This is a genomic window from Vannielia litorea (assembly GCF_900142295.1).
Taxonomy (GTDB): Bacteria; Pseudomonadota; Alphaproteobacteria; order Rhodobacterales; family Rhodobacteraceae; genus Vannielia; species Vannielia litorea.
On sequence record NZ_FSRL01000001.1, the window covers coordinates 3,543,203 to 3,598,503 of the forward strand.

Below are 55,301 nucleotides of genomic sequence, written 5' to 3' on the forward strand. Positions count from 1 at the left end.
AAAACGGCAGGCGGCCTGTTCTGGATGTACCGCTACCTCGAGCGGGCCGAGAACATCACCCGCATCGTGGAGACCGGCCAGCGCATTGCCCTGACCCGCAACCAGGACAATGACGACGAGTGGGCGAGCGTGCTTCAGACCGCCTCGGTCGATCTTGGCTACTTCGAGAAGCACGACGAGCTGGCCAAGGACCTGGTGATCGACTGGATGCTGCGCGACCGCGACAACCCGTCGTCGGTGATGAGCTCGGTCGAGGGGGCTCGCAACAACGCCCGCCAGGTGCGCACCGCGCTGACCCACGAGGTGTGGGAGGCGATGAACCTGTGCTGGATGCGCCTGAAGGAGGTGCTGAAACGCAAGGTCAACGAGCGCGACCTGCCGCATGTGCTGGGCCTGATCCGGCAGCGCACCGCCCTGGTGCGCGGCGCCACGCACGGCACGCTCCTGCGCAACGACATCTACGATTTTGCCCGGATCGGCACCTTCCTGGAGCGCGCCGACAACACCGGGCGCATCCTGGACGTCAAGTATTACGTGCTGCTGCCCTCGGCCTCTGCGGTGGGCTCCAGCCTCGACAACGTGCAGTGGGAGACCATCCTGCGCTCGGTCAGCGGCGAGAGCGGGATCCGGATGGTCTATGGCCACAGCCCCACCCCGCGCCAGATTGCCGCCTTCCTGATGCTCGACGGGCGGATGCCGCGAAGCCTCTACTTTTGCGCCAAGAAGCTGCAGGACAACCTGGGCTATCTCGCCCATGACTACGGCAGCACCGCCATCAGCCACGACCTCGCAGTGCAGCTCGGCAAGCGGCTGAAGGAGACCGACATCGACGAGATCTTCGACGGCGGGTTGCACGAATTCATCCAGGACATCCTCGTGGCGCTGGGCGAGATCAGCCGCCAGATCGAGGTGGACTACAGGTTTTATGAATAGGCCCGGACAATGCGCCTGACGATTGCCCACGAAACCCGCTACAGCTTTTCGGAGCCGGTGCGCTACGGTTTGCAGCAGATGCGCAAGCTGCCGAAGTCCTATCGCAACCAGAGGGTGGTGAACTGGACGACCTCGGTGACCGGCGGCCAGAAGGAAGTGCAATACGAGGACCAGCATCGCAACACGGTGGAGCTGATCAGCATCGCGCCGGGCGAGACCGAGCTGATGCTGCGCAGCGAGGGCGAGGTGGAGGTCGAGGAGAACAACGGCGTGATCGGCCCGCATTGCGGCCTGACCCCGCTCTGGCTGTTCGACCGGCAGACCGCGCAGACCAAGCCCGGCCCGCATGTGCGCGAGCTGGCCCGGAGCCTTCAGGGCCGCGATACGCTGGACCAGATGCATGCGCTGATGAGCGCCGTGGGCAAGGCGGTGGCCTACACCCAGGGCACTTCGAAGCCGGACTGGAGCGCCGAGAAGGTGCTGGATGCCGGCAAGGGCGTGTGCTCGGACCAGGCCCATGTGTTCATCTCCGTCGCCCGCGTGCTGGGCCATCCGGCGCGCTACGTGTCGGGCTACCTGATGCTCGACGACCGCGAGAGCCAGGACGCCATGCATGGCTGGGCCGAGGTGCATGTGGACGCGCTGGGCTGGGTCGGATTCGATGTTTCCAACGACCAGTCGCCCGATACCCGCTACGTTCGCGTTGCGACAGGGCTGGACTATGCCGATGCCGCGCCGGTAACTGGCACCCGAACCGGCGGCGAGGAGGAATCTCTGTCGGTCGCCATCGAGGTGGCGCAACAGATGGGCGGCCAGGAACAGTAAGATGACCTATTGCGTGGGAATGAGGCTCGATCGCGGGCTCGTCTTCATGTCGGACACCCGCACCAATGCGGGCGTCGACAACATCAGCATTTTCAAGAAGATGCACAGCTGGGAGGTGCCGGGCGACCGGGTCATCACCCTGATGAGCGCGGGCAACCTCGCCACCACGCAGGCGGTGGTGTCGATCCTGGAGGAGCGCACCAAGGCGCCGGGCGAGCGCAGCCCCTCGCTGCTGGAAGCGCCCAGCATGTTTCAGGTCGCGCGGATGGTGGCCAAGGTGCTGAAGGACGTGATCGCCGAGCATGACAGCGCCGGCATGCAGGCCTCCAGCGCGTTCAACGCCACGCTGATCCTCGGCGGACAGATCGACGGCACCGCGCCCCGGCTGTTTCTGATCTACCCGGAGGGCAATTTCATCGAGGCGGGCGACGATACGCCGTTCTTCCAGATCGGCGAAACCAAGTATGGCCGCCCGATCCTGGTGCGCGCCTATCGCCCCGACATGAGCTTTGCCGATGCCGTGAAGCTGCTGATGGTGAGCTTCGACTCGACGATCAAGGCCAACCTCACGGTGGGCCTGCCGCTCGACCTGCAGTTCTACGAGGAAGGCAGCCTGGTGCTGGGCTACAAGAGCCGGATCGAGGCGAATGACGCCGATTTCCAGCGCATCTCCAACGGCTGGGGCGAGGCCCTGAACGCCGCGCTCGACAGCCTGCCGGACATCGAGCTGTAGCACCTGCGGCCAGCGCCCCCCTCACGCAAGGGTGCAACCGCTTGGACAGGCGGGGAATAGGCGGTAAGCAGGGGGGAAGACCCCTAGAAAGGCCCGTTCCGTTGAACCAGGACGCCCCGAAGCCCATTCCGCCGCGCCGCCCGCTGACACTGAGAGACGTGTCGGAGGCCTCTGGCGTCAGCGAGATGACGGTGAGCCGCGTGCTGCGCAACCGGGGCGACGTGAGCCAAGCCACGCGGGAGCGGGTGCTGGCCGCCGCCAAGCGGCTGGGTTACGTACCCAACAAGATCGCGGGGGCGCTGGCCTCCAGCCGGGTGAACTTGGTGGCGGTGGTGATCCCCTCGTTCAGCAACATGGTCTTTCCCGAGGTGTTGATGGGGATCGGCTCGGTGCTCGACAGCACCGACTTGCAGCCGGTCGTGGGTGTGACCCATTACAAGCCCGAGCGCGCCGAGAAGGTGCTTTACGAGATGCTCTCCTGGCGGCCCTCGGGCGTGATCGTAGCCGGGCTGGAGCATACCGAGGCGGCGCGGGCGATGCTCTCCAACGCGGGCTGCCCGGTGGTGGAGATCATGGATGTGGACGGCGAGCCGATCGACTCCATGGTGGGCATTTCCCATCGTCGCGCCGGGCGGATGATGGCCGAGGCGATCGCCGGGGCGGGGTATCGCAACATCGGGTTCGCCGGCACAAAGATGCCGCTCGATCACCGGGCGCGGAAGCGGTTCGAGGGGTTCACCGCGGCGCTGGCCAAGGCCGGACTCGAGGTGCGGGACCGGGAGTTCTACGCGGGCGGCAGCGGCCTGGCCAAGGGCCGCGAGATGACGGCGACCATGCTGGAGCGCACGCCTGATCTGGATTTCATCTACTATTCCAATGACATGATCGGCGCGGGCGGGATGCTGCACTGTCTCACCGAGGGCATTGACGTGCCCGGGCGTATCGGGCTTGCCGGGTTCAACGCGCTGGAGATGCTGGCGGCATTTCCCAAGAAGCTGGCGACCATGGATGCCTGCCGGCGCGAGATCGGCGAGGCGGCGGCGCGGATCATCGCCGAGCGCACGGCGAGCGGCGATCTGGCCGGCGAAGGTGGCGGCACGCGGATCGAACTGGAGCCCGTGCTGGCCCTGGGCGACACGCTGAAGCGGAGCTGAGATGTCGGACCCGCAGGTATCGGTGGTCATCCCGATGATGAACGAGGCGGAGAACGCTGCACCGCTGATCGGGCGGATCGTGGCGGCCTGCGCGGATGTGACCTTCGAGATCGTTGCGGTGAACGATGGCTCGAGTGACGCGACAGGCGCGGAGCTGGTGAAGCTGGCGCAGGGCGACAGGCGAATCCGCGTGCTGCAGCATCCCCGGCCCGCGGGGCAGAGCGCCGCGGTGCATTCGGGCGTGGGGGCGGCGCGGGCGGCGGTTTGCGTGACGCTGGATGGCGACGGCCAGAACCCGCCGGAGGAGCTGCCCAAGCTCTACGGCCCGTTGCTGGCCGACACCACCGGGCGGCTCGGGCTGGTGGCCGGGCAGCGCGTGGACCGGCAGGACACGGCCTCGAAACGCTGGGCGAGCAAGTTTGCCAACGGGCTGCGCGCCCGCATCCTGAAGGACGGCACGCGAGACACCGGCTGCGGCCTCAAGGGCTTTCGCCGCGATGCCTTCCTGGCCCTGCCCTTCTTCAACCACATGCACCGCTACCTGCCCGCGCTGATGCGGCGCGACGGCTGGGAGGTGGCGCATGTGGATGTGACCCATGCCGAGCGGGCTGCGGGCCGCAGCAAGTACAACAACCTCGGCCGCGCGCTGGTGGGCATATACGACCTGATCGGCGTGGCCTGGCTCATCAAGCGGCGCAAGACCCAGAGCCCGACCGAGGTGACTCCGGAGGTAACGCCGGATGGCTGAGTGGCTCTTTGGCGTGCTGCATGTCGACACCTGGGTGGAGTTCTGGTGGGTCATCATCGGGCTGGGCGGGCAGCTGATGTTCACCGCCCGCTTCCTGGTGCAGTGGATCGCCAGCGAGCGCGCGCGGCGCTCGGTGGTGCCGCTGGCCTTCTGGTATTTCTCGATCTTCGGCGGGTTGATCCTGCTGGCCTATGCGCTGTACCGGAAGGATCCGGTGTTCGTGCTGGGGCAGGCGATGGGGCTCTTCATCTACCTGCGCAACCTCTACCTGATCCATGTCAGCAAGCGCGAAGCCTGAGGGCGCCGGCTGGTTCGGCCCATCCTTTGCGGTGGTGGCGGCTCTGGTGGTGTTTCGCCTCGCGCTGCTGCCCTTCGCGCGCGCCGAGGTCTTCGTCGACGAGGCGCAATACTGGCTCTGGGGGCAGGAGCTGGCCTTCGGCTACTACTCCAAGCCTCCGATGATCGGCTGGCTGCTGCGGGCGGTCACCGACATCGCCGGCAGTGACAGTGCCTTCTGGCTCCGGGCGCCTGCCGCGGTGCTGCACGGGATCACGGCGCTGCTGCTCGCGGGGCTCGCGGCGGAGCTGGCGGGACGCAGGATTGCCGTGCTGGTGGCGGCCAGCTACATCACCCTGCCGCTCGTCGCCGTGGGCAGCTTTCTCATCAGCACCGACACGGTGATGTTTCCGTTCCTTGCCGGGGCGCTCTGGGCCTGGGTGCGGGTGATCCGGGAGCGGAGCCGGGGCGCGGCGCTGCTGGCGGGGGCGCTGGTGGGGCTGGCGGTGATGAGCAAATACGCAGGGGCCTACTACCTGCTCTGCGCGGCGCTGGCGGCGCTCTTCGTGCCGCGCGCACGGGTGCGGTGGAGCGATGCGGGGCTGGCGCTGCTGGCGCTGTTGGTGGTGATCTCGCCCAACGTGATCTGGAACATCCAGAACGGGCTCTCGACCCTCGAGCACACGATGGACAACGCAGATTGGGTGCGTGACCCCGGCGGGCGGGCAGGGCTCAACTGGGCCTCCCTGGGCGCCTTCGCGGGCAGCCAGGTCGTGGTCTTCGGGCCAGTGCTCCTGGCGGGGCTGCTCTGGGGCGCGGCAACCCGGCGCAGGCCGATGCTGCTGTGGTTCTCCCTGCCGATCCTCGCGCTGGTCTGCGGGCAGGCCCTGCTGGCGGAGGCCTATGCCAACTGGGCGGCGGCGACCTATCTGGCGGGCACCATCGTGGCGGTCATCGTGGTGCGCCGCTGGGGGCGGTTGGCGATGGCGGCGAGCCTGGCGCTGGGCACCGGCTTTGCCATGGTGCTGGTGGGAGCGACGGTGTTTGCGCCGGTGCTGCGCATCGGCGAGGGGCCGCTGCTGATGGAGCGCTACCTGGGCCGGGTGGAGATGAGCGCGGCCATCGCGGCGCGGGCGCAGGAGGCCGGGGTGACGACGGTGGTGGCCGACGACCGCGACGTGCTGGCCGATCTCTTCTACCGCATTCGCGGCGAGGGCGTGGCCGGCAAGCTGATCGGAATCGAGGCCCATGCCCGCCCCGAGGCCGGGCGGCCGCCCAACCATTACGTGCAGTCCCACGCCTTTGCGGGCGGTGCGGAGCCGGTGCTTTATGTCACCCGCCGCATGGCCGCCCCCGGCTGCGACGGGGCCGAGGCCCTGGCGCCGATCGCACCGGCGGAGGGCGCCTTTCGCCGCAGGCCGCAGCAGGTGTGGCGGGTGCCGGGCGATTGCTGGAACAAGGGAGACAGTTCATGACGCGCACCGCCTTGGTCACCGGCTCCGCCGGGTTCATCGGGTCGCATGTGGCGCGGCGGTTGCTGGACGATGGCTTCAGGGTCATCGGGCTGGACGCCATGACCGATTACTACGACGTGACGCTGAAGCAGCGGCGGCACCAGCGGTTGATGCAATCCGAAGGGTTCAGCGCCGTGGAGGCGCGGCTGGAGGAGCCGGGGCGGCTGGAGGCACTCATGGCGGAGCACGCGCCCGAGGTGGTGATCCACCTCGCCGCCCAGGCGGGGGTGCGCTACTCCATCGAGGCGCCGGAGAGCTACGTGGAGGCCAACCTGATCGGCACCTTCCGCCTGCTGGAGGCGGCCCGCGCCCATCCGCCCACGCATCTGCTGATGGCCTCGACCTCGAGCGTGTATGGCGCGAACGAGAAGATGCCCTATGCCGAGACCGACCGGGTGGCGCATCAGATGAGTTTTTACGCCGCGACCAAGGCCGCCAACGAGGCGATGGCGCACAGCTATGCCCATCTCTACGGGCTGCCGGCGACGATGTTCCGGTTCTTCACGGTCTACGGCCCCTGGGGGCGGCCGGACATGGCGCTCTTCAAGTTCGTGAAGGCGATCCGGGCGGGGGAGCCGATCGACGTGTACAACCACGGCAAGATGCGCCGAGACTTCACCTATATCGACGACCTGGTGGAGGGCATCCGGCGGCTGGTGGACGTGCCGCCCGAGCGCGGCGCGCCGGTGGGCGGGGCCGACAGCCTCTCTCCGGTAGCGCCCTGGCGGGTGGTGAACATCGGCAACGCGGCGCCGGTGGAGCTGGGCGACTTCATCGCGGCGATCGAGGCGGCGCTGGGCGAGCCCGCGCAGAAGAACATGATGGAGATGCAGCCGGGCGACGTGCCGGCCACATGGGCCGACACCGGGCTGCTCACCGCGCTGGTGGGCGAGATGCCGCAGACCAGCCTCGACGCGGGCGTGCGGGCCTTCGTGGCCTGGTACGACAGGCATTACGCCTGACGGGTCAGCCCGCGAAGTTCTGGGCGATGAAGAGCGAGCCGCAGGCCCGACCGGTGGGATCGACGGCCATAGCGGTGGCGGCCATCCGGTACTTGCCGGCGAGGATGTTCACCCGGTGGTCGGGCGAGGCCATCCAGAGGCCCACGGTGTAGCCGGCAACGGAGCCGTAGCTGTGCCGCCCGATGGGCTGGCCGGCGGGGGTGGTGAAGGCGCAGGCGGCGGCATCGGCGATGCGGTAGCCGGTGCGCCCCTCGACCTTGTAGAGCGCCACGCGGGCGATGTTCTCGGAGCCGCGGCGCACGCGCAGGCCGGAGGCGAGGATGCGCGCCTTCACGGTTGCGCGCCCGGGGCGCGAGGAGGTGTGGCTGAGCGTGCCGGTCGAGGCCATCCACTCGGCGTGTCCGAGGGCGGTGTCGCGCAGGGCGGGCGCGCCGGAGAGGGCGGTGAGCCCGTGGCGGCAGCGCTGGTAGTTCACCTCGGCGGCGATGGCGGCATCGAGCAGGGGCTGGTTCAGCCGGGCCGGGTCGATCGTGGCCTCGGCACCGGGCACCGTGTCCCGGGTGCAGGCGCCGGCGTGGGTGGACAGGCTCGCCACTGCGATCATGGCGCCAAGGGCCAGGCGGAGTGCCTTCTGCATCGGTTACCTCAAGCATCAGGCCCCCACCTTCTGCTCAGGATCCGACACAACCGCCCTGATCTGGCCAGAATAAGGCGCCAATGCGGAAACACCGTTGCACAAGTTGACTTTTGCCCGCCGCTCCCGCCATTCAGGGGGCGCCCGAAGCGGCGGAGCAGAAGGAAGAGCGGCGATGAAGATTGCGATGATCGGCACGGGCTACGTGGGCCTGGTCTCGGGGGTGTGTTTCTCGGATTTCGGGCATGAGGTTGTCTGCGTCGACAAGAACCCCGAAAAGGTGGCCCAGCTGAAGCGGGGCGAGGTGCCGATCTACGAGCCGGGCCTCGACGTGCTGATGGCACGCAACGTGGCCGCCGGCCGGCTGAGCTTTACCGAGAAGCTGGCCCCGGCCGTGGCGGGTGCCGATGCGGTGTTCATCGCCGTGGGCACGCCGACCCGGCGCGGCGACGGCCATGCCGACCTGAGCTATGTCTTTGCCGCCGCCGAGGAGATCGCCGAGGCGCTCGACGGGTTCACCGTGGTGGTGACCAAGTCCACCGTGCCGGTGGGCACCAACCGCAAGGTTTACGAGATCATCGCCCGGACCTGCGCGGAGGGCAGCTTCGACGTGGCCTCCAACCCCGAGTTCCTGCGCGAGGGCGCGGCGATCGACGATTTCATGCGGCCCGACCGTGTGGTGGTGGGCGTGGAGACCGACCGCGCCCGCGAGGTGATGGGCGACATCTATCGCCCGCTCTTTCTGCGCGACTTCCCCATCGTCTACACCGACCTGGAGAGCGCGGAGACGATCAAATACGCGGCCAATGCCTTTCTGGCCACCAAGATCACCTTCATCAACGAGATCGCCATGCTCTGCGAGCGGGTGGGGGCCGATATCAAGGCGGTGTCCAAGGGGATGGGGCTGGATGGCCGGATCGGCAACAAGTTTCTTCACGCCGGGCCGGGCTATGGCGGCTCGTGCTTTCCGAAGGATACCAAGGCGCTGGCCCGGATCGGGCAGGACTTTGCCGTGCCGCTGCAGATCACCGAGACGGTCATTGCCGTGAACGAGGAGATGAAGCGGCGGATGATCGAGAAGCTGAAGGACCTTTGCGGCGGCTCGTTCAACGGCAAGGTGGTGGCGGTGCTGGGCGTGACCTTCAAGCCCAACACCGACGACATGCGCGAGGCGCCGTCTCTCACCATCGTTCCGGCGCTGGTGGGCGGTGGGGCCGAGGTGCGCCTGGTCGATCCGCAGGGACGCCGCGAGGGCGAGGCGCTGCTGCCGGGCGTGGCCTGGGAGGACGACCCCTATGCCGCAGCGAAGGGGGCCGACGTGCTGGTGCTGCTGACAGAGTGGAACGAGTTCCGCGCGCTCGATCTCTCCCGCGTGGCCGGCGAGATGCGCACCGCCCAGATGGCCGACCTGCGCAACATCTACTCCGCCGAGGATGCCCGCGCCGCCGGGTTCGAGGCCTACATCTGCGTCGGTCGCCCCGATGCAACCGGTCTCCAGAGCGAGGCCGGGGTCGCCGCGGCGGGATGACCGGCCGTGCGGCCGGGGGCGGGCGGTGACGGCCAAGCGCGCGTTCGACATTGCCCTGGCGCTGGCGCTGCTGGTGCCGGGCTTGCCGATCATGGCGGTGCTCTGGGGCCTCGTCGCCCTGCGCGACGGGCGGCCCGCGATCTATGTCTCGCAGCGGATGAAGGCACCGGGCGCGGGTTTCGACCTGTACAAGTTCCGCACCATGCGGCTGGCGGGCCCGGAGCGCGGCGTGTCGGGCGGCGACAAGGCCGGGCGGATCACCGCGCTGGGGCGCAGGCTGCGCCGGATGCGGCTCGACGAGCTGCCGCAGCTCGTCAACGTGCTGCGCGGCGACATGAGCTTTGTCGGCCCGCGCCCGCCGGCCCGGCAATACGTGGAGCAGTTTCCGGCGCTCTATGCCGAGGTGCTTCGGAGCCGCCCCGGGATCACCGGGCTGGCGACAATTCTCTACCACAGCCACGAGGAGATGCTCCTCAAGCCGTGCCGGACGGCGGAAGAGACCCATGCCGTCTACGTGCGCCGCTGCATCCCCCGGAAGGCGGCGCTGGACAGGCTCTATACACGCCGCCAGAGCCTGGGGCTGGACCTCTACATTCTCTATCTCACGCTGGGCAAGCTGATGCCTCTGCCCGGTGCCCGGCTGCGCCGGTTGCGCGCCAAGGCCGCGCGGGTCTGAGCGGCCAGAAACATGGGCGTGGTTAATCCTCTGTAGAGAGTCGCCCGGTATATCCCGGTTCAGACGAGCCGCCAGGGTGCGGCGATGGAGAACCTATGCCGGATTGCAGGACATGAGAGTGGTGATGACCGGGGCGCGGGGCTTCATCGGGCTGAACCTTGCGCATCACCTGCGGGCTGCCGGGCGGGGCGCTGCGCTGACGGGGGTCGACCGACACAGGGGCGCCCCGGAGGCCGAGCGCGGGCTCTTTGCCGCCTTCCATTCCGGCTGTTTCACCGATGCGGCGGCGCTGGAGCTGGCGGCGGACGCCGATGCGGTGGTGCACCTGGCCGCCGATGTTTCGGTGCAGGAGAGCCTGGCGGATCCTTTGGCCACCTTCGAGAACAACGCGATGCGCAGCCTGCGGCTGCTCGATCACCTGCGCCGGCATGCGCCGCAGACGCATGTGATCTTCGCCTCCACCGGAGGAGTTGCGGCGGATGGCCCGGACGGCGGCGGCCCGACCTCGCCCTATGCCGCCTCCAAGCTCGCGGCCGAGGCGCTTCTGGCGGCCTATGCCCATGCCTGGGGCCTGCCGGTACTGACGCTGCGGCTGGCTAATGTCTATGGCCCGTTCTCGCATCGGAGCGACGGGGTGATACCGCGGTTCTGCCGGCGGGTGCTGGAGGGCAAGCCTCTGCGGCTCAACGGCGACGGCCGGCAAACGCGGGATTTCATCCATGTCGAGGATATCTGCCAGGCAATCGCCGGGGCGCTCGAGACCCGGGCGGTGGGGCACTACCAGCTCGGCACAGGCGTGGCGACCTCGCTCAACGAGCTGGTGCAGATGCTCCGGCACCTGGCGCCGGGCCGCAGGGTCGAGGTGGTGCATGGCCCCGGTCTTGCCGGAGAGCTGAGGGACCATTGCGCCGATACCGCCCGTGCCCGGCGGGAGCTGGGATTCAGCCCCCGGATCGGTCTGCGCGAGGGGCTGAGATGCACGCTGGACTGGTATCGGCAGGAGCTGGCGGGAGGCGAGCCATGGCGGCTGACGGCATGAGGCTGCTGGTCTTCGGGCAGACCGGGCAGGTGGCACGCGAACTCCTGGCGCTCGAGAGCGAGCGGATCCAAGTGGAGACCGTGCCGCGCAGCCGGGCTGATCTGGCACGACCGGGCGAGGCCGCGGCAGTCGTGGCGCTGAGCGAGGCCGATGCGGTGATCAACGCCGCGGCCTACACGGCGGTCGACCGCGCCGAGGAGGAGCCCGCCCTGGCCCTCGCGGTGAACGGCGCGGCCCCCGGCGAGATTGCCCGGGCCTGCGCAAGGCGGGGCCTGCCGCTGGTACATGTTTCCAGCGACTACGTCTTCGACGGAAGCGGCGACACACCGCGCGGGGTGGGCTCTCCGGTGGCTCCGCTGGGCAGCTATGGCCGCAGCAAGCTGGCGGGCGAGCAGGCGGTGCGGGCGGCAGGCGGTGTGCATGCGATCCTGCGCACCTCCTGGGTGTTCTCGGCCCATGGCGCGAACTTCGTGCGGACGATGCTGCGCCTGGCCGCGGACCGCGACTCCCTCGGCGTGGTCGATGACCAGATCGGCGGCCCGACCGCCGCGGCAGAGATTGCCGCCGCCTGCGTCACGATCGCCGGGGCGCTGAAGGCGGCGCCGGACAAGACCGGCACCTACCACCTCTCCGGCACGCCCGACGTGAGCTGGGCCGGCTTCGCGCAAGAGATCCTGGCCCAGGCCGGGCTTGCCTGCGCGGTGACGCCGATCCCGAGCGCGGCCTACCCCACCCCGGCCCTGCGCCCGCTGAACTCGCGGCTGGACTGCACCGCCACGGAGGCGGTGTTCGGCATTGCCCGGCCCGATTGGCGGGCCGGCCTTGCCGCGGTGCTGAAGCAGATGGGCGAGCGGGCCGATGCCCCGCCGCAACGGATGGCAGGCTGAGAAAGGACAGGCAGACGGTGCAGATCGAGACAACTCCCCTCCCCGGCGTGCTGCGGATCACCCCGCAGCGCTTTGGCGACCATCGCGGCTATTTCGCCGAGACCTACTCTGCCCGAAAGCTCGCGGAGGCCGGGGTCGAGACGGTTTTCGTGCAGGACAACCACTCGCTGTCGCGCCGCACGGCCACGCTGCGGGGCCTGCACTTCCAGGCTCCGCCCTGGGCCCAGGCCAAGCTGGTGCGCTGCGGGCGTGGTGCGCTCTTCGACGTGGCGGTCGACATCCGGCGTGGCAGCCCGACCTGGGGTCGGTGGTATGGCGCCGAACTGACCGAGGCGAACGGGGTGCAACTGCTGATCCCGGCGGGCTTTGCCCACGGCTTCGTCTCCCGCGCGCCCGACACGGAGATCGTCTACAAATGCTCGTCCCCCTATGCGCCCGAAACCGAGGGCGCCCTGCTCTGGAACGACCCCGACATCGGGATCGACTGGGGCCTCGGGGGCGCGGAGCCGGTGCTCTCTGAGAAGGATGCCGCCGCACCGCCGCTCGCCAGGTTCGAAAGCCCCTTTGGCTGGAGGGACGCGGCATGAAGCTGCTGGTAACGGGTGGCGCCGGATTCATCGGCTCGGCAGTGGTACGGCGGGCAATCGCAGAGGGCCACGAGGTGGTGAACCTCGATGCGCTGACCTATGCCGCCTGCCTCGACAACCTCGCCAGCGTGGCCTCGAATCCGCGCTACGCCTTCGTCCGGGCCGATATCCGCGACCGCGCCGCGCTCGACCGGGCACTGGGTCAATACCGGCCCGACGCGGTCATGCATCTTGCCGCCGAGAGCCACGTGGACCGCTCGATCGACGGGCCTGCGGCCTTTGTCGAGACCAATGTGCTGGGCACCTTTCACCTGCTCGAGGCCGTGCGGGCCTACTGGCAGGGGCGCGGCCGGCCGGAGGACTTCCGGTTTCATCACGTCAGCACCGACGAGGTGTTCGGCTCGCTGGGCGCCGAGGGGCTGTTCACCGAAGACACGCCCTACGACCCGCGCAGCCCCTATTCGGCCTCCAAGGCCGGCTCCGACCACCTCGTGCGGGCCTGGCACGAGACCTACGGGCTGCCGGTGGTGATGACCAATTGCTCCAACAACTACGGACCCTTCCACTTTCCCGAGAAGCTGGTGCCGGTGGTGATCCTGAGCGCGCTGGAAGGTCGGCAGATCCCGGTCTACGGCACGGGCGAGAACCTGCGCGACTGGCTCTATGTTGAGGACCACGCCGAGGCGCTGCTGACGGTGATCCGGCGCGGCAAGGTGCGCCGGAGCTACAACATCGGCGGCGAGAACGAACGGCGCAACATCGACCTGGTCCGCATGATCTGCGCGCTCGTCGACGAGGCCCGCCCGGCCGCGCGGCCCCGCGCGGAGCTGATCCGCCTTGTCGCCGACCGGCCCGGCCACGACCGGCGCTATGCCATCGACCCGGGCCGGATCGCAGGCGAGCTGGGCTGGCGGCCGAGCGTGACGCTCGAAGAGGGCCTGCGCCGGACAGTGGCCTGGTATCTCGACAACCCCGCCTGGTGGCAGGCCCTGCGCGACCGCGCGGGCCTCGGCCAGCGGCTCGGACTGACGGCATGAGGAGGCACGCATGACCACACGCAAGGGCATCATCCTGGCCGGGGGCACCGGCTCGCGGCTCTACCCGATCACCCTGGGCATCTCCAAGCAGCTCCTGCCGATCTACGACAAGCCGATGATCTACTATCCGATCTCGGTGCTGATGCTGGCGGGCATCCGGGAGATCGCGGTGATCACCACGCCGCAGGATGCCGAGCAGTTCCGCCGGCTTCTCGGCGACGGCAGCCAGTGGGGGCTCTCGTTCACCTACATCGCGCAGCCGTCGCCGGACGGGCTGGCCCAGGCCTTCATCCTCGCCGAGGCCTTTCTGGCGGGGGCGCCCTCGGCGCTGGTTCTGGGCGACAACATCTTTTTCGGCCACGGGCTGCCCGAGCTGCTGGCGGAGGCCGATGCACGGCGCGCGGGCGGCACGGTGTTCGGCTACCGGGTGGCGGACCCGGAGCGCTACGGCGTGGTGGATTTCGACGCCGCGGGCAAGGCGCGCGCTCTGGTGGAGAAGCCGCGCGTGCCGCCCTCCAGCTACGCGGTGACGGGGCTCTATTTTCTTGACGGATCGGCCCCGGCGCGCGCCCGCGAGGTGCGTCCTTCGGAGCGTGGCGAACTCGAGATCACCTCGCTGCTCGAGAGCTACCTCGAAGACGACCTGCTGGAGGTGAAGACGATGGGCCGCGGCTATGCCTGGCTCGATACCGGCACCCACGGCAGCCTGCTTGACGCCGGCAACTTCGTGCGGACGCTGGAAGAGCGCCAGGGGCTTCAGACCGGCTCGCTGGAAGAGATCGCCTTCAGCCGGGGCTGGATCGACTGGGAGCAGCTGGCCAACCGCGCGAAGCTCTTCGCCAAGAACGACTACGGCGCCTACCTGCTCGCCATGCTGCCCGAACCCGCGACGAAGGCCCGGCCACCGCACAGCGCGGACCACGGCTGGCGGCTGTCGGCGCGTTGAGCCGGTGTCACCGGGTGGGACGGGCGTGCCGCGAGCGATGCGGTGCGTGGCCGGGCCGCACGCCCCCATCGGCCGCATGCTCCGCGCGTTCCGGGCGGTGGCCCGGATGAGGGCGCATGAGGAGCGAGGGCTAGGCCTGACCCTGCGGGAGCGCGCCTGATGCTCGACATGAGCCGAACCCGCCGCAACCGGGCCGCCCGCCCTGGAGCGCCACGCGGGGCCCAGGCGGTGACCATCCTGATGGCGGTGCACCGGGGCGCGCGCCACCTCGAGGCGCAACTCGACAGCCTGGCCGCCCAGACGCACCGCAACTGGCACCTCGTGGTGAGCATGGACGGCCCTGAGGACGGCGCCTCGGAGATCCTCGACCGGCATCCGATCCGGGACAGGATCCTCCGTGTCGACGGGCCCAACAGGGGCTCGGCCGCCAACTTTCTGCACCTTATGCGGCAAGGGCCTGCGGGCACCTTCTGGGCCTTCTGCGACCAGGATGACGTGTGGCTGCCGCACAAGCTCGCCGCTGCGCTGGAGCGGCTGGAGACCGTGCCGTGGAACCGGGTGGCGATGTATCACAGCCGGAGCCTGGTGACCGACGATGCGCTCGGCAGCCCGCGCCTCTCCGCCGCGCGGCCCCGGCAGGCGAGTTTTTCCAATGCGCTGGTGCAGAACATCGCCGGAGGCAACACCATCGTCCTGACCCCCGCCGCGACCCGGCTGGTGCATGCGGCGGTGCAGGAGACCGGCGAGGTGGTGGTGCATGACTGGTGGCTCTACCAGCTCATCACCGGCGCGGGGGGCCTCGTGCTGCACGACGATGCCCCCGGGCTGCTCTATCGGCAGCACGGCGGCAACCTGATCGGCGCCAACACCGGGCTGCGCGCACGGGCGCGGCGATTGCGCCTCGTGCTCGACGGAACTTACCGGCGCTGGATGGAGGTGAACCTTGCGGCGCTTCAGGCCAGCGCGCGGCATTTTACCCCGGAGAACCGCCACCGCCTGCGGCGGCTCGCCCTCGCGCGGCGGCAACCGCTCGCGGCGCGGTTGCGGATGCTGCGCGAGATCGGCATCCACCGGCAGACCCAGCTGGCCAGCTCGGTGATGTGGCTCTCGGTCCTGCTCGGGCGGTTCTGAGCGCCTCTGCGGTGCGGGCCGCGCTCAGGCGACGCGCTCGGCAGTGCCGTGCGACGGGGTCACACGCGGTGCGGGCAGGCGGTTGTCGTAGCCGAACTCCTCCTGCAGCGCGGCATTGTGGTGCTCGAACACCGCCTCGATCCAGGCCACGCGCTCGGGCGTGCGGCCTGCGTCGGGCTGGCTCGGGCGGTGCAGGGCGGTCTTGACCGCCTCGACGATCTGGCCCGCCCCGGCCGCGCCGCTCTCGATCATCGCGGCGATCCGGTCGCAATCCTCGGTGCGGAGCGAGGGGTTGGTGAGGTGGCGGGGCACCTCCCAGTCGAGCGCGGCGGGGGCCAGCAGAGGCTCGACCGTGGCCCGGATCGCGCGGTGGCTGGCGAGGGTGAAGCGGGCCTGCGGCAGCACGTTGCGCCAGCCGCGCAGCCATCCGCGGGGTGTCATCTGCCGGGCGCGGGCCACGACGAACTGCTCGAACCCCTTGCCGCCATAGGCCGCGCCGGCCTCGATATAGGCGCGGTGGTGCTGTTTCATCATCTGCGAATAGTCGCCGAAGATGATCTCGCTGAACGGGCGGATGAAGGCGATGAGGTGGACCTCGGCGCCAATCTCGGCGGCGGCGCGGGCAAAGGGGCGCGCGCGCGGGCCGGAGGTGATGAGATCTTCGAAGGACAGCGCGAGGCGCTCGTGCGGGCCGAAGAGCGCGGCCAGCCGCCGGGCGCTGGCCGACTCGATGCCGGCGGCATTGCCGGGGTGGCCGGAGCCGTCATGCGGGTAGGCGATGCCGGCTGCCGCCAGCGCGGCGCGATTGCGCAGGAGAACCTGCTGCAGGTAGGTCGAGCCGCATTTGTGCATGCCGATGTGGAGGAGGATGGAGCGGGTCATGCGGCGGAGGCCCTTCTGTTGAGGAGCGGGTGGAGATCGGCGGAGAGCCGGTCGATCAGGGTGGGCATGGCAAGTCCGAGCGGCGAGAGGTCGATCTCGCGCATCGCCCTGGTCACCGGAGGGGCCACCCAGGCGCGGCAGAGCGCAGCGGCGAGGGCCTCGGGCGTGGGCTCGGCGGAGATGATCGCGGGAGAGAGCCGGGAGAGGTCCTTGCCGCCGAAACGGTTGGTGACCACCCGGACGCCGGAGGCCGCCATCTCGATCGGCGGGTGGCTCGGATGGGGCGAATACATCAGTGAAAGGCCGAGATCGACGCCCAGGAGAAACTCCGGATAGGCCTCCCACGGGAGCTTGCCGAGGCTGGTGAGCCGCGCACCGGTGGAAAACTCGACCGGCTCGTGGGTGAGGCCCACCGAGAGCAGCTCGACGTCGTCCGGGCCGAGGTGCTCGGCGGTGGTGAAACGCTCGAGGGCCTCGATTGCCATGGGGAACATGTTGCGCTCCACCTCGGGGCGGCCGTAGAGCGCGAGCCTGCGCGGCGCGGCCGAGGGCGCGCGGTGCCCGCTCGCGTAGCGCGAGATCTCGATGGAGGGCCGGAAGGCCAGCGCATCGGGCGCGCAGAGGCCCAGCCCGGCGAAATGGTCGCGCAGAAGGGTGGTGTTGAAGATCGGCCGGTAGTCCATGCCGTAGCTGGCCTCGGCATCGGCGCAGGTGGTGCCCCAGGCGTAGAAATGCGGCTCGTAATCCTGGATCAGGTAGTGGAACTGCGCGTGGTGCAGGGCGTGGGTTCGGATCAGGGACTGGGCGACATGGGCCGTCCACCATGCGGTGGCGAGAAAGACATCGCCCCGGTGCTGCGAAATCTTGGGGCCGTCGCGGCCGCAGCTGTCGCCGGTGACGCCGCAGTGCAGGGTGATGCTGGCCGCCGCGCCGGGGTGCGCCCCGGCCGCACGGCCCTCCACGAAGGCGCGGGAGGCGGCGGGGTTGGCCATGGGCAGGTCGGTGGCGATCATGCGGATGCGGTGGCCCCGGGCGGCGAGGCCGATGCCGATATCGATCGCGGTGGCGATGCCGGCGAAGGCCTCGGTGGGGTTGAGCGTGGGCACAAGCAGAACGATGGCCGATTCGGGCGCGTCGAAGCGCGGCGTCCACGAGGGCTGCTTGCGGGCGTCGATGAAGGTGGCGGCGGGCCGGGCGCGGCGGGCGGGCGGCGGTGGCGGCGCGAGGGCCAGCTCGCGGATGACGGCGTTGCCGGCGCTGTCGATCTCGGGCGGGGCGATGCCGGGCGAGAGGCCGTAGAGCCGGGTGTCGAAGGCCGAGAGCGCGGCGAGCAGGCCAGGGCCGAGGGCCTCGCGCAGCGACCAGGCGAGGCGGCCGGCGGTGATGATGAACTGCGAGGCGGCGATGCGGGCGAGATCGGCGTGGCCGGTGAGCAGCAGGCGGAGCGAATCGGCTAGGTGCGGCAGGCCCAGCCCGCGCCGCCGCAGGTAGGGCCGGAGCGCGGAGGTATCTGCCCTGTCGGGCCCGAGCTGCGCCCCGATGACGGCCTCGGACACCCGCGCCTGGACGCAGCGGGCGAGGTAGCGGGCGAGGGCGTAGCTGGTGGCTTTGCGGCGGGCCCAGTGGTGCAGCGCCTTGCGCGACGGGCGGGGCAGGCGCCAGTCACGGCGGCGGGAGACCGCGCCGACCGCATTGCCCGCGTGCTGGCGGTAGTCGACCAGCGGCTCGTCGATCCGGACGACGCGGCCCGTGGCGGTGGCCAGCAGGGCGAGCCAGAGGTCGTGGTAGAAGTGCACCCCGGCCTGGCCCGGGAAGGGCAGAGACAGTTCGGCAAGCTCGCGCCGGAACAGCATGGTCATCCCGGTGACGGTGTTGCGGTAGAGCAGGTCGCGCAGGCCGGGCGCGGGCAGGCGGCGCTCCAGCGCGAAGAGCGAGGGGTGCAGCACCTTGCCCGCGTTGTCGACCACGCGGGCGTTGGAATGAACGAGGCTGACGGCGGGATCGGCCAGAAGGGCCGCGCCGCGCGAGAGGCGGGCGGGGTGCCAGGTGTCATCCTGATCGGAGAAGGCGATGAGGCTGCCCGGTGCCGTGAGCGGCAGGGCGGCGGCGAGACCGGCGGCGAAGGCGCGGGGCGCATCCATCCCGCGGTCGGGGGTGACGATCTCGCAGCGAAGCCCATGACGGGCGGCAGTCTGGGCCATGAGGGGGCCTGATTCGAGATCGGCGATGACGGCGACGAGGAGGGAGGGCCGCAGGATCTGGCCGGCGAGGCTGGCGACCTGCGCCTCGAGCTGCGCCGGATCGGGGCGGAACACGGCAAGGATGACGGCAATCTCCGGCGCGGGGGAGGGGCTGGGGGCCTTTGCCTCGGCGGCCGGGAGTGCTCTCGTCATGTTGGGGCCCTTCTGCGCTGGGACAGTGCCGCGTTCTGGCACTCGAGTCGGGTGGGTTATGAAGGCGAATGGTTTAAATTCTGTCAGTGTCGGGCGGTTTCAGCCGCGTTCGATGATGTCGCGGTGGTGGCGGCGCAGGAACAGGAGCCCGAGCGCGAGCGGCACGCCGCCGCAGGCGATCACGTAGCCGAGGGAGACATAGCCTGCGTCATAGGTGGCATAGATGCCCGCGCGCAACAGGCCGATGCAGTGGATCAGCGGGTTGAACCAGAGCCAGCCTTGGTAGGGTTGGGGCACATCGTCGAACACGAAGAAGACGCAGGAGACGATGAAGAGCGGGCGGTTGAGAATTGCCCAGGTCCGCTCCCAGGCGGGATAGCTCGAGAGCAGGTAGCAATTGAGCGTGCCGACGCCGAGGGCCAGCCATGTGGCGAGGGCGAAGCCGAGCGCCAGGTGCGGGATGTCGAGAATCACCGCGAGATCGAAGGCGAGGATGATGCCGGAGAGCAGGATCATAGCCACCAGGAGCTGCGTGACCGCATTGAGCAGGAAGCGCGCGCCGAGCGCATCGGTGTAGGTGACGCCGGGATAGTAGAGCAGCTGGCGGGAGAACCGCAGGGAGAGCGCGACCTTCTGGCTGATGTCGAGATAGGCGAGGAAGGGGAGCAGGCCGGAGGCGTAGAACAGCGGAAAGTTGGTGCCGAGCGAGGGTGCGCGGAAGGCGAGCGAGAACACCAGCGAGAGCAGGGCGATGCCCGCGACCGGCTCGAGCACGGCCCAGGCGTAGCCCATCGCGTTGCGGCCATAGGTGGTGGACATCTCGCGGATGAAGAGCGCCGCCAAGGCGCGCCCGGTCCGGAACCGGGCGGGGCGGAGCAGCGGGCGGGGCTGCGCGGGCGTTAACGAAATATCATCTGGCATCCTGTAGCCGGTTCTAAGGCCAAAGGGTTCTCAAACCCTTGATGGCGGCAGCAACCAGAAGGGATTTGCAGATGCAGGCACAGGCGTTGCGCCCGGTGGAGGCCAAGGCGCCGACGGCGGAGGTGCAGGTGCCACGCCAGCGGCCCGCGGCCCGGCCGGCGCGGGCGAGGCGGCGGCACTGGGGGCTGTTGCTCTCGCTCCTGCTCATGGTCGTGGCGCCGGTGGCTGCCGCGGGCTGGTACCTGTTCACCCGCGCGGAGGATCAGTTTGCCAGCAGCCTCGGGTTTTCGGTGCGCAAGGAGGACAGGGGCAGCGCGGTGGAGATCCTTGGCGGGATCGCCGATCTCGGCGGCGGGTCGGCCGGCAATGACACCGATATCCTGTTCGAATACATCCAGAGCCCCAACATGGTGCGCGCGGTGATGCGCGAGGTGGATCTCGTGGCGGCCTACACCCGCCCCGGCGACCCGGTGTTCTCGCTGGGGCCGGACACGCGGATCGAGGCGCTGGCGGCCTACTGGACGCGCATGGTGCAGGTGTATTTCGACCGCTCGAGCCACCTGATCGAGATCCGGGTGAAGGCCTTCACACCCGAGGAGTCGCTGGCTATCGCGCGGGCCGTCCGCAAGGAGGCCGACCGCACGATCAACGCGCTCTCCGCGGTGGCGCGCGACGACGCCACGCGCTACGCCCGCGACGAGCTGGACAGGGCGCTGGCGCGGCTGAAGGCGGCGCGGGCGGCGCTGACCGCCTTCCGGACCAGCCATCAGATCGTGGACCCGGAGGCCGATATCCAGGGCCGGATGGGGCTGCTCAACACCTTGCAGGCGGAGCTGGCCGATGCGCTCATCGAGCTGGACCTGCTGCGCCAGAACAGCCGCCCCGACGACCCGCGCGTGGTGCAGGCCGAGCGGCGGGTGGAGGTGATCCGGCAGCGAATCAGCGAAGAGCGCGCGCGATTCTCGGCGGAGGGCAGCGCCAGCGCCGAGCAGGAGGCCTACTCGGAGCTGATCGGGCAATACGAGGCCCTGGCGGTGGACCAGAAGTTTGCCGAGGAGTCCTACGTGGCCACGCTGGCCGCCTATGATGCGGCGGTGGCCGAGGCACAGCGCCAGTCGCGCTACCTGGCCACCTACATCGAGCCCGCCGCCCCCGAGACGCCGCTCTACCCGCGCCGCTGGGTGATCTTGCTTACGCTCTTCGGCGGCCTTGCCACGGCCTGGACGGTGCTGACGATGATCTACTACTCGCTGCGCGACCGGCGATGATCGAGCTGCGCAACCTCTGCAAGTCCTACAGCGTGCGCGGCCAGCGCAAGGTGGTGGCCGATGACCTGACCCTCACCTTTCCGCCGCGCACGGCGGTGGCGATCCTCGGCCGCAACGGGGCCGGGAAATCGAGCCTGCTGAAGATGATCTCGGGCGCGATGGAGCCGGATTGGGGCGAGGTGCGGATCAGGGGCACGGTCTCCTGGCCGGTGGGGTTTGCCGGATCCTTCCACCCCGAGCTGACCGGGTTGCAGAACGTGCGGTTCATCGGGCGGGTCTACGGCGTGGATACCGATGAGCTTGTGGATTTCGTGGAGGCGTTCGCGGAGCTGGGCGGCCACTTCGGCATGCCGGTGCGGACCTACTCCAGCGGGATGCGCTCGCGCCTCGCCTTTGCCGCCTCGATGGGGATTCACTTTGACACCTACCTGATCGACGAGATCACGGCGGTGGGCGACGCGATCTTCAAGAAGAAGTCGGAGGCGATGATCCGGGCGCGCCTGGAGCACACCGGGGCGATCCTCGTCAGCCATGCGCTCGGCCAGGTGCAGCGGCTGTGCTCGGAGGGCGCGGTTCTGGAAAATGGTAAACTGTATTACTACCGGGATGTGATGGAGGCGATCCGGCACCATCAGGAGCTTATGCGCGCGGGGGGGGAGGCAAGCTGAAGCCAGTCAGACGAAGAGGAAGTCGCTGTGGCTCAGATCGGCCAGCGATACGTCTTCGAGCCGGATGCTGTGGCCGGCATGGCTGAACAGAACGTCGCTGCCGTCCTGCGCCGCACCCAGCGCAGCGAATCGGGCGCTGTTGGAGCCGCCCGCCACCCCGGCGATCTGGATCAGGTCGACCCCGGTGGCGTCGAAATCGGTGATGATGTCGTATTCGCCGGCGTCGTGGGTGGCGAAGACGAAGGTGTCGGCCCCGAGCCCGCCGATCAGAATGTCATTGCCCGCGCCGCCATTGATCCGGTCGTTGCCGTCGCCGCCGTCGATCATGTCGTTGCCCGCGCCGCCGTTCAGCACGTCGTTCCCGTGATCGCCCCAGACGCGGTCGTCGCCGTCGCCGGCGCCGACGGTATCATTGCCGACGCCGCCGTGGATCTCGTCGCGGCCCGCGCCGCCGCCGATGGTATCGTCGTCGGAGCCGCCGGAGATGTAATCGGCCCCCGGCCCGGCGGCGATGTGGTCCTTGCCGCTGTTGCCGAAGAGGAAGTCGTCGCCGTAGGTCGCGGAGATGCTGTCATGTCCGGCGCCGCCCTCGATCCGATCGTTGCCGGAGCCGCCGCCGATCCAGTCGTTGCCGTCATCGCCGAACAGCAAGTCGTTGCCGTCGCCGCCGCCGATCTGATCGTTGCCGTGACCGCCGTGGATTTCGTCGTCGCCCTCGGCGCCGGGAAGGTTGTCGTCGCCCGCTCCGCCGTCGATGTAGTCGTTTCCGGCGCGACCGAGGATCGAATCGTTTCCGTCGCCGCCGATCAGGATGTCGTCCCCCTCCAGCCCGTCGAGCCAGTCGTGGCCCGCGCCGCCCTCCAGCCGGTTGGCCTCGGCGGTGCCGGTGAGATGGTCGGCATGGGCGCAGCCGATGAGCCCTTCGATGCTGTAGAACAGGCTGCCCGCGGCGGCACCGGCGTTGAGGCCCGAATTGGACAGGTTGACCACGAGGCCCGGACCGGTGCCGGCGTAGCTGACGATATCCATGCCCGACCCGCCCCAGAAATTGTCGGTTCCGCCGCCGGAGATCATCATGTCGTCGCCGCCGCCTGCGTGCATGTCATCGTTGCCGGCGGTGCCGGTGAGCAGGTCGTTGTCGAGCGTGCCGAAGACATCGCTGCCGGTTGTCTCGGGCGCCATCTCCAGCGGCGCGCGCTCGACCGCGTAACTGCTGGAGAAGGTGAAGGTGATCCTGGCGAAATCGGCCTCGGTCAGGGGTTGGCCGCCGGCAGAGAAGATATCGAGGCTGTCCTGCCCGTGAGTGACGCGCAGGGCGCCGTTGGACAGCGCCTGCACGGTCAGCCAGGCGGTGCCGTAGCACATGGCCCAGCCCGAGAGGTCGATGGTGTCGATTCCGATCTCGTAGTCGAAGATCCTGTCGCGTTCGAGGTCGCCGCCGATCAGCACGAAAGTGTCGGCCCCGGCCTCGCCATAGAGCCTGTCGCGGCCCGCGCCGTCGACGATGATGTCGTCGCCCGCGCCACCGTAGAGGTTGGCGGGCTCGCTCCCTGCGACGATGAGATCGCCCGCGCCGGTGCCGGTAAAGGTGCCCACCCCGGCCTGGGCGAGGTCGCCGAAGCCGGAAACATCGAGGGTGAACTGGGCCACCCCGGGCGCACCCTCGGTGGTGACGAAGAGATCGAGCCGGCTGCCGGTGAGATTGGTGCCGATGCCGCTGATCCGGTCGAGCCCGGCCTGGGTGCTGCCCTCGATGACCTGGAAGGGCGAGAGGTGGCCATCGGGCAAGAGGGTGTAGGCGGTGAGGCCGCCGTCATTGCCGCCCGCGATCACGAGGCAGCGCCCGCCGCCGAGATCGACGACATCGAGCGCGGAGACGCCGGAGAAGCGGGTATCGAGACTGTCGACAACATGCTCGGCGGGCGCGAGGGTGCCATCGGGCTGCATCCGCAGCACGGTGAGCGAGCTGGAGCCGGCGGAGGCGACCACGACGAAGGCGGTGCCGTCGATCGTCACGCTGTCCATCGAGGCTACCGACTGGAGCGGCAGGCTCTCGCCGCGGCCGAAGCTGTCGACCTCGGTGAGCGTGCCGGTGCCGGAGACACGATAGGCGGTGACGCCGTGCTCGCTGGACGACCCGGCGAGCAGATAGGTGGTGCCGGAGACCTCGACGGTGGTCATGGCGGAGATCTGTGCGGCATAGCTGCCGGGGGTGTCGGTCACGCTGCCCGCGAAGGTCAGGGTGTTGCCGCTGTTGGTGACGGCATAGGCGGCGAGGCCGGCGCCGTTTTGGGACGCGACGAAGAGAAAGTCGGTGCCGTTGACGGTGGCACCGGCGAGGGTGGCGGCGGTGGCCTGGCTCTCCAGGGTGGAAAGGTAGGCACGGTCGGAGCCGTGGTCGCCCGCTGCGGTGCCGGCGAGCACCGCGTCGATCACCCGGCCCGACAGGCTGACGCTCTCGCCGAAATGGCTGAAGCTCACCCGCCCGCCGAGCGACAGGGTGCCCCCGGCGGTGGCGAGGCCGGAGCCGGTGGCATCATAGTGGCGCACCACGTCATTGCCGTGGTCGATCAGGGTGATGCCCGTGGCGGTGTTGGCGATTGTGCCCATCATCGTGGGATGCTCGGCGCTGCCGCCGGCCAGAATACCCTTGAACGAGAAAGACGCCATCGGTCACACCTGCACCCTTGCGATGGCGACGTGATGCCGCCCGGCCGGGGCGGGGGCCGGGGCGGGATTGTGGTGAAACGGCGCAGCTTGCGGAGAAGGCAGTTCAAATGCCGTGCAATCCGACCGCTTTGGCGCAGCGCGGCCGGGCGGCAGCGAGCGGGCCGACCTGGCGCGATGAACGCTGTATCTAGGTTGACGATCCCCCGCGAACCACCCTATTTTGTGGAGCAAGCTGCGGCAGGAAGATTGCAGCGACGCGAGCGAAGGGCAGCCTGTGAAGATTCTCCGGCCATTGATGGTGCTGATGCTGCTGGCGGCCTGTTCGCTGCCGCGCGGGGCCGCGATTTCGAACGAGGTGCTGCGCGAGCAGAAGTCGGAGAACCCGCAGATCGCGGTCTATCCGGTGACACGTGCCCTGCTGCCGCGCTTTGCCTCCTGGCCCTACACCGGCTCGGGCATGCGCTCGGAGGGCTGGCTGCGCGGCTCGGGTCGCACCGGCGAACCCCGGATCAAGCCCTATGACCGGGTCGACCTGATCATCTGGGATTCGGAAGAGAACTCGCTGATCGCCCCGGCCGGCGCCAAGCTGGTGGAGATGAAGAACCTCCGGGTCAGCCAGACCGGCCATATCTTCGTGCCCTATCTCGGCGAGCAGCGGATTGCCGACAAGACGGCGGAGGCCGCCCGGCGCCAGCTGGAGAGCCAGCTGATCGACGTGGTGCCCTCGGCGCAGGTGCAGCTTTCGGTGGTGCCGGGCACGGGGAGCGCGGTGTCGCTGGTGGGCGGCGTGAACGCGCCGGGCACGGTGGCCCTGCCCGATGGCGGTTTCACGGTGCTGGGGCTGATCGCCCAGGGCGGCGGGCCGCAATCGACCCTGCGCAACCCGCGCGTCCGGCTCATCCGGGGAGGCCACACCTATGCGACCTCGCTGGAGCGGCTCTATGACGACCCCTCGCTCGACACCACGCTGGTGGGCGGCGACAAGGTGATGCTGGTGGCCGACGACCGCTATTTCCGCGCGCTGGGCGCAAGCGGCAAGGAGCAGCTTGTCTACTTCGAGAAGGAGCGGATATCGGCGCTGGACGCGATGTCGCTCATCGGCGGGCTGGAGGACAGCCGGGCCAACCCCAAGGGCGTGCTGATCCTGCGGCAGTACTCGCCGCGCGCGGTGCGGGCGGATGGGGTGAAAGGGCCGCAGAACGTGCGGACCGTCTTCACCATCGACCTGACCAGCGCCGACGGCCTGTTCTCGGCGGAAAAGTTCGCAATTCACCCGCAGGATACTGTGCTGGTGACGGAGAGCCCGGTGAACAGCGCGCGCACGATCTTCTCGCTCGTGGGCAGCGCAGTGGGTGTGGGCAATCAGCTCTCGAACTGAGGCGCGGGGCCGGGTCTCGTCAGACGAACCCGAGCCGCTCGATCGCCTGGCGCGCCAGCTTGCGCGACTCGGCGCTCCCCTGCGCGGTGGCGTCGTTCAGCAGGTGCAGCTTGAAACTGAGGCGCTTGTGCGAGACTTCGCTGCGGATGAACTCGGCCACTTCGACGTCGCCCAGCGACAGGATGTGCGTGGCGACGGCGCGAACGGTCTGGTCTGGCATGTGTATCCCCCGATGGCACATGAATCTCCCCGGCGGGAGGTTAGCGCCCGTGTCGGTGGAGCGCAACGCCGGGGCTGTCCTGCCGCGATCCGCGTGCGATAACGGGGCCATGACGGGACCACGGGCAATCGGATGTGACGGGGGCGGCAGCGGGTCGCGGCTGGTGCTGGTGTGGGACGGCCTGCGCCACGAGGTGACCGGCGGGCCCGCCAATGCGACGAGCGACTTGGCCGGGGCCGTGGCCGAGGTTGCGGGCCTGCTGGAGCGGGCGGCGGCGGCGGCGGGCGTGCCGTGCAGCGCGTTGGCGGGCGTGCCGGCGCATTTTGCCCTCGCCGGCGTGGTGACCGGGGAGATCGCGGAGGAGGTGGCCCGGGCGCTGCCGGTGCCTGGCGTGGTGGAGGAGGACCGCCGCGCGGCGGTGCGGGGGGCGCTGGGCGCGCGGGCGGGATTTGTGGCGGGCATCGGCACCGGCTCCTACCTCGCCCGGCAGGGGCCGGAGGGCTTTGCCAGCATCGGCGGGCATGGGCTGGTGCTGGGGGACGAGGCCTCGGGCGCCTGGCTGGGGCGGGCGCTTCTGAAGGCGGTGCTGGCCGAGGCGGACGGGTTGGCCGAGGGGTCGGACCTGACGCGGGCGGTTTCGGGCGAAATGGGCGGGGTCGCGGGCGTGGTGGGCTTTGCGGCCACGGCCGGGCCGCAGGAGTTTGCGCGGCTGGCTCCGAGGATGTTTGCGGCGGAGGGCGACCCGGTGGTGGCGGCGATCCTTGAGGAAGGCGCAGGCTACATTGTGCGGGGGCTGGAGGCGCTGGGCTGGCAGGCGGGGGACGCGCTGTGCCTGACCGGCGGCGTGGGGCCGCGATATGCCGGGCTGCTGCCAGGCGGGATGCAGGCGGCCCTGGTGGAGCCGGAAGGCTCCGGCCTGGAGGGCGCCCTGGCGCTGGCATTGGAGCAGGCATGAGCGTGACGGCATACAGGGCGGCGGCCATCCATGACGGCATGGCGCTGCGGCGGGGCGTGGTGCTGGTGGTCGATGGGCCGGTGGTGCGCGGGCTGGCCGCGCCGGGCGAGTTGCCCGAAGGCTGCGAGGTGGTGGAGACCGGGGCCGAGATCCTCGCGCCGGGCTACGTGGACCTGCAGGTGAACGGCGGCGGCGGTGTGATGCTCAACGACGGGCCGTCGCCGGAGCGGATGGAGGTGATCGCCCGCGCCCATGCGGCCTGCGGCACGACCTCGATCCTGCCGACACTGATTTCCGCCGGGCGGGCGGCGACGGAGGCCGCGATGGATGCCCAGCGGCGGCCGGTGCGCGGGGTGATCGGGCTGCATCTGGAGGGGCCGCATCTGGACCCGGTGAAGGCGGGGGCGCACAGCCCGGCGCTGATCCGACCGATGGAGGACGAAGACCTTGAGCGATTGCGGGCGGTGCGGGGGCGGCTGAAGGTGACGCTGGCGCCGGCAACCGTGAGCCTGGCCCAGGTGGAGCGGCTGGCGGCGGAGGGCGTGCTGGTCTCGCTCGGCCATTCGGCCTGCTCCTTCGAGGTGGCCAGAGACTACGCGGCGGCGGGCGCGCGCTGCGTGACCCATCTGTTCAACGCGATGAGCCAGATGGAGAGCCGTGCGCCGGGCTTGGTTGGCGCCGCGCTGGCTTGCGGCACGTTGAGCGCCGGGCTGATCTGCGACGGGGTGCATGTGCATCCCGAGGCGATGCGGCTTGCGGCGCGGGCCAAGCAGGGGCCCGGGCGGCTGTTTCTGGTCAGCGACGCGATGGCCTGCGCCGGGAGCGAGATTGAACGCTTCACACTCGATGGCCGCGAGATCCTGCGGCGCGACGGTCGTTTGACGCTGGCCGATGGCACGCTGGCGGGGGCCGATCTGGTGATGGCCGAGGCGGTGCGCAATGCGGTGCGGCTGATGGGGCTGAGCGCGGAAGAGGCGATTGCCATGGCCACCGGTGTGCCCGCAGCGCTGGTGGGGGCCGGGGCGGGGCGGCTCCGGGCCAAGGCGCCGGCGGATTTCATCGCTCTGGATGCGGGTTTGCGGGTGCAGCGGGTCTGGCAGGCCGGCTCAGAGCTTTAGCGGGGCGCGGCTGAGCGCATTGCCTGCCTCGGTGGCCTTTTTCAGCAGCGCGAGGAATGTCTGCCGTTCGGCGGTGTCCAGCCCGGCGAGGATCTCGGCCTGGAGGGCAGTAACGGCAGGGCGTGCCTCGGCCAGCAGGGCGGCGCCCTGATCGGTGAGGGAGAGCTCGCGGGCGCGGCGGTCGCGCGGGCTGACGCGGCGGGCGACGAGGCCTTTCTGCTCCATCCGGTCGAGCACGCCGCCGATGGTGACCTTGTCGTAGGCGACCGCCCCGGCGAGCGCCGCCTGCCCGAGCCCCTCGGATTCGGCCAGGGTGGAGAGCACGGCGAACTGCACCGGTGTGAGGTCGAGCCCGAGCTCGGCGAGGCGTTCGGTGAAGATGGCCACCGAGATCTGGTTGAGCCGGCGGATCAGGTGGCCGGGCATGTTGTGGATCGCGGACATGTCGGGCCTCTTGTGACGGGGCGGATGGCTTGGCAGGATAGGGGCGAGGACGGCAGTTGACAAGTATGCTTATAGTAAGTATGCATACCATTAATGCGACAGGGAGGATGCCGTGGCACAACTCGGAACATTGGAGGAGCTTCCCGAGGACTACCGGGAGGAGATGGCAGCGGCGGGTGTGGCCCCGCTCTGGCCGATGATGCGCAACGTGCTGCCCCATGGCGCGCCGAAGCCAGTCACAAAGCCGGGCCATTGGCGCTACGAGGCGATCCGCCCGCTGCTGCATCGCGCGGGCGAGTTGACGCCGGTGGAAAAGGCCGAGCGCCGCGTGCTGGTGTTGAGCGATCCGGGGCGCGGGACCGGCGCGATGCAGGCGACCTCGTCGATCTACCTCGGCCTCCAGTTCCTGCTGCCGGGCGAGACGGCTCCGGCCCATGTCCACACGCCGAGCGCAGTGCGGATCATCGTGGAGGGCGAAGGCGGCTATACGGTGGTGAACGGGGAGAAGCTGCCGATGCAGGAGGGCGACCTCGTGCTCACGCCGGGCGGCGAGTGGCATGACCACGGGCATGAAGGCAAGGAGCCGGTGGTCTGGCTCGATGCGCTGGACCTGCCGCTCTTCGTGTATCTCGAGGGGTCCTATGCCGAGGAGGGCCCGCTTCAGAACCAGCGAAATCGGCCTGACCCCAGCCAGCTCGACTATCGCGCGGCGGGGCTGGCCCCGGCCCGCAAGCTGGGCGCCGCGAAAAAGCGCTACCCGATGGCGCGCTACCCCTGGAGCCGCACCCGCGAGGCGCTGGTGGAGACCATGAAATACGATGGCGGCCCCGTGGTGGAGCTGGATTACATCAACCCCGAGACCGGAACCGACGTGCTGCCGACCATGGGGTTCACCGCGATGATGGTCGCGGCGGGGGGCGAGGAGAGGCCGCCGCTGCGCTCCTGCTCCTCGGCCTTCCATGTGATCGAGGGCAAGGGCCACTCGATCGTCAACGGAGAGCGGATCGACTGGACCGCGAAAGACACCTTTACTGCGCCGGTCTTTGCGGAGATCACCCACCATGCCGACGAGGAGGCCTTTCTCGTTCGCATCCATGACCGCCCGCTTCAGGAGAAGCTGGATTACTACGAGGAACGCGCCCGATGACCGACTACCTGTTTGCTGCCCCCGAGGTGAGATCCGTGCCGGTAGAGGGCGAGAGCGCCGAATACCCGATTCACCGCATCTTCTGTGTGGGCCGCAACTACGCCGCCCATGCCGAGGAGATGGGCTTCGAGGTGGACAGGGAGGCGCCGTTCTACTTTTCGAAGCAACTCCATGCCGTGTTGCCGACCGGCAGCACCCTGCCCTACCCGCCGGGGACCGAGGACTTTCACTACGAGATGGAACTGGTGGTGGCGCTGGGCGGCGAGGTGTTCAAGGGCACGGCCGAGCAGGGCGCGGCGGCGGTTTATGCCTATGGCTGCGGCCTCGACATGACCCGGCGCGACCTGCAGATCGCCTCGCGCAACGTGAAACGGCCCTGGATGCTGGGCAAGGACGTGGAAGGCTCCTGCGTGCTTTCGCCGATGACGAAGGCGAGCGAGTTCGCCGTGGGCGAGCAGCGGATACACCTCGAGGTGAACGGGGTCTCGAGGCAGGACTCCACGCTCGATCTGCTTATCCACAAGGTGCCCGAGGTGATCGCGCACCTGTCGAAGTTCTACCACCTGCGGCCCGGCGACATCATCCTGACCGGCACGCCCGAGGGGGTTGGCCCGGTGGTTGCGGGCGACAGGATCACCGGTGGTATCGACGGACTCGCGCCCATCGCGCTCGACATCGGGCCGGCAGAATGAGGTTTCATGGCTATTTCCGGTCGTCCTCGTCTTACCGGTGCAGGATCGCCTGCAACCTGAAGGGCGTGGAGTATGACTTTGTCTCGGTCCACCTCACCCGGGATGGCGGCGAGCAGAAGGGGGCGGGCTACAAGGCGCTGAACCCGCAGGGGCTCGTGCCCGCCTTCGAGCTGGACGGGGGCGAGGTGCTGACCCAGTCGCCCGCCATCTTGGAGTGGCTCGACGAAACCTGCCCGGAGCCGAAACTGCTGCCCGACGACCCGGTGGAGCGGGCCCATGTGCGGGCTTTCTGCGCGGTGATCGCCTGCGAGATCCACCCGCTGCAAAACCTGCGCGTACTGCAATACCTGCGCGGCGAGTACGGGCAGGATCAGGAGGGCGTGGAGGCCTGGTGCCAACGCTGGATCGGCGATGGTCTGGCGGCCTGCGAGGCGCTTCTGGCCAAGCGCCCGGCGCAGAAATTCTGCTTTGGCGACACGCCGGGAATGGCCGATGTCTACCTGGTGCCGCAGGTCTTTTCGGCGGCCCGGTTCAAGGTGGACCTGGGTGGCATGCCCAACCTGCGCCGCATCGCGGAGGCCTGCAACGACCTGCCGGCCTTTGCCGAGGCGCATCCGAGCCAGCAGCCGGACGCCGAATGACGCGCGCCCAATAGCCACGACCGGGGAGGAGACCCGATGAGCAACGACCGTTTTGTCATAGCAGGCGGTGGGATAGGCGGACTCGCCCTGGCCATTGGCCTGGCGCAGAAGGGGCAACGCTCCATCGTGCTGGAGAAGGCGCGCCAGTTGGGCGAGATCGGGGCGGGCATCCAGCTCGGGCCGAACGCCTTTCATGCCTTCGACTACCTGGGCGTGGGCGACACCGCGCGGGAGATGGCGGTGTACATCGACAACCTGCGCCTGATGGATGCGATGAGCGGCGAGGAGATCACCCGCATCCCGCTGGGCGCGGATTTCAGGGCGCGGTTCGGCAACCCCTATGCGGTGGTGCACCGGGGCGACCTGCACGGGGTCTTCCTGAAGGCCTGCACGGCGCATGACCTCGTGGATCTGCGCACCTCCTGCGAGGTGACGGGCTACGAACAGGACGCGGACAGCGCCAGCGCGGTGCTGGCGAGCGGAGAGCGGGTGACGGGCAAGGCGCTGATCGGCGCGGAGGGGTTGTGGAGCAGGATCCGCCAGCAGCTGGTGGGCGACGGGATGCCCCGCGTCTCGGGCCACTCGACCTATCGCTCGGTGATCCCCACCGAGGACATGCCCGAGGATCTGCGCTGGAACGCGGCAACGCTCTGGGCCGGGCCGAAGTGCCATATTGTGCACTACCCGCTCCAGGGCGGGAAGACGTGGAACCTCGTGGTGACCTACCACAACCATGCGCCTGAGCCGGTGGCAGGGCGGCCGGTGACCCATGAGGAGGTGGCGCGTGGATTCGAGCACATCAATCCGAAGGCGCGGCAGATCATCGAGAAGGGGCGCGACTGGAAGGTCTGGGTGCTGTGCGACCGGGACCCGGTACTGAACTGGGTGGATGGCCGGGTGGCGCTTCTGGGCGACGCGGCGCACCCGACGATGCAATACTTTGCGCAGGGGGCCTGCATGGCGATGGAGGATGCGGTGGCGCTCTCGCACCTGGCCGATCAGGGCGGAGAGATCGGCGCGATGCTGACGCGCTACAACGAGATGCGGCGGCAGCGGACGGCCCGGATCCAGCTTCAGAGCCGGGAGATCGGTACCCATGTGTATCACCCGGAAGGGGCCCATGCGGAGCTGCGCAACACGGTGATGAGTGCCAAGTCGCCCGAGGACTGGTATGACGCGGTGGCGTGGCTCTACGGCTCGACAGGGCTGGAAGGCGCGGTTTCGAGCGAAACCCTCGCCCGTCGGTAACGAAGGGTCTTTACAGGGCCGGGGTGAATATAGTTATGTGTCATAACTAAATCTGCCGGTGAGTCCGGCGGTGCATGAAGTCTGCGGCGGAGCCATTCAAAATGTGATCGGCTCGCTGGCTTTGGGAGGCAAGGCGGATTACGGGAGCGCAGCCGAAACCCGCAGGGAAACATGGCCCGGCGGACCCTTGGGGAGGGGAAGAACGTGCTTAGATTCATGACAGGCCTGGCAAGGGGCATGGCGCTGACGGGAGGTTTGGTGCTGGTTGTGCTGGTGATCCTGACCTGCGTCAGCGTGGTCGGGCGCGGGCTCAGCACCTTGGGTCATTCCGACTTTCTGCAAGGCATGTCGCAGAGCCTTGCCGACCTGATCCTCGCTACCGGCACCGGCCCGGTGAACGGAGACTTCGAGATCGTCGAGGCGGGGATCGCCTTTACCATCTTCTCCTTCCTGCCGATCTGCCAGCTCTTCGGGGCCCATGCGACGGTGGATGTGTTCACATCCTTCCTGTCGCGGCGGACCAACGCCTTTATCATCACCTTCTGGGAAATCGTCTTTACCGGGATCGTGCTGCTCATCACCTGGCGGCTGTTCTACGGGCTGGAGGACAAGTTCGGGAACGGCGAAACCTCGCTGCTGCTGCAATTCCCGATCTGGTGGGCCTATCTCGCCGCCTTCATCGCCGCCCTGGTTGCCGCGATCGTGGCGGTCTACTGCGCCGTCGGCCGGGTCATGGAACTGACGACAGACCAGCGCTGGCTGCCCAGATCGGAAGGAGCGGCACATTGACCGTGCTCGAGCTTGGATACATCTCCTTTCCGATCCTGCTGGTGATGATCTTCCTGCGGGCGCCGATCGGCCTTGCCATGCTCGTGGTGGGGATCGGCGGCCTCTACTACGCGACCGGCGGAACGACGGTCTTTCTCGCCAAGCTGAAGAGCGAGGTCTACACGACCTTCTCGAGCTACTCGCTCAGCATCATCCCGATGTTCCTTCTGATGGGCCAGTTCGCCACGCTTTCGGGCATGTCGACGGCGCTCTTCAAGGCCGCCGAAAGCTGGCTGGGCCACCGCAAGGGCGGCGTGGCGATGGCCTCGGTGGGGGCCTGTGCGGGGTTCGGCTCGATCTGCGGCTCCTCGCTGGCCACGGCGGCCACCATGAGCCGGGTCGCGCTGCCGGAGCTGCGCCGCTACGGCTACTCGGGCGGGTTCAGCACCGCGACGCTGGCGGCAGGCGGCACCCTGGGCATCCTTATTCCGCCCTCGGTGATCCTGGTGATCTACGCGATCCTCACCGAGCAGAACATCGCCAAGCTGTTCCTCGCGGCCTTCATCCCCGGCATCCTCGCCGCCATCGGCTACATGATCACCATCAGCATCTATGTGCGGATGTACCCGGATGCCGCGGGCACCCGTGAGGCGGTGCCCTATGCCGAGCGCATCCGGGCGCTGCTCGATGTCTGGCCGGTGCTGATTGTCTTCGGCCTCGTGGTGGGCGGGATCTACCTGGGCTGGTTCACCCCCACCGAAGGCGCGGCCGTGGGCGCGGCGGGCACCGGTCTCATCGCGCTGGTCAGCGGGCAGCTCGACTGGGCGCGGTTCAAGGAGAGCATCATCAGCACGGCGCAGGCCACGGCGATGATCTTCTTCATCGTGCTGGGCGCGAGCTTCTACAACTCGTTCCTGGCGTTGAGCCAGGTGCCGCAGGAGCTTTCCAACACCATCGTCGGCCTCGGCTGGAGCCCCTGGATGGTGCTGGTTCTGATCCTCGCCTTCTACCTGGCGTTCGGCTGCCTGATGGACAGCCTGTCGATGATCCTGCTGACGATCCCGATCTTCTTTCCGATCATCTCCAACCTCGACTTCGGCCTGATCTCGCTGCACGTGCTGCAGGAGGCCCGGTTCGAAGCCTGGTTCGCGGAGGCGCAGGTCTGGTTCGACGGGCTAAGGGCAGGGGCGATAGAAGGGCTGAGCCAGAGCCGGTTCGACCGGGCGCTGGCGGGGGCCAACGAGCACATGGCCACGCTGGGCCTCGGCACCGTGGCCGACGCGACGAGCCTTGCGCCGGCGCAGGTTGCCGCGATCTTCGGCGAGACCACGCCCGAGGTTGTTCGGGGCGCGCAGGAGGCGCTGGCGGCGGGCGGCGTGCTTGACGCGGACACGCTCAAGGCACTGGGCCTGCGCGGGGCGACCGAGGCCAACCTCGCGCGGGTCAGTCTCGAACATGTGGCGATCTGGTTCGGAATCCTCGTGCTGATCGTGGTGGAAGTGGGCCTCATCACCCCGCCGGTGGGCATGAACCTGTTCATCATCAACGCGATGGACCGGACAACGCCGATGGTTGAAACCTACAAGGCGGTCATCTGGTTCGTGACCTCCGACATCGTTCGGGTCGCGATCCTCGTGGCCTTCCCCGTCATCACCCTGTTCCTGATCCCGGTCTAGGCAGGGGCAGGGCAGGGATGTCGCGTGCGCAAATAGTTATGTATCATCACGGTTACAAAACCGGAGGGAGAAGCACATGCAGATAAGCGGAACAGTGGCCCTGGTCACCGGCGGCGGCAGCGGGCTGGGCGCAGCCACGGTGCGGCATCTTGCGAGCCTGGGCGCCAAGGTGGCGGTGCTCGACTACAACGCCGAGGCGGCGGAGGCCGTGGCGGCGGAGGTCGGCGGCGCGGCCTGCCCGGCGGATGTGAGCAACGAGACGGCGGTTCAGGCGGCGGTGGACAAGGCTGCGACAGACCTCGGCGAGGCAGCGCGCATCGTGGTCAACTGCGCGGGCCTCGGGCTGGCGGCGCGGATCGTGGGGCGGGAGGGCAAGCTCTCGACCGATCTCTTCGAGAAGGTGCTGCGGGTGAACCTGTTTGGCACCTATTACGTGATGTCCCACGCAGCCCGGCTGATGCAGGAGCTGGAGCCGCTGAACGAGGACGGCGAGCGCGGCGTGATCGTCAACACCGCCAGCGCCGCCTACCAGGACGGCCAGCTCGGCCAGGCGGCCTACGCGGCCTCCAAGGGTGGCGTGGCCTCGATGTGCCTGCCGGCGGCCCGCGAATTTGCCAAGACCGGCATCCGGGTGAACGCAATCGCCCCCGGCCTCTTCAACACGCCGATGATGGAGAGCCTGCCGGAAGAGACCACCAAGGCGATCATCGCCAACGTGCCCTACCCCCACCGGCTCGGCTTTCCGAAGGAATACGCCATGCTGGTGCAGCACATGGTGGAGAACGCCTATCTGAACGGCGAGGTGATCCGGCTCGACGGCGCCACCCGTCTGCCGCCGCGCTGAGGAGACACCATGAGCGACATGCTGAAGATCGAGGTGAAGGACGGGATTGCCGTGCTCACCATGAACCGCCCGGGCAAGCGCAACGCCATGTGCGACGAGCTGCTGGAGGCGATCGACGGGTTCTTCTGCGCGCCGCCCGAGGGCGTGCGGGTGGTGGTGCTGACCGGGGTGGAGGGGCATTTCTGCTCGGGCCTCGACCTCAGCGAGCACAAGCAGCGCGACGCGGAAGGCACCATGCGCCACTCGCGCGGCTGGCATCAGGTGATGGAGCGGATCCAGTTTGGCGGTCTGCCGGTGATCTCGGCCATGTTCGGCGCGGTGATCGGTGGCGGGCTGGAGCTGGCGACCTCGACCCATGTGCGCATCGCAGAGCCCTCGACGATCTTCCAGCTGCCCGAGGGGCGGCGCGGGATCTTTGTGGGCGGCGGGGCGACCGTGCGGGTGGGGCGCATCCTGGGCGCCGACCGGATGATCGAGATGATGCTGACGGGTCGGAAGTATGGCGCCGACGAAGGCCTGTCGCTCGGACTGGCGCATTACAGTGTGGGCGAGGGCGAGGCGCTGGAGCTGGCGATGGAGCTGGCGGCGAAGATTGCCTCAAACGCGCCGCTCTCGAACTACATCATGGTGCAGGCCATCGCCCGGATCGAAGACATGGCCAAAGCCGACGGACTCTTTGCCGAAAGTCTCTGTGCCGCCCTGACTCAAACATCTCCCGACGCGCTGGAGGGCCTTGCCGCCTTCCTCGAAAAGCGCGCGCCGAGGTTCAGCTGATGGCCGCGCCGCACCCCCGCATCGTGACCGCGGAGCCCGACGACGAGGGGCTGCGCGGCCATGTCGGGTACAACATGAAGCGGGCGTTTCACATGATCCAGCTCGACGTGAACGCCACGCTCGCGCCCTTCGGGCTGCGGATGGTGACGTTCTCGGCGCTGGTGGTGGTGATGGAGAACCCGGGACTGCGCCAATCACAACTCGCCGAGATCCTCGCCATCGAGCGGCCCAACCTGGTGGTGATCCTCGACGAGCTGGAGCAGGCCGGGTTCCTGACCCGCGACCGCGCGCCCGACGACCGCCGCGCCTATGCGCTGCATGTCACCGCCCAGGGGCTTGCGGTGGCAGAGGAGGCGCGGCTGGCGGTGGCGGCCCATGACCGGAGGATGACGGCCGGGCTGAGCGACGCGGAGCTTGAGCTTGTGATCACAGCCCTGCGCCGGATCGAGCGCAACGGCAGGGAAGGGAGGACCTCCGGATGACGGATGACAGCCGTTACCGGGCGCACCGGGTGCGCCGGCAGGACCGGGCCGACGGGACGATCCTGCTGCAGTCGGACTACGAGATGAGCCCCATCGCCTGGACGACGGGCGACTGGCTGCACCGCTGGGCCGGCGAGGCGCCCGAGCGGGTGTTCATTGCCGAGCGCTCCGGCGCGGGATGGCGCGAGCTGGGCTATGCCGAGGTGCTGCAACGGGTGCGGGCGATCGGCGCGTCGTTGCTGGGGCGCGGGATGGGGCCGGAGACGCCGATTCTAGTGATGTCGGGCAACTCGCTCGATCACGGGCTCCTGGCGCTCGCGGCGCAATACGTGGGCATTCCGCTGGTGCCCGTGGCCGAGCAATACGCGCTGATCCACGGTGCCCACGGGCGGCTGAAGCACGCGGTGGATCTGGTGAAGCCCCGCATGGTCTATGCCGACGACGCTGCCCGCTATGCCGAGGCACTCGCCCTGCCCGAGATCGCCGGGCTGGAGCGGCTGGTTTCGGCCAATGCCGAGCCGGGCATGGTGGCGTTCGACGACCTGCTGAAGGGCGACGGCGGGGTTGATATCGATACTGTTCATGCCGGAATCGGGCCTGATACGGTTGCCAAATACCTGCTGACCTCGGGTTCTACCTCCAACCCAAAGGCCGTGATCACGACACATTGGATGATGTGTGCCAACCAGGCGCAGCTGCTCGACGCGCTGCCCTTTCTCGCCGCCAAGCCGCCCCGGATCGTGGATTGGCTGCCGTGGAACCATGTGTTTGGCGGGTCGCACAACTTCAACATGATGCTGGCCAACGGTGGCTCGATCTACATCGACGATGGCAAGCCGACGCCCGCCCTGATCGACCGGACGCTGGAGAACCTCGCCATGAAGGCCGGGACCATCTGGTTCAACGTGCCGGTGGGCTTTGGCATGGTGGTGGAGGCGATGAAGGCCGACGCCGCATTGCGCCGCGCCGTCTTCGGCGAGCTCGACATGATCTTTTATGCCGGGGCCTCGCTGCCGCAGGACATCTGGACGGCGATGGAAGACATGGCGATGGAGGTGCGAGGCTCGCTGCCGCTCATGACCTCCTCCTGGGGCCTGACCGAAACCGCCCCCGCGACCCTGCTCCAGCACGAGCCGACCGACCGCTCCGGCATCGTCGGCGTGCCGCTCACCGGCGTGACCGCCAAGTTGATCCCAGACGCCGACATGCGCTGCGAGGTGCGGGTGAAGGGGCCCAACATCATGCCGGGCTACTTCGAGGACCCGGAGAAGACGCGGGAGGCCTTCGACGAGGAAGGCTTTTTCATCACCGGGGATGCGATGGTTTTCGTCGACCCCGACGACATCAACAAGGGGATGAAGTTCGACGGGCGGATCTCGGAGGACTTCAAGCTCCAGACCGGCACCTGGGTGCGCGCGGCAGGCCTGCGCATGGAGGCGCTGAAGCTGCTCGACGGGATCGCCGCCGATCTGGTGATCACGGGGGCCGACCGCACCGAGATCGGGCTGCTGATCTTCCCCAACATCAACGCATTAAAAAAGGCCGGATTCGAGACTGACACAGCGGAGAACGCCCTGATCGGCCGGAACCTGCACAGCGAGATCCGTCATCGCCTGGCAGAGCGGGCACGCGAGAACTCGGGTTCCGCCAGCCGCATCACGCGCGCCCTAGTGCTGGCCGAGCCGCCCTCGATGGGCGACGGCGAGATGACCGCGAAGGGCAACCTCAACTTACGCAAGGTGGTCACGCGCCGTGCCGAACTGCTGGAGCGGCTCTACGACAACGCCGACCCCGCTGTGATCACAATCAAGGAGAGCTGACATGGTCGATATCACCAAGGTCCGCGCCATCGACATTCATACCCACGCCGAAGAGCCCTGCGGCTGCCATCCGGATGACGGCTACGACGAGTTGCAGAGCACCATGGCCAAGTACTTTCGGGCGCCCTGGGAACATCCGCCGACCATCCCCGAAACCGCCGCGCACTTCCGCGAGCAGAACATCGCGGCGGTGATCTTTCCGGTCGATGCGGAGCGGGAGACGGGCTACCGGCGCTACTCCAACGACGAAGTGGCCGAGCTGGTGGCCGAGAACAGCGATGTGCTGATCCAGTTTGCCTCGATCGACCCGTGGAAGGGCAAGATGGCCGCCCGAGAGGCGCGCCGGCTGATCCGCGAGTACAAGGTGAAGGGGTTCAAGTTTCATCCCACCATGCAGGGGTTCTTCGCCAACGACCGCATGGCCTATCCGCTCTACGAGGTGATCGAGGAGGAGGGCTGCGTGGCGCTCTTTCACACCGGGCAGACGGGCGTGGGCTCGGGCATGCCGGGCGGCAACGGGATGCGGCTGAAATACTCCAACCCGATGTACATGGATGACGTGGCGGTGGACTTCCCCGACATGAAGATCATCCTCGCGCACCCCTCCTTTCCCTGGCAGGAGGAGGCGCTGGCCGTGGCGCAGCACAAGCCCAACGTCTACATCGACCTGAGCGGGTGGAGCCCCAAGTACTTTCCCGAGATCCTCGTGCGTTACTGCAACACGATCCTGCGCAAGAAGGTGCTGTTCGGCTCCGACTGGCCGATGATCACGCCGGAGCGCTGGCTGGCCGACTTCGAGAAGATCGGCATCAGGGACGAGCTGCGGGAAGACATCATCAAGGGCAACGCGGCACGGCTTTTGGGGCTGGGCTAAAATCGCCCCGGGACAAGCCCCGACCTACGGGAGCAGCTTGCCGGGGTTCAGGATGCCTTTCGGGTCCATCGCGGCCTTGATCGCCCGCATCGGCACCAGCGCGGGGCCGTGCTCTGCCTCCATGTACTTGCGCTTGCCCAGCCCGATCCCGTGCTCGCCGGAGACGGTGCCGCCGAGGCGCAGGGCGGTTTCGGCGAGATGGGCAGAAAACGTCTCTATCATGGCCAGTTCGGCGGGGTCTTCGCGGTTGAAACCAATGCCGGTGTGGAAGTTTCCGTCTCCGACATGGCCCACGATCACCGGCTCCAGGCCCAACTCGCGGGCTTTGCCCTCGGCCGCGGTGACGGCTTCTGCAAGCTGGGAAATCGGCACGCAAACGTCAGTCGCCAGGATGCGCTTGCCGGGATAGAGCGCCTTGGAGGCGTGGTGGCCGTTGTGGCGCATGGCCCAGAGCGCATTGCGCTCCTCCATCCGGGTGGCGCGCTTGAAGTCCTGCGCGTCGAAATCGGCGGCGATCTCCTCGAACATGGCCGATTGCTCCTCGACCGCCGTTTCGGAGCCGGAGAACTCAAGAAAGAGATGCGGCTCTTCGGGCATGCCGGCATTGCTGGCGCGGTTGAACCCGCGGACCATGGTGGCGTTGACCAGCTCGATCCGGGCCATGGGAATCCCCGTCTGGATGGTTGTGATCACGCAGTTCACCGCGTCCTCGACGGTCGGGAAGCGGCAGGTGGCGGCGACGATGCTCTCGGGCTGGCCGTGGAGCTTGAGGGTCAGCTCGGTGATGATGCCGAGGGTGCCCTCTGACCCGATCAGCAGGTGGGTGAGGTCGTAGCCCGAGGACGACTTGCGCGCGCGGGAGCCGGTGCGGATGACCCGGCCATCTGCCAGCACGGCCTCGAGGGCCAGCACGTTCTCGCGCATGGTGCCGTATCGCACCGCCATCGTCCCGCTGGCGCGGGTCGCCGCCATGCCGCCGAGGGAGGCGTCGGCGCCCGGGTCGATGGGAAAGTAGAGGCCGGTGGCGCGCAGTTCGTCGTTGAGCTGGGTGCGGGTGACACCGGGCTGAACGACCACGTCCATGTCGGCGTCATGCACGGCGAGGATGCGGTTCATCAGCGAGAGGTCGAGCGTGAGCCCGCCCTGAACCGGCAGGTGGTGGCCTTCGAGCGAGGTGCCGGTGCCATAGGCGGTGACAGGCATCGCCTCGGCATGGGCGATGCGCATGATCGCCGCCACCTCCTCGGTGGTCTTGGGGTAGGCCACGGCATCGGGGAGGGCATCGGGGAAATGCGCCTCGTTCTGGCCGTGGGCGGCGCGCTCGGCGTCAGACCTCCTGAGGCGGTCGCCAAGGAGCGTTTCGAGCTGTGTCAGAGCCTGTTCATGCGCCATTCAGCCCTCCAGAAACTTGCCGATACGGGACAGCGCCTCGCGGATGTTCTCCTCGCTGTTGGCGTAGGAAAACCGCAAGAACCCCTCGCCATGCGCACCGAAGCTGGTGCCCGCGACGGTGGCAACGCCGCAGTCTTCGAGGAATCTGTCCTGCGCCTCGCGGGCAGAGAGGCCGGTGCCCTCGATGTTGGGAAAGGCATAGAAGGCGCCGGCCGCATCGGCGCAGCGGACGCCGGGCAGGGCATTGAGGCCATCGACGATGACCTGGCGGCGACGGTCGAAGGCCTCGACCATCCTGACCACCTCGTCCTGCGGACCTTCCAGCGCGGCGATGCCGGCGAACTGGGTGGGCGCGTTCACGCAGGAGTGGTCGTTGATGCAGAGCCGGGTGGCGTGGTCGACCAGCGCGTCGGGCCAGACGGCATAGCCGAGGCGCCAGCCCGTCATCGCGTAGGTCTTCGACCAGCCGTCGAGCATGATCAGGCGGTCGCGGATCTCGGGGTAGTTCAGCAGCGATGTGTGCTGGCGGCCGCCGTAGAGCATGCAGGAGTAGATCTCGTCCGACATCAGCACCACGTCGGGGTGGTCGGCGAGGCCCGCCACCAGCTTGTCGATCTCTTCCTTGGGCGTCACGCCGCCGGTGGGGTTGGCCGGCGAGTTGATGATGATGAGCCGGGTGCGCGGGGTGATCTGGCCCAGAACCTCCTCGGCGGAAAAGGCAAAGCCCTTGTCCTCGCGCAGCGCGATCGGAACGGGCGTGGCGCCGGAATACTTGATGACGCTCTCGTAGATCGGGAAGCCGGGGTTGGGATACATGATCTCGGCCCCCGCCTCGCCCAGCAGCATGCAGGCAAAGAACATGGTGGGCTTGCCGCCGGGCTGCACCACCACGTTGTCGGGGTTCACCTCGCAGCCGTGCCTCCGGTGCAGGTCGGCCGCGACCGCCGCACGCAGGGCGGGCAGGCCGTTGGCCGGGGTGTAGCCGTGGTGGCCGTCGCGCAGCGCCTTGATCCCGGCCTCGACGATATGCGCGGGCGTCTGGAAATCGGGCTGACCGATGCCGAGGTTGATGATGCTCTTGCCCTGCGCGGCGAGCTTGCCGGCGCGGGCTAGAACCTCGAAGGCGCTCTCCGTGCCGAGCCGGCCGGTGCGCTGCGAAACTGTGACCATGGGTGTCTCCTCCTTGGCACAGCTTTTGGCCTGCCAAGGCGGAAATGAAAAGCCTCGTGGGCGAGCAGGCTGTTGCGGCGGCTTGAGGATTGATCGAGCGGCGCGGGCGGGATAAACCGCCCCGGCGTGGTCCCGTGGCTCAACTGGATAGAGCAGCCCCCTCCTAAGGGGCAGGTTACAGGTTCGAATCCTGTCGGGATCACCAATTCACCCAAGAACGCGGATCGGGCTGCCATCGAGCCAGGCGCGGATGTTCTGCGCGGCCTCGGTGTAGAAGCCTGCGTAGTTGTCGCGCGAGACATAGCCAAGGTGCGGGGTGAGCACGGTGTTGGGGGCGGTGACCAGGGGGGAGGCGCCGTTGAGCGGCTCGGGGTCGTGCACATCGACGGCGGCACCGGCGATGCGGCCGCCGTGCAGCGCCGCTGCGAGGGCTTCGGTATCGACCACGCCGGCGCGGGAGGTGTTGAGCAGGTAGGCGCTGCGCTTCATCGTGGAGAGCGCGGCGGCGTCGATCATGTGGCGGGTGGAGGCGTTGAGCGGCACGTGGAGGCTCACCACATCGGCCTCGGCCAGCAGGGCCGCGAGCCCATCGGCGCGGCGGGCGCCCCCGGCGGCGGCGGCCTGATCGGTGAGGCTGCGGCTCCAGGCGAGCACATCCATCTCGAAGGCGGTGCCGTAGCGGGCCATGGCCTGCGCCACGCGGCCAAAGCCGATGAGCCCGAGGGTCTTGCCCTTGAGGTCGGTGCCAAGGGTCGTTTGCCAGCCTCCGGCGCGCAGGGCGGCGTCTTCCTGCGGGATGTGCCGGGCAAGGGCAAGAAGCAGGCCCCAGGTCAGCTCGGGCGTGGGGTGGCCCAGGCTGGCGGTGCCGCAGACGGTGATGCCCCGGGCGGCGGCGGCCCCCATGTCGATGGAGGCGTTGCGCATGCCGGTGGTGACCAGCAGGCGGAGATTGGGCAGCCGACCGAAGAGGGCGGCATCGAAGGGGGTGCGCTCGCGCATGGCGACGATCACCTCGAAGGGGGCAAGACGGGATGTCAGCGCCTCGCCTGTCACGGTGTCCTGAAAGGCGGTCAGCTCTACATCCGGGAGCAGCGCGGACCAGTCTGCACAGGTGAGGGCGACGTTCTGGTAATCATCCAGAATGGCGCATCGGACTGTCATGGTGGTTTGCTCCCGTTCCTTGCCTTGCGTTCCGGCAGGGGCGAGTTGCCGGCAGCGGCAAGCTAGCGTGCCGGCCCGCGGATTTCGAGAGGGCGCGGCGCGCGGCCGCTGCTGCAAGTCAGGCGGCTGATCTGGGCTGGTGCGTGCCGGCTTTCATGGCGGGCGCAAGACGCGGGCCGTAGAGCAGGACGTCGGGAAGGTGCGAAGAGGCAGGCTCCTGCATTTCGGCGGCGAGCTCCGACATGCGCTCGCTGCTCTCGAGAATCGCATTGCGCTGGCCGTTGGCCCGCTCCTGCGCCGCGGCAAGCTGGGCGATGATATCGCCGATGCCGGCGTTGCCGGCGCCTGAGCGGCTGTCTTCGATCTTGAAGGCCACGCGCAGGGTATCGAGCCCCAGCAGCATGCGCTTCATGTCGCGGCAGGAGCTGGCGATCCGGCCCGCCTCGGTCGCCACCAGCGCGTAGGCCTGACGCGACCAGGAGATGTAATCGGACTGGAGTTCGCGCAGCATGGCGCGCTCCGGGTTGATCTCGATCCCGCCCAGTTCGCGCTGTTCGGCCATGAGCTGACGGTCGCAGCGGGTGAGGATGGTTGCCACCGACCCGACGAGAAGGGCGCGCTCGATCGTCTTGCGGATCGAGGAAAAGCTGGTGTTCTCGCCGATCACATGGGCCTCGAACCACTCCGACATTTCGGTGGACATGCCCTCGTAGTTGCGCGCCAGAACGCTCAGCGGCCCGTCGGTGCGCTCGACTCGTGCGGCCTTGATCTGGAGGTTGCGGGGGATGCCGCCGAGGTAGGCGAACTCGGTCGAAAGTTGCCCGGTGGCCTCGAGGATCGAATCGGCGAGCACCACGAGCTCCCGCGCGCCGGAGACGCTGACGATTGGCTCGATTCCGAGTGTCCGGCACTCGCTCATGAGCTCTTCGGCGACCGCATCGACAACGAAGGCATCGTAATCGTCGTAGCCCAGGCTGTTCAGACCGTCGTGCAGGGCGCGCGCGTTGTCTTCGATCGAGGTGCCGGCACGCTCTGCCGCAAGCAGCCCTTCATAAAGCGCCCTGACGCGGTCGAAGAGTTTGCTCGAGGGTTTGATCCGGGCCGAGAGATACCCGCCCTTGCAGGGCGCGACGAGGGCAAAGACCCAGTAGTTGAGCCCGTCCTTGGCGCGGTTGTTCACATAGGCTGCCGTGACCTTGCCGGCGTTCAGCTCCTCCCAGAAAACGCGGAACAGGGCCTTGGGCATGTCGGGATGGCGGATGGTCCTGTGCGGTGCGCCGAGCAGTTCCTCCCACGCGTAGGCGGCAACGCGCTGGAACACGTAGTTGCCGCTCTGGATCACGCCTCGGTCGTCGGTGCGGGAATAGAAGACCTCGCCCAGATCGAACGGCGCCTCACCGCTCCGCGGGCGACTCTCGTCGCGGCGGTCTTCTTCAATGTCCATCCGGTCGCTCCTCGGTTGCGGGCGCGGGCCGGCGCCCGCGCCTGAAGAGGTGCTACAGGGATAGTTCTACCTATTGGTTAACCCGGGGCGGATGCCCAAGGCTCACTCGCCCAGCTTGGCGTCGAGGATCTCGGTGAACTCTTCGTAGTTCATGTTGGAGTGCTTCTCGCCGTCGATGACGAAGGAAGGGGTCGAATCGATCCCGTCGGCCTCGGCGTTCTTCAGGAAGAGGGCATACATCGCCTGCGCCTTTTCGGCATCGGCGAGGCAGGCATCGACCTGTGCGCCATCCAGCCCCGACTTGACCGCCAGCTTGCGCAGGTCGGCGTGGATGCCGGTGAGGTCGCGGGAGGCGAGCCACTCGGACTGCCCGGCATAGAGCGCGTCGGAGATGCCGAAGTAGCGCACCGGCCCGGCGCAGCGGGCCACCATCCCGGCCCAGAGCCCCGGCTTGTCGAAGTAGATCTCGCGGTAGGTGAAATGGACCTTGCCGGTGTCGATGTAGTTGGTCTTCAGCTGCTTGAAGACGTTCTGGTGAAAGCTGGCGCAATGCGGGCAGGTGAAGGAGGCATACTCGATCACCTTCACGGGGGCATTTTCGTCGCCCAGGGTCATCTCGACGATGCTCGAGGTGTCGATTTCCTCGGCGGTCTGCGCCTGAGCGGCGAGGTCGAAGCCGGTGCCGCCGGGCGTGCTGGTGCCGCCGATGGCAAAATAGGTGCCGACCGCGAGCGCCGCGACGAAGAGGGCGGAATAGAGGATCTTGGTGTTCATGAGGGGCCTTTCAGTCTGCTCGACCGGGCGTTCAGCCGCGTCCGGTTTTCTGGATGACATGGGCGCCGAGACGGCTCAAGGCCGCTTTCAGCGCGGGATCGGTGACGCCCTCGGCCAGAGCCTGTGCCGCCGCCTGCTGGGCGGGTGCAGGCGCGGCGCGGCGGCGGGGCGCGTGGTTGAAATCGGCCTGTCCCTCGGCAAAGCCGGTGGGTGCCGTCTGGGTGAACTGGATGCGCTGGATCGCGGCATAGCCGTAGACCGCGTTGATCCGCTCGCGGATCTGCTCCTTCTGCATCTCGAGCATCGGTGCGTTGGCCCCGGTGGTCAGCACCCGCAGGGTTGCACCGAAGGTACCGCGCCCGAACTTGACCTCGAGCGGGCGGGTGATGGCGGCGGTCTCCTCGCCGACAATCTCGGGCCAATGCGTGAGCACGCGCATCTCGGCGAAGCCGCGCTTCTCGCTCGCCTTGCGGATATCCGCAGTCACGAACTTCGCCGTCTGGGCGAAGCCGCGCATGTGGCGCTTTGGCGTGGATGGGGCGGGTTTGGCCATGGCCTCGCAATTCGGGTTGTGCGGCCCTATCTTACCGCCCGCAAGCCCGGAGGGGCCAGCCAAATGCGGGCAGGGGAGCCATAAACATTGCGTGACGGCGAGATGAGCACGGCGCTGCTGGCGTGGTACGATGCCAATGCCCGCGTGCTGCCCTGGCGGGTGCCGCCACGCAGTGACGAGCGCCCCGACCCCTATCGCATCTGGCTTTCGGAGGTGATGCTCCAGCAGACGACCGTGGCGGCGGTGAAGGACTACTTTGCCACGTTCACCCGGCTCTGGCCGACGGTGGAGGCGCTGGCGGCGGCCAAGGACGAAGACGTGATGGCCCGCTGGGCCGGGCTTGGCTACTACGCCCGCGCCCGCAACCTGCTGAAATGCGCCCGCGCGGTGGCCGAACGCGGCGGCTTTCCCGACACCGTGGAGGGCCTGCGCGCGTTGCCGGGCATCGGCCCCTACACGGCCGCGGCTGTGGCGGCGATTGCCTTTGGCCGGCCCGAGACCGTGGTTGATGGCAACGTGGAGCGGGTGATGGCGCGGCTGCATGCGGTGCAGGAGCCGCTGCCCGCGAGCAAGCCGGTGCTGGTGGCCCATGCCGCCGCGCTCACGCCCGAGGCACGGGCGGGGGACTATGCGCAGGCGGTGATGGACCTCGGCGCCACGATCTGCACGCCAAAGAGCCCGGCCTGCGGCATCTGCCCCTGTCGCGCGCCCTGCAAGGCCCGCGCCGAGGGCATTGCCGCCGAACTGCCCCGCAAGACCCCGAAGAAGCCCAAGCCGGTGCGGCTGGGGCATGTCTTCGTGATCCGCCGGGAGGATGGGGCCTTTCTGCTCGAGCGGCGACCCGACCGCGGGCTGCTGGGCGGGATGCTGGGCTGGCCGGGCTCGGACTGGGGCGAGGCGCCGGAGTTTGCGCCGCCCGTCGCGGGCGCGCTGGAGGAGGTGGGCGAGGTGCGCCACACCTTCACGCATTTTCACCTCATCCTGCGGGTTCATGCCGGACGCGTGGATGGGGCGGCTCCGGACGGGCTGGGCTGGCAGCGCCTCTCGCCCGCGGCGCTCCCCACGGTGATGCGCAAGGCCTATGACCTCGCGGCCACGTCGCCCGCGCTGAATGTCGCAGGCGATTGAAACGCCGCTCTCGGCCCGTATGATCCGGGCGGGGCGCGCATGACCACCGGGAGAGGGCCAATGGCCTCTGCATCCATATCCGACCTTCGCGCGGCGGCGCCCTTCTGGGTGTCGCTGCTGACCGTGCCGCTGGTGCTGGCCTCCGCGGCCTGGGGTGGGCCCTGGGTGCTGGCGGTGCCGCTCTTCACCCTCGTCGGCTTCACGCTTCTCGACGGGTTCACCGGGCTGAACCTCGACAATGCCGATACGGAGACGGAGGAGGCGCAGCTCTTCTGGTACAAGCTCATCACGCTGATCTGGTGCCCGGTGCAGGTCGTGCTCCTGCTTGTCATTCTGGCCTGGGTGCCCGGGGCGGATCACCTGAACCTGCTGGAGAAGATCCTGGTGTTCTTCGGCGTCGGGGTGACCAACGGGGCGATCGGGATCGTCTATGCCCACGAGCTCGTTCACCAGCGCAACCGGCTGGAGCGATGGCTGGGCGACGTGCTTCTGGCCTCGGTGCTCTACTCGCATTTCCGCTCGGAGCATCTGCTGGTGCATCACGTCCATGTCGGCACGCGCCGCGACGCGGTGACGGCGCGCTATGGCGAGAACTACTGGCGGTACCTGCTGAGGGTGATCCGGGAAGAGCCGGTGAGCGCCTTCCATGCCGAAAAGGCGATGCTGGCGCGCAAGGGCTTGCCGTGGTGGCACCGGAGCAACCCGCATTGGCGCTACTGGGCGCTGCAGCTGGTCTTCGTCGTCGCGGCCCTTGCGCTGGGCGGCTGGGCCGGGTTCCTGCTGTTTCTCTACCAGGCGGGCACGGCGATCTGGCTGCTGGAACTGACCAACTACATCGAGCACTACGGGCTGACGCGAAAGCACCTCGGCGAGGGCCGCTACGAGCCGGTGCGGCCGCATCATTCGTGGAATGCCTCGCACAGGGCGACGAACTGGCTGCTCATCAACCTCCAGCGCCACTCCGACCACCACTACAAGCCGTCGCGGCGGTTTCCTCTGCTGCAAACCTACGATGCGGGCGAGGCGCCGCAGCTGCCCTTCGGCTACCCGGCGATGGGCTTCATGGCGCTGGTCAGCCCGCTGTGGTTTCGGGCGATGAACCCTCGGGTGCGCAAGTGGCGGGCGATGTATTACCCGGAGGTCACCGACTGGGGGCCCTACAAGCGCGGAGAACTGCCCTTGCCGCGCTGAGGCCCCGCGCCGCCGTCATCCTCGGGTCAAGCCCCAGGAAGACGGTGAACGGGTCGGCCGGCGGGCCGCTCACACCATGCGGATCACGTCCTTGTCGATGGCGAGCATGTAGCCACGGCGTGCGATGTTCTTCACCAGCAGCTCGCTGACCATCTGGTTGCCCAGCGAATCGCGCAGGCGCTTGATCCGGGTCGCGCCGGCGGCCTCGTCGCAATCGGACTCGGACTTGCCCTGGATCACCCCCTCGATGGCGGCGCCGCTCAGGACATCGTCATCCATCCGGGCCTCGGCCAGCACCGCCAGCGTTTCGATCGCGGCCTCGGTCAGCTTGAATTCCATGTTGTTCAGAAGCACCACCCGCTCCTCGCGGGAGATCACCAGCGAGTTCACCTGGATGCCGCTGCGCTCGATCTCGCCCATCCGCCTGTTCAGGGCAATGATGGTGACGAGAAAGACCAGCGCCGCGATCAGCAGCGCGGTGGAAAACAGCAGCAGCACGAAGATGACGATCCGGTAGCTCACCAGCACGTCGCCGAAGGCCGTGCCCGATTGCGCGAGGATCTCGAGCAGGGTCACCGCCTCGCCCGACACGAGCGCGTCGTTCTCGGTGAAGATCTGCTCGACCCGCGCGTTGAAGGCGTTGCCGTCGGGCAGGGTGAGAAAGAGGAACACCGCCGCCACACCGAGGATGGCGACGATGCCCGCGATGCCCCACGTCACGACCTTGCCGCCGGTCTGGCGGAGATCAGTAGCGGAGGAAGTTTGATCCGGCATTCTGTTGCTGCGCCTTGCTGGGTGTGCCCTCGAAGAGCGAGATGACATTGAGTAGCACCCAACCGCCACGCTGCAAACGGCTGGCGATCTGCGCCTGCGCCTCGCCGCCGGGCGGGCAGGCATTGCCAAGCTCCATCACACCGTAATGGAGCTTGAGCGGATTGTCCTGCTTGGCCTTGTACTCGGCATAGCAGGTGGCCCCCGCAGGGGTTGCCGCCAGCATCACTGCGAATGCGGCGGCGGGGAGGGTGAAGAGCGTTTTCATGCGCCTACTCATGCGTTTGCGCCGACCGATATTCAATAACAAAGCCCGGTAAATGCCCTGATATGCGATAGCCCGGGGGTGATATTGTTTGTCCTCCTTTGCCAAGCACATCCTTGCCTCATCACCGCCCCGGTGCGTCTCGGACAGACGCCCATCCCGGGCCTCAGAGACGCAAGAAAGGACGACGCCATGTTCAAGACCCTCATCACAACCGCCGCTGCCGCCGCCGTGGCCCTCACCTCCTTCACCGCCCCCGCCCAGGCCGAAATGGACCAGGGCGAGACCCTGCGCCTGCTCGCCGGCCTCGGCATCATCGGCGCGCTGATTGCCGCGAACGAAAACAAGAAGGACCGCCAGCAGGCCTCGCGCTCCAACAGCCGGGTGATCGAAGTCTCTCCGGGCCGCGGTTACGGCTACGGCAACGACCGCCACCGCGATCAGGGCCGCAAGGCCCGCCTGCCAGCCCGCTGCGAGACGGTGGTGCCCACCCGCCGCGGGGACCAGGTGTTTTACGGCGTGCCGTGCCTCGAGCGGAACGGCTTCCGCGCCCGGCTTCCGCAGCAGTGCTCCTACACGCTCGACCTCGGCCGCCGGCATGTCGAGGCCTACGAGCAGCGCTGCCTGCGCCGCAACGGGTTCCGTACCTGAACGACCAAGAGATCAGGCAAGGCGCGTCCCGGTCTCCTGGGGCGCACCTGTCGGCAGGGCGCGGCTGTCATCCCCATGGGGCCGCGCAAGACTGGGGGCGGAGGGTGAGGCTCTCCGCCCCATTTTGTAGGTCAAGTGCCATTGCGCTCCTGCCCGCGCCGGGCGATGGGAGGGCGATGAAGACCTTTCCCGATTTCTCCTTCGAAGCGGCGGCCTTTGCCCGTGGCCTGGCCCGCGTGGCCGGGGTGGACGAGGTGGGCCGTGGCCCGCTGGCCGGGCCGGTGACGGCAGCGGCGGTGGTGCTGGACCCGGACAACATTCCGCAAGGCCTGAACGACAGCAAGAAGCTGACCGAGAAGCGGCGGCTGGTGCTGAGCGAGGAGATCCATGCGTCGGCGCAGGTTTGCATCGTGCATGTCAGCGTGGAGGAGATCGACCGGATCAACATCCTGCAGGCCGCGCTGACCGCCATGACCCGCGCGGTGGCGAGGCTGCCGGACGCGCCCGACCACCTGCTGATCGACGGCAACCGGCTGCCCGAAGGCTGCGGATCGGCCGAGGCGGTGGTTAAGGGAGACGGCAAATCACTCTCGATCGCGGCGGCCTCGATCGTGGCCAAGGTGGCCCGTGACAGGCTCATGGTGGATTTGGCGCAACAGCACCCCGGCTACGGCTGGGAGAGCAATGCGGGCTACGGGACGAGTGTGCATTTGAGGGCACTCCAGCAATTGGGGGTCACACAACATCATCGGCGTTCCTTTGCCCCGATACGCAATATCTTGATGCAACATAAATCTGCAAACCCCTGATTCAAAAAAGAAATTGACCACGAATCGCCTCTGACTCATGGTTTGAGCAACAACACCGAGCGCCGAAAGAGCGCGGGGACAGAGGCAGACGGATGACGAAGACGACGACCCAACAGGGGCAGCGGGCGCTGCCGCTCAACCAGATCCTGCCCGGCGATTGCATCGCGGAGATGAACAAGCTCCCCGAGGCATCGGTCGATCTCATCTTCGCGGATCCGCCCTACAACCTCCAGCTCAAGGGCAACCTGCACCGGCCCGACAACTCCCAGGTCGACGCCGTGGACGACCATTGGGACCAGTTCGACAGCTTCAAGGCCTACGACACCTTCACCGAGGAATGGCTGGCCGCCGCGCGCCGGATTCTCAAGCCGGACGGGGCGATCTGGGTGATCGGCTCCTATCACAACATCTTTCGCGTCGGCACCAAGCTGCAGGATGCCGGGTTCTGGATCCTCAACGACGTGATCTGGCGCAAGTCCAACCCGATGCCCAACTTCCGGGGCATGAGGCTCACCAACGCCCATGAAACCATGATCTGGGCGAGCAAATCCGAGGGTGGCAAATACACCTTCAATTACGAGGCAATGAAGGCGCTCAACGACGACGTGCAGATGCGGTCGGACTGGGTGCTTCCCATCTGCAACGGCCATGAGCGGCTCAAGAATTCCAGGGGGGAGAAGGCGCATCCGACGCAGAAGCCGGAAGCCCTGCTCCATCGTGTACTGCTCGCCACGACGAACCCTGGCGACGTGGTGCTGGACCCGTTCTTCGGGACCGGCACCACAGGCGCCGTGGCCAAGATGCTGGGACGCGACTTCATCGGCATCGAGCGCGAGGCCGAATACCGCGAGGTTGCCCAGAAACGCATTGATAACGTGCGAAAAATCGACAGTGACGCGCTGGAGATCACGACCTCCAAGCGGGCCGAGCCACGGGTGCCCTTCGGCCAGCTCGTGGAGCGGGGCATGCTGCGGCCGGGCGAGATGCTCATCAGCGGCAATGGCAAGAACGCGGCCAAGGTGCGGGCGGACGGCACGCTGGTGGCGCGCGACGTGAAGGGCTCGATCCACAAGGTCGGCGCCCATCTCGAAGGCGCACCGAGCTGCAACGGCTGGACCTACTGGCACTTCAAGAGGGATGGCAAGCCGGTGAGCATTGACGTGCTGCGCCAGCAGATCCGCGCGGAGATGCGCGACTAGGCAACAACTTCGAGTTCACAAAGTTACCGCCGGTGCCTGTGGCCTGACACATGGCACGACCTTCGGCCCCGTTCGCCCCCGTGGCGACGGGGCCCCTTTTTTGCCCGGCCGGGAGACGGCGCACCTTGTGTTAACCCATAGGGGTTAAAGGCGAAAACAGGGGGGGCACAACCCATGCACAACCGATGCACAACCCATGCATACGCGTTTTGGATTTGCGGCATTAACTAATGCGCCGCGCGGTGCGGCAGGGGCGCGTCAACTCAGGATGCGCTGTATCAGCCCGTGGTGCAGGGCCGGGTTGGCGGCGAGGGTGCCGGCAGCCAGGCGGCCCGGCGTGTTGAAGCGGAGCGGCGCGCCCAGGCGGTCGGTCACGGTGCCGCCGGCCTCCTCGACGATCAGCGCGCCGGCGGCGATGTCCCACTCCCAGGTATCGCGGAAGGTGACCATCGCGTCGTAGCGGCCCTCCCCCACCAGCGCGAGGCGGTAGGCCAGCGAGGGGCGGTAGTGGCGGGCATGGCGCGGCAGGCCGCCGGGCCAGAGATGCGGCGCAAGGTTGGGCCGGGCGGTGACGATCGTCACGTCATCGGGCCCGGCGGCGGCGGAGACGTGCAGCGGCTTGCCGTTGCGGGTGGCGCCCGCGCCCCTTGCCGCGGCGTAGACCGCCTTCTTGGCGGGCATGGCGACCACGGCGGCCACGACGCGGCCTGCCTCGGCCACGGCGAGGGAGTGGGCCCATGTCACCTCGCCGGAGATGAAGGCGCGGGTGCCGTCGATCGGGTCGATGATGAAGCAGCGCTCGGCATCGAGCCTTGCGGCATCGTCGGCGGTTTCTTCGGAGAGCCAGCCGTATCCGGGGCGGGCGCCGATGAGATGGGAGCGCAGCATGGCATCCACCGCGAGGTCGGCCTCGGTGACCGGGCCGGCGCCATCGGCCTTGTCCCACACCCGGTGGTCGACGCGGAAGTAGCGCAGGGCGATCTCGCCGGCCAGCGCCGCCGCCTCGATCAGGAGCGCGGTGTCGCTGGTCGTGTCAGGCGCCCGCAAGGGTGAGGCTTTCGACCAGCAGGGAGGGGATGCGGTGCGACTTGTGCTGGAGCGCGTCATTGGCGGGCACGAGGGTGGGCAGCATCTCGAGCAGGTTGCCCGCGATGGTGCACTCGTGGACCGGGTAGGCGATGGCGCCGTTCTCGACCCAGAAGCCGGAGGCGCCGCGCGAGTAGTCGCCGGTGTTGGGATTGATCGTGGAGCCGATCAGCGAGGTCACCAGCAGGCCGGTGCCCATGTCGCGCAGGAGCTCGTCCCGGCTGGCGGTGCCGGGGGTGAGGGTGACATTGGTCACCGAAGGCGAGGGCGGCGCGGAGGTGCCGCGGGCGGCGTTGCCGGTGCTCTCCAGCCCCAGCTTGCGGGCGGAGGCGAGATCGAGCACCCAGCGGGCGAGCCGGCCGTTCTCGACGATGGCGGAGGTGCGGGTGGGCAGGCCCTCGCCGTCGAAGGGGCGCGAGCCGGGGATCCGGGTGCAGTGGGGCTCTTCGGTGAGCGAGAGCCCGGCGGGCAGGATCGCCTCGCCCATCCGGCCGATCAGCCAGGACGAGCCGCGCGCGACCGAGGCGCCGTTGGCGGCCCCGAGCAGGTGGCCGATCAGCGAGGCGGCGGCGCGCTCGTCGTAGAGCACGGGGTAGCGGCCCGAGGGGGGCTTGCGCGCGCCCGAGCGGGCGGCGGCACGGGTGCCGGCCCTGGTGCCCACCTCTTCGGGCGTGGGCAGGTCGGCGGCGTAGATGCGGTGCTCGTAGCAGTGGTCGCGGTCCATCGCCGTGCCGGTGCCGGTGATGGCGGAGGCCGAGAGCATGTGGCCGGTGCGCGTGTAGCCGCCCGAGAAGCCGTTGGTTGCGGCGAGGTGGATGCGGGTGCGGCCGAAGCCTGCGGTGGTGCCCTCGATCTGGCTCACGCCGGGCACGGCCGCGGCGGCGGCCTCGCAGGCGAGCGCGGCCTCCTGCAGCGCGGCGGCCTCGGGCTCGGAGCCGATATCGGCGAGGTCGAGCGCGGCGACATCCCAGCCCTGCGCCAGCTGCGCCGGGTCGGCGAGGCCGCAGTGCGGATCTTCGGGGGCGAGGCGGGCCATGGCGACGGCGCGCTCGGCCATGGTGGCCATGGTCTCCTCGCGCAGGTCGGAGCCCGACACGCAGGCCTGCCGCCGGCCGAGCAGCACGCGCAGCCCGATCTCGGTGCCCTCCGACCGCTCGGCCTGCTCCAGCGCGCCCGCGCGGGTGTCGATGGAGAGCGAGGTGGAGGCCACGGCCATGGCATCGGCGGCCTCGGCCCCGGCGCGGCGGGCGGCGGCAAGAAGCGCCTGGGTGAGCGTTTCGAGGCTGGGGGTGTCTGTCATCTGCTCGGGTCCGTTGGGCTTTGCCTGTCGGACTGAGCTAGCTGCCGGGGATGCGTGGTGCAAGGGCGGAGCCGACAAAAACCGCCCGCGACGGGGGCGGCGAAGCAAGAAGGCCCCCGCCGGAGCAGGGGCCTTTGGATATGGTTCGGCCGCCTACTGGAGCGGGATCGGGATGCCGTTGGCCGAGATGGTGCCGTCGGGCGAGACGCCGATCTCGGTGGTCAGCACGTCGGGGCCGTCGCCGGGGCGGAAGAACATGCCCGACATCATCTTGACCCCGTTGGCCTGGTCGGCGGGCACGAAGCCCATGGTCACCAGGTTGTCGAGCAGGGCATTGGCGCCGGAGAGCCGGGCGCGCAGGGTGCCGTCGGGGGCGGGCATGCCGCCGAAGGTCATCAGGTCGGTGTTGTCGAAGGTGAAGTTGCCCTCGGCGGTCAGCTCGGCGCCGGCCACCACGAGCCGCACGTCGGAGATGTTGAGCGACTGCACCTCGCCGGGCATGCCCTGGGGGTTGGCCATGGCCTCCGGGTCGAGGATGTCGATCAGCCAGCGGCCGGTGCCCGCGAGGTTGAAGGTGAGCGTGGCCGGGTCGCGGGGCAGGACGGTGCCCGGGTCGAACATGTTCCACAGCCCGTCGGCGATGGTCAGGTCCTTCAGGCCGACGGCCAGCATGTAGGGCTTGGGCGCCTCGGACTGGGCGATCGGCATGATCATGTTGAAGGAGGTCTCGCCCATGCCGAGGGTGACCTCGGGGAGCGGGATCTCGCTGCCCGACATGGTCACGTCGAAGCCGGTGTAGTTGACCGCGTAGAGCACCTGGTCGGCGTTCAGCGTGACCGTGCCGGTGCCGCCGTCCATGTCGCCGGAGAGGGCGAAGGTCTCGCCCGCGTCCACGCCCTCGATGGAGAAGGTGG

At 68.5% G+C, this 55,301-nt stretch carries 55 protein-coding genes and 1 tRNA gene (2 of these 56 running past the window's edge); 38 read left to right on the forward strand and 18 right to left on the reverse strand.

Annotated elements, in window-relative coordinates; genetic code table 11:
* From BUR94_RS17290 to BUR94_RS17325, 8 genes are all read left to right on the forward strand, one after another.
* A protein-coding gene (locus tag BUR94_RS17290; protein WP_074257407.1) for an alpha-E domain-containing protein crosses the window boundary here: on the forward strand, window positions 1-933 show its 3' portion. Its footprint begins 9 nt before the window's first position; only the last 933 of its 942 coding nucleotides appear in the window; its start codon lies off the left edge, out of view; its stop codon occupies window positions 931-933.
* Between the two features lie 9 nt (window positions 934-942).
* Window positions 943-1,758 (forward strand): transglutaminase family protein, encoded by an 816-nt coding sequence (locus BUR94_RS17295; protein WP_074257408.1) that lies wholly within the window; start codon window positions 943-945, stop codon window positions 1,756-1,758.
* Between the two features lies 1 nt (window position 1,759).
* A complete protein-coding gene (locus BUR94_RS17300; protein ID WP_074257409.1) occupies window positions 1,760-2,491 on the forward strand; it encodes a proteasome-type protease in 732 nt (243 codons plus the stop codon).
* Between the two features lie 101 nt (window positions 2,492-2,592).
* Complete coding sequence (locus BUR94_RS17305; RefSeq protein ID WP_074257410.1) at window positions 2,593-3,645, forward strand: LacI family DNA-binding transcriptional regulator; 1,053 nt, start codon at window positions 2,593-2,595, stop codon at window positions 3,643-3,645.
* 1 nt (window position 3,646) lies between these two features.
* The gene (locus BUR94_RS17310; RefSeq protein ID WP_074257411.1) at window positions 3,647-4,393 is read left to right on the forward strand and encodes a glycosyltransferase family 2 protein; all 747 of its coding nucleotides are present in this window, start codon (window positions 3,647-3,649) and stop codon (window positions 4,391-4,393) included.
* Window positions 4,386-4,691 carry a lipid-A-disaccharide synthase N-terminal domain-containing protein gene (locus BUR94_RS17315; protein ID WP_074257412.1) on the forward strand — a complete coding sequence of 102 codons (306 nt, stop codon included), beginning with the start codon at window positions 4,386-4,388 and terminating at the stop codon, window positions 4,689-4,691. The genes BUR94_RS17310 and BUR94_RS17315 overlap by 8 nt, the downstream gene beginning before the upstream one ends.
* A complete protein-coding gene (locus BUR94_RS17320) occupies window positions 4,669-6,144 on the forward strand; it encodes an ArnT family glycosyltransferase (protein WP_084193080.1) in 1,476 nt (491 codons plus the stop codon). The genes BUR94_RS17315 and BUR94_RS17320 overlap by 23 nt, the downstream gene beginning before the upstream one ends.
* On the forward strand, window positions 6,141-7,145 hold the full coding sequence (locus tag BUR94_RS17325; protein WP_074257414.1) for an SDR family NAD(P)-dependent oxidoreductase: 1,005 nt from the start codon (window positions 6,141-6,143) through the stop codon (window positions 7,143-7,145). Before BUR94_RS17320 ends, BUR94_RS17325 begins: the two co-directional genes overlap by 4 nt.
* A gap of 4 nt (window positions 7,146-7,149) precedes the next feature.
* On the opposite strand, the gene BUR94_RS17330 is transcribed toward BUR94_RS17325, so the two are convergent.
* Window positions 7,150-7,782 carry a CAP domain-containing protein gene (locus BUR94_RS17330; RefSeq protein ID WP_074257415.1) on the reverse strand — a complete coding sequence of 211 codons (633 nt, stop codon included), beginning with the start codon at window positions 7,780-7,782 and terminating at the stop codon, window positions 7,150-7,152.
* Between the two features lie 172 nt (window positions 7,783-7,954).
* On the opposite strand from BUR94_RS17330, the gene BUR94_RS17335 reads away from it, so the two are divergent.
* From BUR94_RS17335 to BUR94_RS17370, 8 genes are all read left to right on the forward strand, one after another.
* Window positions 7,955-9,307, forward strand: coding sequence for a UDP-glucose dehydrogenase family protein (locus BUR94_RS17335; protein ID WP_074257416.1), 1,353 nt, complete (start codon window positions 7,955-7,957; stop codon window positions 9,305-9,307).
* A 25-nt stretch (window positions 9,308-9,332) separates the two neighbouring features.
* Complete coding sequence (locus tag BUR94_RS17340) at window positions 9,333-9,983, forward strand: sugar transferase (protein WP_074257417.1); 651 nt, start codon at window positions 9,333-9,335, stop codon at window positions 9,981-9,983.
* 112 nt (window positions 9,984-10,095) lie between these two features.
* A complete protein-coding gene (locus BUR94_RS17345) occupies window positions 10,096-11,022 on the forward strand; it encodes an NAD-dependent epimerase/dehydratase family protein (RefSeq protein ID WP_074257418.1) in 927 nt (308 codons plus the stop codon).
* A complete protein-coding gene (gene rfbD, locus BUR94_RS17350) occupies window positions 11,004-11,909 on the forward strand; it encodes a dTDP-4-dehydrorhamnose reductase (RefSeq protein WP_245794516.1) in 906 nt (301 codons plus the stop codon). The genes BUR94_RS17345 and rfbD overlap by 19 nt, the downstream gene beginning before the upstream one ends.
* A 17-nt stretch (window positions 11,910-11,926) precedes the next feature.
* Window positions 11,927-12,496: a dTDP-4-dehydrorhamnose 3,5-epimerase gene (gene rfbC / locus BUR94_RS17355; protein ID WP_074257419.1), complete on the forward strand. Its 570-nt coding sequence runs from the start codon at window positions 11,927-11,929 to the stop codon at window positions 12,494-12,496.
* Window positions 12,493-13,533 carry a dTDP-glucose 4,6-dehydratase gene (rfbB, locus tag BUR94_RS17360; RefSeq protein ID WP_074257420.1) on the forward strand — a complete coding sequence of 347 codons (1,041 nt, stop codon included), beginning with the start codon at window positions 12,493-12,495 and terminating at the stop codon, window positions 13,531-13,533. The genes rfbC and rfbB overlap by 4 nt, the downstream gene beginning before the upstream one ends.
* Before the next feature lie 10 nt (window positions 13,534-13,543).
* Window positions 13,544-14,479: a glucose-1-phosphate thymidylyltransferase RfbA gene (gene rfbA / locus BUR94_RS17365; RefSeq protein WP_084193082.1), complete on the forward strand. Its 936-nt coding sequence runs from the start codon at window positions 13,544-13,546 to the stop codon at window positions 14,477-14,479.
* Window positions 14,480-14,647: 168 nt separating this feature from the next.
* A complete protein-coding gene (locus BUR94_RS17370; RefSeq protein ID WP_074257786.1) occupies window positions 14,648-15,610 on the forward strand; it encodes a glycosyltransferase in 963 nt (320 codons plus the stop codon).
* A 24-nt stretch (window positions 15,611-15,634) separates the two neighbouring features.
* Here the strand turns inward: BUR94_RS17370 and BUR94_RS17375 are convergent, their stop codons facing one another.
* The 3 genes from BUR94_RS17375 to BUR94_RS17385 all read right to left on the reverse strand — a co-directional run bounded on the left by BUR94_RS17375 (window position 15,635) and on the right by BUR94_RS17385 (window position 19,806).
* Window positions 15,635-16,492 (reverse strand): hypothetical protein, encoded by an 858-nt coding sequence (locus BUR94_RS17375; RefSeq protein WP_074257421.1) that lies wholly within the window; start codon window positions 16,490-16,492, stop codon window positions 15,635-15,637.
* Window positions 16,489-18,885, reverse strand: a complete 2,397-nt coding sequence (locus BUR94_RS17380) for a rhamnosyltransferase WsaF family glycosyltransferase (RefSeq protein WP_139301304.1) — start codon at window positions 18,883-18,885, stop codon at window positions 16,489-16,491. Before BUR94_RS17380 ends, BUR94_RS17375 begins: the two co-directional genes overlap by 4 nt.
* A 99-nt stretch (window positions 18,886-18,984) precedes the next feature.
* Complete coding sequence (locus BUR94_RS17385; RefSeq protein ID WP_074257422.1) at window positions 18,985-19,806, reverse strand: ABC transporter permease; 822 nt, start codon at window positions 19,804-19,806, stop codon at window positions 18,985-18,987.
* Between the two features lie 71 nt (window positions 19,807-19,877).
* Between BUR94_RS17385 and BUR94_RS17390 the strand changes: the two genes are divergently transcribed.
* Window positions 19,878-21,074: a KpsE/RkpR family capsule polysaccharide export protein gene (locus BUR94_RS17390; RefSeq protein WP_245794518.1), complete on the forward strand. Its 1,197-nt coding sequence runs from the start codon at window positions 19,878-19,880 to the stop codon at window positions 21,072-21,074.
* The gene (locus BUR94_RS17395; protein ID WP_074257423.1) at window positions 21,071-21,742 is read left to right on the forward strand and encodes an ABC transporter ATP-binding protein; all 672 of its coding nucleotides are present in this window, start codon (window positions 21,071-21,073) and stop codon (window positions 21,740-21,742) included. The genes BUR94_RS17390 and BUR94_RS17395 overlap by 4 nt, the downstream gene beginning before the upstream one ends.
* Before the next feature lie 6 nt (window positions 21,743-21,748).
* Here the strand turns inward: BUR94_RS17395 and BUR94_RS17400 are convergent, their stop codons facing one another.
* The gene (locus BUR94_RS17400; RefSeq protein WP_074257424.1) at window positions 21,749-24,412 is read right to left on the reverse strand and encodes a calcium-binding protein; all 2,664 of its coding nucleotides are present in this window, start codon (window positions 24,410-24,412) and stop codon (window positions 21,749-21,751) included.
* 274 nt (window positions 24,413-24,686) lie between these two features.
* Between BUR94_RS17400 and BUR94_RS17405 the strand changes: the two genes are divergently transcribed.
* On the forward strand, window positions 24,687-25,790 hold the full coding sequence (locus BUR94_RS17405) for a polysaccharide biosynthesis/export family protein (protein ID WP_245794520.1): 1,104 nt from the start codon (window positions 24,687-24,689) through the stop codon (window positions 25,788-25,790).
* Window positions 25,791-25,809: 19 nt separating this feature from the next.
* On the opposite strand, the gene BUR94_RS17410 is transcribed toward BUR94_RS17405, so the two are convergent.
* A complete protein-coding gene (locus BUR94_RS17410; protein WP_074257426.1) occupies window positions 25,810-26,010 on the reverse strand; it encodes a hypothetical protein in 201 nt (66 codons plus the stop codon).
* Between the two features lie 109 nt (window positions 26,011-26,119).
* Between BUR94_RS17410 and BUR94_RS17415 the strand changes: the two genes are divergently transcribed.
* Complete coding sequence (locus BUR94_RS17415) at window positions 26,120-26,965, forward strand: glucosamine kinase nucleotide-binding domain-containing protein (protein ID WP_074257427.1); 846 nt, start codon at window positions 26,120-26,122, stop codon at window positions 26,963-26,965.
* Window positions 26,962-28,083, forward strand: coding sequence for an N-acetylglucosamine-6-phosphate deacetylase (gene nagA, locus BUR94_RS17420; protein ID WP_074257428.1), 1,122 nt, complete (start codon window positions 26,962-26,964; stop codon window positions 28,081-28,083). The genes BUR94_RS17415 and nagA overlap by 4 nt, the downstream gene beginning before the upstream one ends.
* Here nagA and BUR94_RS17425 read toward each other — a convergent pair.
* Window positions 28,072-28,527 carry a MarR family winged helix-turn-helix transcriptional regulator gene (locus BUR94_RS17425; RefSeq protein WP_074257429.1) on the reverse strand — a complete coding sequence of 152 codons (456 nt, stop codon included), beginning with the start codon at window positions 28,525-28,527 and terminating at the stop codon, window positions 28,072-28,074. The two genes, nagA and BUR94_RS17425, sit on opposite strands and share 12 nt — an antisense overlap.
* Window positions 28,528-28,639: 112 nt before the next feature.
* Between BUR94_RS17425 and BUR94_RS17430 the strand changes: the two genes are divergently transcribed.
* The 11 genes from BUR94_RS17430 to BUR94_RS17480 all read left to right on the forward strand — a co-directional run bounded on the left by BUR94_RS17430 (window position 28,640) and on the right by BUR94_RS17480 (window position 39,493).
* Window positions 28,640-29,674, forward strand: a complete 1,035-nt coding sequence (locus BUR94_RS17430) for a cupin domain-containing protein (protein ID WP_245794522.1) — start codon at window positions 28,640-28,642, stop codon at window positions 29,672-29,674.
* Window positions 29,671-30,366: a fumarylacetoacetate hydrolase family protein gene (locus BUR94_RS17435; protein ID WP_074257430.1), complete on the forward strand. Its 696-nt coding sequence runs from the start codon at window positions 29,671-29,673 to the stop codon at window positions 30,364-30,366. Before BUR94_RS17430 ends, BUR94_RS17435 begins: the two co-directional genes overlap by 4 nt.
* Window positions 30,363-31,007 (forward strand): maleylacetoacetate isomerase, encoded by a 645-nt coding sequence (gene maiA / locus BUR94_RS17440; RefSeq protein WP_074257431.1) that lies wholly within the window; start codon window positions 30,363-30,365, stop codon window positions 31,005-31,007. Before BUR94_RS17435 ends, maiA begins: the two co-directional genes overlap by 4 nt.
* Before the next feature lie 36 nt (window positions 31,008-31,043).
* Entirely contained in the window at window positions 31,044-32,255 is a 1,212-nt protein-coding gene (locus BUR94_RS17445) for a 3-hydroxybenzoate 6-monooxygenase (RefSeq protein WP_074257432.1), read from the forward strand.
* Window positions 32,256-32,492: 237 nt separating this feature from the next.
* Window positions 32,493-33,044 (forward strand): TRAP transporter small permease, encoded by a 552-nt coding sequence (locus BUR94_RS17450; RefSeq protein ID WP_245794524.1) that lies wholly within the window; start codon window positions 32,493-32,495, stop codon window positions 33,042-33,044.
* A complete protein-coding gene (locus tag BUR94_RS17455; protein ID WP_074257433.1) occupies window positions 33,041-34,699 on the forward strand; it encodes a TRAP transporter large permease in 1,659 nt (552 codons plus the stop codon). Before BUR94_RS17450 ends, BUR94_RS17455 begins: the two co-directional genes overlap by 4 nt.
* Before the next feature lie 76 nt (window positions 34,700-34,775).
* Window positions 34,776-35,543, forward strand: coding sequence for an SDR family NAD(P)-dependent oxidoreductase (locus BUR94_RS17460; protein ID WP_074257434.1), 768 nt, complete (start codon window positions 34,776-34,778; stop codon window positions 35,541-35,543).
* 9 nt (window positions 35,544-35,552) lie between these two features.
* Window positions 35,553-36,317, forward strand: a complete 765-nt coding sequence (locus tag BUR94_RS17465; RefSeq protein WP_074257435.1) for a crotonase/enoyl-CoA hydratase family protein — start codon at window positions 35,553-35,555, stop codon at window positions 36,315-36,317.
* Window positions 36,317-36,799 (forward strand): MarR family winged helix-turn-helix transcriptional regulator, encoded by a 483-nt coding sequence (locus BUR94_RS17470; protein WP_074257436.1) that lies wholly within the window; start codon window positions 36,317-36,319, stop codon window positions 36,797-36,799. Before BUR94_RS17465 ends, BUR94_RS17470 begins: the two co-directional genes overlap by 1 nt.
* Window positions 36,796-38,619, forward strand: coding sequence for a feruloyl-CoA synthase (locus BUR94_RS17475; RefSeq protein ID WP_074257437.1), 1,824 nt, complete (start codon window positions 36,796-36,798; stop codon window positions 38,617-38,619). The genes BUR94_RS17470 and BUR94_RS17475 overlap by 4 nt, the downstream gene beginning before the upstream one ends.
* Before the next feature lies 1 nt (window position 38,620).
* Window positions 38,621-39,493 (forward strand): amidohydrolase family protein, encoded by an 873-nt coding sequence (locus BUR94_RS17480; RefSeq protein ID WP_074257438.1) that lies wholly within the window; start codon window positions 38,621-38,623, stop codon window positions 39,491-39,493.
* Window positions 39,494-39,517: 24 nt separating this feature from the next.
* Here the strand turns inward: BUR94_RS17480 and BUR94_RS17485 are convergent, their stop codons facing one another.
* Window positions 39,518-40,885 (reverse strand): FAD-binding oxidoreductase, encoded by a 1,368-nt coding sequence (locus tag BUR94_RS17485; RefSeq protein WP_074257439.1) that lies wholly within the window; start codon window positions 40,883-40,885, stop codon window positions 39,518-39,520.
* Window positions 40,886-42,055, reverse strand: a complete 1,170-nt coding sequence (locus BUR94_RS17490; RefSeq protein WP_074257440.1) for a pyridoxal phosphate-dependent aminotransferase — start codon at window positions 42,053-42,055, stop codon at window positions 40,886-40,888.
* A gap of 128 nt (window positions 42,056-42,183) precedes the next feature.
* On the opposite strand from BUR94_RS17490, the gene BUR94_RS17495 reads away from it, so the two are divergent.
* Window positions 42,184-42,260: transfer RNA gene (locus BUR94_RS17495), tRNA-Arg, on the forward strand.
* Between the two features lie 2 nt (window positions 42,261-42,262).
* Here the strand turns inward: BUR94_RS17495 and BUR94_RS17500 are convergent.
* The 4 genes from BUR94_RS17500 to BUR94_RS17515 all read right to left on the reverse strand — a co-directional run bounded on the left by BUR94_RS17500 (window position 42,263) and on the right by BUR94_RS17515 (window position 45,987).
* Window positions 42,263-43,216 carry a D-2-hydroxyacid dehydrogenase family protein gene (locus BUR94_RS17500; RefSeq protein WP_074257441.1) on the reverse strand — a complete coding sequence of 318 codons (954 nt, stop codon included), beginning with the start codon at window positions 43,214-43,216 and terminating at the stop codon, window positions 42,263-42,265.
* A 118-nt stretch (window positions 43,217-43,334) separates the two neighbouring features.
* Window positions 43,335-44,660: a PAS domain-containing protein gene (locus BUR94_RS17505; RefSeq protein WP_074257442.1), complete on the reverse strand. Its 1,326-nt coding sequence runs from the start codon at window positions 44,658-44,660 to the stop codon at window positions 43,335-43,337.
* A 102-nt stretch (window positions 44,661-44,762) separates the two neighbouring features.
* Entirely contained in the window at window positions 44,763-45,434 is a 672-nt protein-coding gene (locus BUR94_RS17510) for a DsbA family protein (RefSeq protein WP_074257443.1), read from the reverse strand.
* A 31-nt stretch (window positions 45,435-45,465) separates the two neighbouring features.
* Window positions 45,466-45,987, reverse strand: a complete 522-nt coding sequence (locus BUR94_RS17515; RefSeq protein WP_074257444.1) for a DUF721 domain-containing protein — start codon at window positions 45,985-45,987, stop codon at window positions 45,466-45,468.
* Between the two features lie 102 nt (window positions 45,988-46,089).
* On the opposite strand from BUR94_RS17515, the gene mutY reads away from it, so the two are divergent.
* Together mutY and BUR94_RS17525 are read left to right on the forward strand one after the other, a co-directional pair.
* Window positions 46,090-47,115 carry an A/G-specific adenine glycosylase gene (gene mutY / locus BUR94_RS17520; protein WP_074257445.1) on the forward strand — a complete coding sequence of 342 codons (1,026 nt, stop codon included), beginning with the start codon at window positions 46,090-46,092 and terminating at the stop codon, window positions 47,113-47,115.
* A 60-nt stretch (window positions 47,116-47,175) separates the two neighbouring features.
* On the forward strand, window positions 47,176-48,306 hold the full coding sequence (locus BUR94_RS17525) for an alkane 1-monooxygenase (protein WP_084193083.1): 1,131 nt from the start codon (window positions 47,176-47,178) through the stop codon (window positions 48,304-48,306).
* Between the two features lie 69 nt (window positions 48,307-48,375).
* Here BUR94_RS17525 and BUR94_RS17530 read toward each other — a convergent pair whose 3' ends face one another.
* Entirely contained in the window at window positions 48,376-49,080 is a 705-nt protein-coding gene (locus BUR94_RS17530) for a winged helix-turn-helix domain-containing protein (RefSeq protein WP_074257447.1), read from the reverse strand.
* Window positions 49,052-49,345: a hypothetical protein gene (locus tag BUR94_RS17535; protein WP_074257448.1), complete on the reverse strand. Its 294-nt coding sequence runs from the start codon at window positions 49,343-49,345 to the stop codon at window positions 49,052-49,054. The genes BUR94_RS17530 and BUR94_RS17535 overlap by 29 nt, the downstream gene beginning before the upstream one ends.
* Window positions 49,346-49,534: 189 nt before the next feature.
* Here BUR94_RS17535 and BUR94_RS17540 point away from each other — a divergent pair, with 189 nt between their 5' ends.
* The 3 genes from BUR94_RS17540 (at window position 49,535) to BUR94_RS17550 (ending at window position 52,001) form a co-directional block, all read left to right on the forward strand.
* Entirely contained in the window at window positions 49,535-49,993 is a 459-nt protein-coding gene (locus BUR94_RS17540; RefSeq protein WP_074257449.1) for a hypothetical protein, read from the forward strand.
* A 176-nt stretch (window positions 49,994-50,169) separates the two neighbouring features.
* Entirely contained in the window at window positions 50,170-50,802 is a 633-nt protein-coding gene (locus BUR94_RS17545) for a ribonuclease HII (protein WP_074257450.1), read from the forward strand.
* Window positions 50,803-50,894: 92 nt separating this feature from the next.
* Window positions 50,895-52,001, forward strand: coding sequence for a site-specific DNA-methyltransferase (locus tag BUR94_RS17550; RefSeq protein WP_074257451.1), 1,107 nt, complete (start codon window positions 50,895-50,897; stop codon window positions 51,999-52,001).
* Between the two features lie 258 nt (window positions 52,002-52,259).
* Here BUR94_RS17550 and BUR94_RS17555 read toward each other — a convergent pair whose 3' ends face one another.
* The 3 genes from BUR94_RS17555 to BUR94_RS17565 form a co-directional block, all read right to left on the reverse strand.
* Window positions 52,260-53,048 (reverse strand): inositol monophosphatase family protein, encoded by a 789-nt coding sequence (locus tag BUR94_RS17555; protein WP_074257452.1) that lies wholly within the window; start codon window positions 53,046-53,048, stop codon window positions 52,260-52,262.
* Window positions 53,035-54,387 (reverse strand): TldD/PmbA family protein, encoded by a 1,353-nt coding sequence (locus BUR94_RS17560; protein WP_074257453.1) that lies wholly within the window; start codon window positions 54,385-54,387, stop codon window positions 53,035-53,037. Before BUR94_RS17560 ends, BUR94_RS17555 begins: the two co-directional genes overlap by 14 nt.
* Window positions 54,388-54,540: 153 nt before the next feature.
* On the reverse strand, window positions 54,541-55,301 hold the 3' portion of the coding sequence (locus BUR94_RS17565) for a DUF2125 domain-containing protein (protein WP_074257454.1). 748 nt of this gene lie beyond the right edge of the window; only the last 761 of its 1,509 coding nucleotides appear in the window; its start codon lies beyond the right edge, outside the window; its stop codon occupies window positions 54,541-54,543.

Coding starts and splice junctions, on each gene's coding strand:
- BUR94_RS17295 (WP_074257408.1), top strand. CDS start 943: ATGCGCCTGACGATTGCCCACGAAACCCGCTACAGCTTTTCGGAGCCG.
- BUR94_RS17300 (WP_074257409.1), top strand. CDS start 1,760: ATGACCTATTGCGTGGGAATGAGGCTCGATCGCGGGCTCGTCTTCATG.
- BUR94_RS17310 (WP_074257411.1), top strand. CDS start 3,647: ATGTCGGACCCGCAGGTATCGGTGGTCATCCCGATGATGAACGAGGCG.
- BUR94_RS17315 (WP_074257412.1), top strand. CDS start 4,386: ATGGCTGAGTGGCTCTTTGGCGTGCTGCATGTCGACACCTGGGTGGAG.
- BUR94_RS17320 (WP_084193080.1), top strand. CDS start 4,669: ATGTCAGCAAGCGCGAAGCCTGAGGGCGCCGGCTGGTTCGGCCCATCC.
- BUR94_RS17325 (WP_074257414.1), top strand. CDS start 6,141: ATGACGCGCACCGCCTTGGTCACCGGCTCCGCCGGGTTCATCGGGTCG.
- BUR94_RS17330 (WP_074257415.1), bottom strand. CDS start 7,782: ATGCAGAAGGCACTCCGCCTGGCCCTTGGCGCCATGATCGCAGTGGCG.
- BUR94_RS17335 (WP_074257416.1), top strand. CDS start 7,955: ATGAAGATTGCGATGATCGGCACGGGCTACGTGGGCCTGGTCTCGGGG.
- BUR94_RS17345 (WP_074257418.1), top strand. CDS start 10,096: ATGAGAGTGGTGATGACCGGGGCGCGGGGCTTCATCGGGCTGAACCTT.
- rfbD (WP_245794516.1), top strand. CDS start 11,004: ATGGCGGCTGACGGCATGAGGCTGCTGGTCTTCGGGCAGACCGGGCAG.
- rfbB (WP_074257420.1), top strand. CDS start 12,493: ATGAAGCTGCTGGTAACGGGTGGCGCCGGATTCATCGGCTCGGCAGTG.
- rfbA (WP_084193082.1), top strand. CDS start 13,544: ATGACCACACGCAAGGGCATCATCCTGGCCGGGGGCACCGGCTCGCGG.
- BUR94_RS17370 (WP_074257786.1), top strand. CDS start 14,648: ATGAGCCGAACCCGCCGCAACCGGGCCGCCCGCCCTGGAGCGCCACGC.
- BUR94_RS17375 (WP_074257421.1), bottom strand. CDS start 16,492: ATGACCCGCTCCATCCTCCTCCACATCGGCATGCACAAATGCGGCTCG.
- BUR94_RS17380 (WP_139301304.1), bottom strand. CDS start 18,885: ATGACGAGAGCACTCCCGGCCGCCGAGGCAAAGGCCCCCAGCCCCTCC.
- BUR94_RS17385 (WP_074257422.1), bottom strand. CDS start 19,806: ATGCCAGATGATATTTCGTTAACGCCCGCGCAGCCCCGCCCGCTGCTC.
- BUR94_RS17390 (WP_245794518.1), top strand. CDS start 19,878: ATGCAGGCACAGGCGTTGCGCCCGGTGGAGGCCAAGGCGCCGACGGCG.
- BUR94_RS17395 (WP_074257423.1), top strand. CDS start 21,071: ATGATCGAGCTGCGCAACCTCTGCAAGTCCTACAGCGTGCGCGGCCAG.
- BUR94_RS17400 (WP_074257424.1), bottom strand. CDS start 24,412: ATGGCGTCTTTCTCGTTCAAGGGTATTCTGGCCGGCGGCAGCGCCGAG.
- BUR94_RS17410 (WP_074257426.1), bottom strand. CDS start 26,010: ATGCCAGACCAGACCGTTCGCGCCGTCGCCACGCACATCCTGTCGCTG.
- BUR94_RS17415 (WP_074257427.1), top strand. CDS start 26,120: ATGACGGGACCACGGGCAATCGGATGTGACGGGGGCGGCAGCGGGTCG.
- nagA (WP_074257428.1), top strand. CDS start 26,962: ATGAGCGTGACGGCATACAGGGCGGCGGCCATCCATGACGGCATGGCG.
- BUR94_RS17425 (WP_074257429.1), bottom strand. CDS start 28,527: ATGTCCGCGATCCACAACATGCCCGGCCACCTGATCCGCCGGCTCAAC.
- BUR94_RS17435 (WP_074257430.1), top strand. CDS start 29,671: ATGACCGACTACCTGTTTGCTGCCCCCGAGGTGAGATCCGTGCCGGTA.
- maiA (WP_074257431.1), top strand. CDS start 30,363: ATGAGGTTTCATGGCTATTTCCGGTCGTCCTCGTCTTACCGGTGCAGG.
- BUR94_RS17445 (WP_074257432.1), top strand. CDS start 31,044: ATGAGCAACGACCGTTTTGTCATAGCAGGCGGTGGGATAGGCGGACTC.
- BUR94_RS17450 (WP_245794524.1), top strand. CDS start 32,493: ATGGCGCTGACGGGAGGTTTGGTGCTGGTTGTGCTGGTGATCCTGACC.
- BUR94_RS17460 (WP_074257434.1), top strand. CDS start 34,776: ATGCAGATAAGCGGAACAGTGGCCCTGGTCACCGGCGGCGGCAGCGGG.
- BUR94_RS17465 (WP_074257435.1), top strand. CDS start 35,553: ATGAGCGACATGCTGAAGATCGAGGTGAAGGACGGGATTGCCGTGCTC.
- BUR94_RS17470 (WP_074257436.1), top strand. CDS start 36,317: ATGGCCGCGCCGCACCCCCGCATCGTGACCGCGGAGCCCGACGACGAG.
- BUR94_RS17475 (WP_074257437.1), top strand. CDS start 36,796: ATGACGGATGACAGCCGTTACCGGGCGCACCGGGTGCGCCGGCAGGAC.
- BUR94_RS17480 (WP_074257438.1), top strand. CDS start 38,621: ATGGTCGATATCACCAAGGTCCGCGCCATCGACATTCATACCCACGCC.
- BUR94_RS17485 (WP_074257439.1), bottom strand. CDS start 40,885: ATGGCGCATGAACAGGCTCTGACACAGCTCGAAACGCTCCTTGGCGAC.
- BUR94_RS17490 (WP_074257440.1), bottom strand. CDS start 42,055: ATGGTCACAGTTTCGCAGCGCACCGGCCGGCTCGGCACGGAGAGCGCC.
- BUR94_RS17500 (WP_074257441.1), bottom strand. CDS start 43,216: ATGACAGTCCGATGCGCCATTCTGGATGATTACCAGAACGTCGCCCTC.
- BUR94_RS17505 (WP_074257442.1), bottom strand. CDS start 44,660: ATGGACATTGAAGAAGACCGCCGCGACGAGAGTCGCCCGCGGAGCGGT.
- BUR94_RS17510 (WP_074257443.1), bottom strand. CDS start 45,434: ATGAACACCAAGATCCTCTATTCCGCCCTCTTCGTCGCGGCGCTCGCG.
- BUR94_RS17515 (WP_074257444.1), bottom strand. CDS start 45,987: ATGGCCAAACCCGCCCCATCCACGCCAAAGCGCCACATGCGCGGCTTC.
- mutY (WP_074257445.1), top strand. CDS start 46,090: ATGAGCACGGCGCTGCTGGCGTGGTACGATGCCAATGCCCGCGTGCTG.
- BUR94_RS17525 (WP_084193083.1), top strand. CDS start 47,176: ATGGCCTCTGCATCCATATCCGACCTTCGCGCGGCGGCGCCCTTCTGG.
- BUR94_RS17530 (WP_074257447.1), bottom strand. CDS start 49,080: ATGCCGGATCAAACTTCCTCCGCTACTGATCTCCGCCAGACCGGCGGC.
- BUR94_RS17535 (WP_074257448.1), bottom strand. CDS start 49,345: ATGAAAACGCTCTTCACCCTCCCCGCCGCCGCATTCGCAGTGATGCTG.
- BUR94_RS17540 (WP_074257449.1), top strand. CDS start 49,535: ATGTTCAAGACCCTCATCACAACCGCCGCTGCCGCCGCCGTGGCCCTC.
- BUR94_RS17545 (WP_074257450.1), top strand. CDS start 50,170: ATGAAGACCTTTCCCGATTTCTCCTTCGAAGCGGCGGCCTTTGCCCGT.
- BUR94_RS17550 (WP_074257451.1), top strand. CDS start 50,895: ATGACGAAGACGACGACCCAACAGGGGCAGCGGGCGCTGCCGCTCAAC.
- BUR94_RS17560 (WP_074257453.1), bottom strand. CDS start 54,387: ATGACAGACACCCCCAGCCTCGAAACGCTCACCCAGGCGCTTCTTGCC.